The 57,671-nt window shown below is 43.0% G+C and carries 48 protein-coding genes and 3 pseudogenes (2 of these 51 cut by a window edge); 36 read left to right on the forward strand and 15 right to left on the reverse strand.

Annotation, left to right across the window (positions count from 1 at the left end):
- Positions 1-911 carry the 5' portion of an ABC transporter ATP-binding protein gene (locus L1D15_RS11895; protein ID WP_239875783.1) on the reverse strand. The gene continues 886 nt to the left of window position 1, outside the view, so only the first 911 of its 1,797 coding nucleotides appear in the window; it begins with the start codon at positions 909-911; the stop codon falls past the left edge of the window.
- A gap of 88 nt (positions 912-999) precedes the next feature.
- Here L1D15_RS11895 and L1D15_RS11900 point away from each other — a divergent pair, with 88 nt between their 5' ends.
- The 14 genes from L1D15_RS11900 (at position 1,000) to rmf (ending at position 21,763) form a co-directional block, all read left to right on the forward strand.
- Positions 1,000-1,473: a GAF domain-containing protein gene (locus L1D15_RS11900; protein ID WP_239875784.1), complete on the forward strand. Its 474-nt coding sequence runs from the start codon at positions 1,000-1,002 to the stop codon at positions 1,471-1,473.
- A gap of 98 nt (positions 1,474-1,571) precedes the next feature.
- On the forward strand, positions 1,572-2,201 hold the full coding sequence (proQ, locus tag L1D15_RS11905; protein WP_239875786.1) for an RNA chaperone ProQ: 630 nt from the start codon (positions 1,572-1,574) through the stop codon (positions 2,199-2,201).
- Positions 2,202-2,218: 17 nt separating this feature from the next.
- Entirely contained in the window at positions 2,219-4,213 is a 1,995-nt protein-coding gene (prc, locus tag L1D15_RS11910; protein WP_239875787.1) for a carboxy terminal-processing peptidase, read from the forward strand.
- A 138-nt stretch (positions 4,214-4,351) separates the two neighbouring features.
- The gene (locus tag L1D15_RS11915) at positions 4,352-5,014 is read left to right on the forward strand and encodes a hypothetical protein (RefSeq protein ID WP_239866535.1); all 663 of its coding nucleotides are present in this window, start codon (positions 4,352-4,354) and stop codon (positions 5,012-5,014) included.
- 225 nt (positions 5,015-5,239) lie between these two features.
- A complete protein-coding gene (pepN, locus tag L1D15_RS11920; RefSeq protein ID WP_239875788.1) occupies positions 5,240-7,846 on the forward strand; it encodes an aminopeptidase N in 2,607 nt (868 codons plus the stop codon).
- Between the two features lie 97 nt (positions 7,847-7,943).
- Positions 7,944-8,162: a DUF2835 domain-containing protein gene (locus tag L1D15_RS11925; protein ID WP_239836424.1), complete on the forward strand. Its 219-nt coding sequence runs from the start codon at positions 7,944-7,946 to the stop codon at positions 8,160-8,162.
- Between the two features lie 188 nt (positions 8,163-8,350).
- A complete protein-coding gene (locus L1D15_RS11930; protein WP_239875790.1) occupies positions 8,351-13,192 on the forward strand; it encodes an NAD-glutamate dehydrogenase in 4,842 nt (1,613 codons plus the stop codon).
- An 85-nt stretch (positions 13,193-13,277) separates the two neighbouring features.
- Complete coding sequence (gene pyrD / locus L1D15_RS11935; RefSeq protein ID WP_239875791.1) at positions 13,278-14,288, forward strand: quinone-dependent dihydroorotate dehydrogenase; 1,011 nt, start codon at positions 13,278-13,280, stop codon at positions 14,286-14,288.
- Positions 14,289-14,462: 174 nt separating this feature from the next.
- Entirely contained in the window at positions 14,463-15,014 is a 552-nt protein-coding gene (locus L1D15_RS11940) for a cell division protein ZapC (RefSeq protein WP_239836893.1), read from the forward strand.
- Between the two features lie 450 nt (positions 15,015-15,464).
- Positions 15,465-17,588, forward strand: a complete 2,124-nt coding sequence (gene rlmKL / locus L1D15_RS11945) for a bifunctional 23S rRNA (guanine(2069)-N(7))-methyltransferase RlmK/23S rRNA (guanine(2445)-N(2))-methyltransferase RlmL (protein ID WP_239875792.1) — start codon at positions 15,465-15,467, stop codon at positions 17,586-17,588.
- Positions 17,589-17,599: 11 nt separating this feature from the next.
- The gene (locus L1D15_RS11950) at positions 17,600-17,842 is read left to right on the forward strand and encodes a glutaredoxin family protein (protein ID WP_239866526.1); all 243 of its coding nucleotides are present in this window, start codon (positions 17,600-17,602) and stop codon (positions 17,840-17,842) included.
- A complete protein-coding gene (locus tag L1D15_RS11955) occupies positions 17,820-19,736 on the forward strand; it encodes an ABC transporter ATP-binding protein (protein WP_239875794.1) in 1,917 nt (638 codons plus the stop codon). The genes L1D15_RS11950 and L1D15_RS11955 overlap by 23 nt, the downstream gene beginning before the upstream one ends.
- A 6-nt stretch (positions 19,737-19,742) precedes the next feature.
- The gene (locus tag L1D15_RS11960) at positions 19,743-21,425 is read left to right on the forward strand and encodes a DUF3466 family protein (RefSeq protein WP_239875795.1); all 1,683 of its coding nucleotides are present in this window, start codon (positions 19,743-19,745) and stop codon (positions 21,423-21,425) included.
- A 164-nt stretch (positions 21,426-21,589) separates the two neighbouring features.
- Complete coding sequence (gene rmf, locus L1D15_RS11965; RefSeq protein ID WP_006962151.1) at positions 21,590-21,763, forward strand: ribosome modulation factor; 174 nt, start codon at positions 21,590-21,592, stop codon at positions 21,761-21,763.
- Between the two features lie 139 nt (positions 21,764-21,902).
- Here rmf and fabA read toward each other — a convergent pair whose 3' ends face one another.
- Together fabA and L1D15_RS11975 are read right to left on the reverse strand one after the other, a co-directional pair.
- A complete protein-coding gene (gene fabA, locus L1D15_RS11970; protein WP_004743352.1) occupies positions 21,903-22,421 on the reverse strand; it encodes a bifunctional 3-hydroxydecanoyl-ACP dehydratase/trans-2-decenoyl-ACP isomerase in 519 nt (172 codons plus the stop codon).
- 91 nt (positions 22,422-22,512) lie between these two features.
- On the reverse strand, positions 22,513-24,156 hold the full coding sequence (locus tag L1D15_RS11975) for a Lon protease family protein (RefSeq protein ID WP_239875796.1): 1,644 nt from the start codon (positions 24,154-24,156) through the stop codon (positions 22,513-22,515).
- Between the two features lie 166 nt (positions 24,157-24,322).
- Here L1D15_RS11975 and matP point away from each other — a divergent pair, with 166 nt between their 5' ends.
- From matP to L1D15_RS11990, 3 genes are all read left to right on the forward strand, one after another.
- Positions 24,323-24,769, forward strand: coding sequence for a macrodomain Ter protein MatP (gene matP, locus L1D15_RS11980; protein ID WP_239875798.1), 447 nt, complete (start codon positions 24,323-24,325; stop codon positions 24,767-24,769).
- 9 nt (positions 24,770-24,778) lie between these two features.
- Positions 24,779-25,090, forward strand: a complete 312-nt coding sequence (locus tag L1D15_RS11985) for a DUF3634 family protein (RefSeq protein ID WP_239836415.1) — start codon at positions 24,779-24,781, stop codon at positions 25,088-25,090.
- Positions 25,091-25,202: 112 nt separating this feature from the next.
- Positions 25,203-26,447 carry an HDOD domain-containing protein gene (locus L1D15_RS11990; protein WP_239875799.1) on the forward strand — a complete coding sequence of 415 codons (1,245 nt, stop codon included), beginning with the start codon at positions 25,203-25,205 and terminating at the stop codon, positions 26,445-26,447.
- 204 nt (positions 26,448-26,651) lie between these two features.
- Here L1D15_RS11990 and L1D15_RS11995 read toward each other — a convergent pair whose 3' ends face one another.
- The 6 genes from L1D15_RS11995 to L1D15_RS12020 form a co-directional block, all read right to left on the reverse strand.
- Positions 26,652-26,834: a hypothetical protein gene (locus L1D15_RS11995; protein WP_239875800.1), complete on the reverse strand. Its 183-nt coding sequence runs from the start codon at positions 26,832-26,834 to the stop codon at positions 26,652-26,654.
- A gap of 361 nt (positions 26,835-27,195) precedes the next feature.
- A complete protein-coding gene (locus L1D15_RS12000; protein ID WP_239866513.1) occupies positions 27,196-28,611 on the reverse strand; it encodes a leukocidin family pore-forming toxin in 1,416 nt (471 codons plus the stop codon).
- A 1-nt stretch (position 28,612) separates the two neighbouring features.
- Positions 28,613-29,119 (reverse strand): cytolysin secretion protein, encoded by a 507-nt coding sequence (locus tag L1D15_RS12005; protein ID WP_239875802.1) that lies wholly within the window; start codon positions 29,117-29,119, stop codon positions 28,613-28,615.
- Between the two features lie 830 nt (positions 29,120-29,949).
- The gene (locus L1D15_RS12010) at positions 29,950-30,999 is read right to left on the reverse strand and encodes a hypothetical protein (protein WP_345779262.1); all 1,050 of its coding nucleotides are present in this window, start codon (positions 30,997-30,999) and stop codon (positions 29,950-29,952) included.
- A 106-nt stretch (positions 31,000-31,105) separates the two neighbouring features.
- Positions 31,106-32,716, reverse strand: a complete 1,611-nt coding sequence (locus L1D15_RS12015) for an FAD-binding protein (protein WP_239875805.1) — start codon at positions 32,714-32,716, stop codon at positions 31,106-31,108.
- A gap of 65 nt (positions 32,717-32,781) precedes the next feature.
- Entirely contained in the window at positions 32,782-34,623 is a 1,842-nt protein-coding gene (locus L1D15_RS12020; RefSeq protein WP_239875806.1) for a carotenoid oxygenase family protein, read from the reverse strand.
- A 379-nt stretch (positions 34,624-35,002) separates the two neighbouring features.
- Between L1D15_RS12020 and L1D15_RS12025 the strand changes: the two genes are divergently transcribed.
- The 3 genes from L1D15_RS12025 to L1D15_RS12035 all read left to right on the forward strand — a co-directional run bounded on the left by L1D15_RS12025 (position 35,003) and on the right by L1D15_RS12035 (position 38,499).
- Positions 35,003-35,290: a hypothetical protein gene (locus L1D15_RS12025; RefSeq protein WP_239875808.1), complete on the forward strand. Its 288-nt coding sequence runs from the start codon at positions 35,003-35,005 to the stop codon at positions 35,288-35,290.
- Positions 35,291-35,376: 86 nt separating this feature from the next.
- Positions 35,377-37,773, forward strand: coding sequence for a hypothetical protein (locus L1D15_RS12030; protein ID WP_239875809.1), 2,397 nt, complete (start codon positions 35,377-35,379; stop codon positions 37,771-37,773).
- 207 nt (positions 37,774-37,980) lie between these two features.
- Complete coding sequence (locus L1D15_RS12035; RefSeq protein WP_239875810.1) at positions 37,981-38,499, forward strand: adenylate kinase; 519 nt, start codon at positions 37,981-37,983, stop codon at positions 38,497-38,499.
- A 355-nt stretch (positions 38,500-38,854) separates the two neighbouring features.
- Here L1D15_RS12035 and L1D15_RS12040 read toward each other — a convergent pair whose 3' ends face one another.
- A complete protein-coding gene (locus L1D15_RS12040; RefSeq protein ID WP_239875811.1) occupies positions 38,855-39,280 on the reverse strand; it encodes a hypothetical protein in 426 nt (141 codons plus the stop codon).
- Between the two features lie 55 nt (positions 39,281-39,335).
- Between L1D15_RS12040 and L1D15_RS12045 the strand changes: the two are divergent.
- The 6 genes and pseudogenes from L1D15_RS12045 to L1D15_RS12070 all read left to right on the forward strand — a co-directional run.
- Positions 39,336-39,638, forward strand: a pseudogene (locus L1D15_RS12045) (ATP-binding protein); the annotation flags it as partial.
- A gap of 247 nt (positions 39,639-39,885) precedes the next feature.
- A pseudogene (locus L1D15_RS12050) lies at positions 39,886-40,681 on the forward strand (major capsid protein P2).
- Between the two features lie 279 nt (positions 40,682-40,960).
- Entirely contained in the window at positions 40,961-41,299 is a 339-nt protein-coding gene (locus tag L1D15_RS12055) for a hypothetical protein (protein ID WP_239866446.1), read from the forward strand.
- A 437-nt stretch (positions 41,300-41,736) separates the two neighbouring features.
- A pseudogene (locus tag L1D15_RS12060) lies at positions 41,737-41,972 on the forward strand (ISNCY family transposase); the annotation flags it as partial.
- A 171-nt stretch (positions 41,973-42,143) separates the two neighbouring features.
- Entirely contained in the window at positions 42,144-42,434 is a 291-nt protein-coding gene (locus L1D15_RS12065) for a hypothetical protein (RefSeq protein ID WP_239875813.1), read from the forward strand.
- A gap of 2 nt (positions 42,435-42,436) precedes the next feature.
- Positions 42,437-42,805 (forward strand): MotA/TolQ/ExbB proton channel family protein, encoded by a 369-nt coding sequence (locus tag L1D15_RS12070; protein ID WP_239875814.1) that lies wholly within the window; start codon positions 42,437-42,439, stop codon positions 42,803-42,805.
- An 83-nt stretch (positions 42,806-42,888) separates the two neighbouring features.
- Here L1D15_RS12070 and L1D15_RS12075 read toward each other — a convergent pair whose 3' ends face one another.
- Entirely contained in the window at positions 42,889-43,896 is a 1,008-nt protein-coding gene (locus tag L1D15_RS12075; RefSeq protein ID WP_239875816.1) for a substrate-binding domain-containing protein, read from the reverse strand.
- A gap of 209 nt (positions 43,897-44,105) precedes the next feature.
- Here L1D15_RS12075 and L1D15_RS12080 point away from each other — a divergent pair, with 209 nt between their 5' ends.
- On the forward strand, positions 44,106-44,438 hold the full coding sequence (locus tag L1D15_RS12080; RefSeq protein WP_239875817.1) for a hypothetical protein: 333 nt from the start codon (positions 44,106-44,108) through the stop codon (positions 44,436-44,438).
- Between the two features lie 51 nt (positions 44,439-44,489).
- Here the strand turns inward: L1D15_RS12080 and L1D15_RS12085 are convergent, their stop codons facing one another.
- From L1D15_RS12085 to L1D15_RS12095, 3 genes are all read right to left on the reverse strand, one after another.
- Positions 44,490-45,269, reverse strand: coding sequence for a transporter substrate-binding domain-containing protein (locus tag L1D15_RS12085; protein ID WP_239875819.1), 780 nt, complete (start codon positions 45,267-45,269; stop codon positions 44,490-44,492).
- Between the two features lie 135 nt (positions 45,270-45,404).
- A complete protein-coding gene (locus tag L1D15_RS12090) occupies positions 45,405-46,424 on the reverse strand; it encodes a metal-dependent hydrolase (RefSeq protein ID WP_239875820.1) in 1,020 nt (339 codons plus the stop codon).
- A 66-nt stretch (positions 46,425-46,490) separates the two neighbouring features.
- Positions 46,491-47,342 carry an MBL fold metallo-hydrolase gene (locus tag L1D15_RS12095; protein WP_239875821.1) on the reverse strand — a complete coding sequence of 284 codons (852 nt, stop codon included), beginning with the start codon at positions 47,340-47,342 and terminating at the stop codon, positions 46,491-46,493.
- Positions 47,343-47,711: 369 nt separating this feature from the next.
- Here L1D15_RS12095 and L1D15_RS12100 point away from each other — a divergent pair, with 369 nt between their 5' ends.
- Entirely contained in the window at positions 47,712-50,537 is a 2,826-nt protein-coding gene (locus L1D15_RS12100; RefSeq protein ID WP_239875823.1) for a hypothetical protein, read from the forward strand.
- A 110-nt stretch (positions 50,538-50,647) separates the two neighbouring features.
- Here the strand turns inward: L1D15_RS12100 and L1D15_RS12105 are convergent, their stop codons facing one another.
- Positions 50,648-51,010, reverse strand: a complete 363-nt coding sequence (locus L1D15_RS12105) for a hypothetical protein (protein WP_239866432.1) — start codon at positions 51,008-51,010, stop codon at positions 50,648-50,650.
- A 258-nt stretch (positions 51,011-51,268) separates the two neighbouring features.
- Here L1D15_RS12105 and ccoN point away from each other — a divergent pair, with 258 nt between their 5' ends.
- The 8 genes from ccoN to L1D15_RS12145 form a co-directional block, all read left to right on the forward strand.
- On the forward strand, positions 51,269-52,696 hold the full coding sequence (gene ccoN / locus L1D15_RS12110) for a cytochrome-c oxidase, cbb3-type subunit I (protein WP_239866429.1): 1,428 nt from the start codon (positions 51,269-51,271) through the stop codon (positions 52,694-52,696).
- Positions 52,697-52,709: 13 nt separating this feature from the next.
- Positions 52,710-53,330 (forward strand): cytochrome-c oxidase, cbb3-type subunit II, encoded by a 621-nt coding sequence (ccoO, locus tag L1D15_RS12115; RefSeq protein WP_239866427.1) that lies wholly within the window; start codon positions 52,710-52,712, stop codon positions 53,328-53,330.
- 15 nt (positions 53,331-53,345) lie between these two features.
- Positions 53,346-53,522: a cbb3-type cytochrome oxidase subunit 3 gene (locus L1D15_RS12120; protein WP_239866425.1), complete on the forward strand. Its 177-nt coding sequence runs from the start codon at positions 53,346-53,348 to the stop codon at positions 53,520-53,522.
- On the forward strand, positions 53,519-54,496 hold the full coding sequence (ccoP, locus tag L1D15_RS12125) for a cytochrome-c oxidase, cbb3-type subunit III (RefSeq protein WP_239875825.1): 978 nt from the start codon (positions 53,519-53,521) through the stop codon (positions 54,494-54,496). Before L1D15_RS12120 ends, ccoP begins: the two co-directional genes overlap by 4 nt.
- Positions 54,497-54,600: 104 nt before the next feature.
- Positions 54,601-55,080, forward strand: coding sequence for a FixH family protein (locus L1D15_RS12130; protein WP_239875827.1), 480 nt, complete (start codon positions 54,601-54,603; stop codon positions 55,078-55,080).
- A 7-nt stretch (positions 55,081-55,087) separates the two neighbouring features.
- Positions 55,088-57,460, forward strand: a complete 2,373-nt coding sequence (locus L1D15_RS12135) for a heavy metal translocating P-type ATPase metal-binding domain-containing protein (RefSeq protein WP_239875828.1) — start codon at positions 55,088-55,090, stop codon at positions 57,458-57,460.
- A 1-nt stretch (position 57,461) separates the two neighbouring features.
- The gene (gene ccoS / locus L1D15_RS12140; protein WP_239836935.1) at positions 57,462-57,626 is read left to right on the forward strand and encodes a cbb3-type cytochrome oxidase assembly protein CcoS; all 165 of its coding nucleotides are present in this window, start codon (positions 57,462-57,464) and stop codon (positions 57,624-57,626) included.
- Positions 57,623-57,671: the start of a sulfite exporter TauE/SafE family protein gene (locus tag L1D15_RS12145; RefSeq protein ID WP_239875830.1), read on the forward strand. Its footprint extends 623 nt past the window's final position; 49 of the gene's 672 nt are visible here — the first part of the coding sequence; it begins with the start codon at positions 57,623-57,625; its stop codon lies off the right edge, out of view. The genes ccoS and L1D15_RS12145 overlap by 4 nt, the downstream gene beginning before the upstream one ends.

The raw sequence follows: 57,671 nt of genomic DNA on the forward strand, positions 1-57,671 counted from the left end.
CCAAAGACGGCAAAAATCTGTCCGATGGTTAAATCACTAAACAGGACCATTAACATGGCTACTGCGCGAAAAAGTTCAAAGCCCAAGAGGAATAGCAAGAAAGAAACTCGACCAGCTGCTTCTGATTGCCATGCGTATTTATCCGCATCAAGGCGAACTTGGTTTGCCTGCTGCTTTAACTCGCCGAGAAACTCACGCTCGCGATTAGCTGCTCGTAGTTGATAAATACCGTCTAAGGTCTCGACCAGCCGGTTTTGGAAGCGCTCGAAGGACTGGTTTTCCCTTTTTTTAAGGTGCTTAACTTTACTGCCGAGTTTGCGAGAGAAGTAGATGACAATAGGGTTGACTAGAAGAATAAATAGCCCAAGGCGCCATTCCAACCAAAGCAATACACCAGCGGTGCCGATAACTGTAAGTAAGCTAATAAGAAACTTGCTTAGTGTCGTCCCAATAAATTGATCGATGGTTTCCACATCGGTGATTAAGTGAGCATTAATGCCACCACTACCACGAGTTTCATATTGTCTGATACTAATACGCCCCAACTTATCAATCATTTTACTTCGCATTTGATAAGTGATGGTCTTGGAAATTAACGTAAACTGTCGCCCCTGAAGAATATTTAGTCCTTGGCTGACGGTGCGCATGAGAATGACGAGAAGCAGTGTCAAGAAGATATAACCTGTTGGAGTATGCATTGAAACAGGTAACACTTTATTCATCAACTCGAGGCCGGTTGCAGGTTGGTTTAGAAGAACTTCATCAACCATTAAAGGCATCAAAAGCGGGATAGGGACACTCACAAGAGTGGCTATCAACGCGATAATATTAGCGAGAACAAGTTTCGACTTGTGTTGTTTTACTTGAGTTATTAGCCAAGAACGGCTAATAGTGTTGGGGTTATCAGACATTATAATGAGAATGCTTACTATTTATAATTTACGGAAGATTGTACGTTGATTCATGATGGAAGTCTCTCATTTTCAAATGGAAGTCAGTATGAAAATAGAACATTACCACCGCTTAACCAAGCAAGCTGTCGCACTTTTAGAATCGGAAAAAGACCTTATCGCCAACTTATCTAATTTAAGTGCTCTTTTGAACATGGAGCTTGAGGAACTTAATTGGGTGGGCTTTTATCTAATGAAAGAAGGGGAACTGGTCCTTGGGCCATTTCAAGGTAAACCTGCGTGCGTAAGAATTCCTGTGGGTCGTGGGGTGTGCGGTACTGCGGTTGCAATGAATACTGTTCAGAGGATTCATGATGTGCGTGAGTTTGAAGGCCATATTGCGTGTGATGCGGCGAGTAATTCTGAGATCGTCATTCCATTTAGCATTAACGGTAATATTGTAGGTGTTCTGGATATTGATAGTCCGAAAGTCGGCCGATTTAGTGAAACAGATGAAGAAGGTTTGACTTTTTTGATGAGCGAAGTGGAAAAGCTGCTTAATTCACACGCTATCAGTGCATAATTTCCAGATTGAGTGTGGTTTTTCGCTTGCAGGTCACTATAATACCTGAAATATTTATCTTAATGCTCGCGGACAGACCGCACTAACCAGGACTCCTCATGGAAAACACTGAAAAGTTAAAAAACAGCAAAGAAGTTATTTCCTATATTGCTGAATGTTTCCCTAAGTGCTTTACTTTAGAAGGTGAAGCAAAACCACTTAAAATTGGTATTTTTCAAGATCTTGCGGAACGTCTAAGTGACGATCCTAAGGTGAGTAAAACTCAGCTTCGTGCAGCGTTAAGACAGTACACTTCATCATGGCGTTACCTACACGGTGTCAAGCCGGGGGCGACTCGTGTTGATCTAGATGGCAATCCAGCGGGTGAGCTAGAAGAAGAGCATGTTGAACACGCGAAAACAGCACTAGCTGAAAGCAAAGCAAAAGTGCAAGCTCGTCGTAAAGAGCAAGCTCAAAAAGCTCGTGAAGAAGGTAAAGCGAAAGCTAAACCGGCGAATAAAAAGCCACAGAGCCGTCGCCCACAGCAAAACAAAACACAGAAAGCCAACAAGCCAGTAGAAACGCGTGCTCTGAACGCTGACGAAATGACGATCGGTAATCAAGTAAACGTAAATATGGGCAAAGGAAACATGGCTGCGACTATCGTTGAAATTAATAAGGAAGATGTGCGTGTTCAACTGTCTAACGGCCTGCAAATGGTTGTTAAAGCGGAGCACCTGCGCGCATAAAGGAGATACTCCTACGCATGAAATGCCGTTCAAAATTGTCGCTGATTGCTGCTAGCCTCTGGCTGGCAGCTTCTTCAGCAAGCGCTCTTGAAGCGAAAATTAACCTCGAAGACTTACCTGTCTTAACTCCCGAAGATCAACATGCAACTGCAAGTAAACGTGTTACCTCACGTTTCACTCGCTCCCATTACAAGCACTTCACTCTCAACGATCAGTTTTCTCAAGCGATATTTCAGCGCTATATTGAATCTCTTGATTTCAACAGAAATGTATTCACTCAAGCTGACATCGATTCATTCAATAAGGTAGCGTTGGATATTGATGACCAGCTAAAGTCAGGTAATAACCAAATCGCTTTTGACATCTATAACTTGTCGATGAAACGTCGCTACGAAAGGTTTGTCTATGCGTTGTCTCTACTTGATAACGAAATGAAGTTTGATACAGATGAAAGTATTGAACTTGATCGTAGTGAAGCGGCTTGGCCGAAAGATACAGCAGAGCTTAATGAGCTATGGAGAAAACGTGTTAAATATGATGCGTTGAATCTCAAGCTAACCGGTAAAAACTGGGATGAAATTAAAGACGTTTTAGGCAAACGTTATAACAATGCACTCAAGCGCCTCAGCCAAACTCATAATGAGGATGCATTCCAACTGTATATGAATGCGTTTGCTCGAGAAGTGGACCCACACACCAGTTACCTTTCTCCTCGAAATGCTGAGCAGTTCCAAACAGAGATGAATTTGTCTCTAGAAGGTATTGGCGCGGTTCTTCAAATGACAGATGATTACACTGTTATTCGTTCATTAGTGGTTGGTGGCCCAGCATCCAAGAGCAAACAATTGGCTGAAGGTGATCGTATCATCGGTGTTGGTCAGGATGGCGAAGGTATCGTTGATGTCATCGGCTGGAGGTTGGATGATGTTGTTCAACTAATCAAAGGGCCGAAGGGCACTAAAGTGTATCTGCAAATCTTGCCTGAAGGTAAAGATGCTAACGCGGAAGTCATTACCATTGTTCGAGATAAAATCCGACTTGAAGACCGCGCTGTAAAGTCTGAGGTGGTTGAAAAAGATGGTAAGAAGATTGGCATACTAGAAGTACCAAGCTTTTATGTTGGCCTTGCGAAAGACACAGATAAATTGATTACAGAACTGAAAGGTAAAGGTGTTGACGGTATCATTGTTGATCTTCGCAACAATGGTGGTGGAGCACTGACGGAAGCGACGGCTTTATCCGGCCTTTTTATTACCAGTGGGCCAGTGGTGCAAGTTCGCGACAGTTACGGGCGTGTCAATGTGAATAGTGACACTGATGGTAAAATCAGTTACGACGGCCCTATGACAGTTCTTATTAATCGATACAGTGCATCGGCTTCAGAAATTTTTGCTGCTGCAATGCAAGACTATGGCCGAGCAATCGTTCTAGGTGAAAACTCATTTGGTAAAGGGACTGTGCAACAGCATCGCTCTTTAAATCATATTTATGATCTATTTGATAAAGAGCTGGGTTATGTACAGTACACGATTCAAAAGTTTTATCGCATCGATGGTGGCAGTACTCAGAACAAAGGTGTAGCACCCGATATTGCGTTCCCAACCCCGATCGAACCAAGCGATACGGGTGAAAGCGTTGAAGACAATGCGCTGCCTTGGGATAGTATTGATAAAGCTAAATATGAAGTGTTACAGCGTAACAGTGAATTAATCAAAAAACTCGATGCTCAGCATCAGGCAAGAATAGCTAAGGATTTAGAGTTCCAGTTTATTTCTGAGGATATTGCGAAATACAAAGCAGAAAAAGACGATAATACTTTGTCTCTTAACGAGAAAGTTCGTAAGGATGAAAGTGATAAAGCGGATGACGATCGCTTGGCTCGTATTAATTTAAGGCAAACTGCTCATGGAGAGAAACCATTTGAATCTCTTGATGACGTGCCAAAAGATTATGAAGCTCCAGATGCATACTTGGATGAGTCGATAGCTATCATGGTTGATATGATTAAGTAATTGAAATATTTGAAATAAAAAGCGAGCTACAAATTAGCTCGCTTTTTTTATTTAAATAATTAACGTGATATAGATCAAAAAATTTCGCTTATTCAGATTTCCGCACCTAAGCTTATAGAAAAGAGTGAGGGATGCGATATGAGATGGATTGGAATTCTACTGACTTGTATAAGCGTTTCTGTGTTCGCAAGCGAAACCAGAGATAACAGCGATTTGACTCAATTCGATCAACCATTCTTACTTGGGGATTGGTACCTTGTGAATCCAAACCCAGAACAATCAGAAGAAAATTTCTTAGCAATCAAACTTAGTCTCGACTCCAACTACAGTTTCCAAATTGATATTCAAAAGCGTGATTACTCTGTGGATCATTGGGAGGGGCTTTATGCGGCAAATGAAGATACGATAATTCTAGGTTTAAACACGTCTGAGCCGCAAATATACAATTACAGCAGTAACCATAATATGCTTAACCTTAATGGCGTGGTTTTCACAAAAGCTTTATCTAATTCACTTGCCGGTATGTGGTCTAGTGCTCAGCTAAGTGGGCATGAAATGCTTGCAAGCGAAGTGCAACGTATGGATCTTATTTTGCAGCCAGATTTTGTGTTCATGTTTAGAGTCAGCAATGAAGAAGGTGATGAAGCAATCCATAAAGGTGTTTATTACACAGAAGGTGAGCATTTAGTTTTACTGTATGAAAATGGTGAGCATGAAACGAGATACAGCTTGAACAGTGATATTTTGACATTAGAGATGGAAGAAGGTGCACTTTATGCTGTTTTGAATCGAGTCAGGTGATATAACAAGCATTAAAAGATGGTGATTATTTAGACGTATAATTTGAAAATACTAACCACAGCAGCTGAAAAGCGAGGTATTTAGACATAATACCTCGTTTTTTTAATTTTCTGAGGTTAAGCTAGCTGAAAAGAAAGTAGCAGTGTTTTTAAATAACAACATACTCACCAAGTGCTCTTGTAGAGCAGTTCACAGTGTATTACATCTAGTCAGAAGGATTTCGACATGGCTCAAACACCTCAAGCCAAATACCGTAAAGATTATACCTCTCCATCACACACTATTTCCGACATTGATTTAACCTTTGAGCTTCATGATACCGCAACTATAGTCACGGCGGTTTCTCAAGTTAAACAAATGAAAGATCAAAGCACGCTTCGCCTTGATGGCGAAAGTCTCAAGTTAGTGAGTATTTTCGTTAATGGTGAAGCTTGGACTCGATTTGAAGAGCTTGAAGGTACATTGGAGATCTCTGCTTTACCTGAAGAATTCGAACTGAAAATTGTTACTGAGATTAATCCAGAAGAGAATACCGCTCTGGAAGGATTATATAAGTCTGGTGGTGCATTTTGTACGCAATGTGAAGCGGAAGGTTTCCGTCGTATCACTTACTACATGGATCGTCCTGACGTTTTGGCTAAATACACCACCAAAGTCATCGCGGATAAATTCGAGTACCCATTCTTGTTAAGCAATGGTAACCGTATTGCTGAAGGTGAACTGGAAGGCGGTCGCCACTGGGTTCAGTGGCAGGATCCTCATCCTAAGCCAGCCTATTTGTTCGCATTGGTAGCCGGAGACTTTGACGTTCTTCGTGATAGGTACGTAACAAAATCAGGTCGTAATGTTGAGTTGGAGATCTTTGTTGATAAAGGCAATCTGGATCGTGCCCCTCATGCCATGACGTCTCTTATTAACTCAATGAAGTGGGATGAAGAGCGTTTTGGTCTTGAGTATGACCTAGATATCTACATGATTGTTGCCGTTGACTTCTTCAACATGGGGGCAATGGAAAACAAAGGCCTGAACATCTTTAACTCTAAATTTGTTTTGGCTAATGATCAAACGGCAACAGATACTGACTACCTAGGTATCGAAGCGGTTATTGGTCACGAGTACTTTCATAACTGGACGGGTAACCGAGTGACGTGCCGAGACTGGTTCCAATTGAGCCTGAAAGAAGGCCTTACTGTATTCCGTGATCAAGAATTTTCTTCTGATTTGGGTTCTAGAGCGGTGAATCGTATTAACAACGTACGAATTATCCGTGGCCCACAATTCGCAGAAGATGCGAGCCCTATGTCACATCCAATTCGCCCTGAAAAAGTTATAGAAATGAACAACTTCTATACTTTAACGGTATACGAAAAGGGTAGTGAAGTTATCCGAATGATGCATACACTGCTGGGAGAGGAAGGCTTCCAGAAAGGTATGAGGCTTTACTTTGAGCGGCATGATGGTACTGCGGCAACCTGTGAAGATTTTGTCGCGGCTATGGAAGATGCATCAGGTGTCGATCTGAAACAGTTCCGCCTATGGTATAGCCAGTCAGGTACACCAACGGTATCCGTCACAAGTGAGTATGATTCAGCGGCACAAACGTATTCGCTTACTGTTTCTCAGCACACTGAACCGACTCATGAGCAGCAAGAAAAGCAGCCGCTTCATATTCCATTTGATGTTGAGTTGTATGCGGAAAACGGTGATGTTATTGAGTTACAATGTAACGGTGAAAAAGTCGAAAATGTTCTTAACGTTACCGAAGCTGAGCAAACCTTCGTGTTCGAAAACGTATCTGAGCAACCAGTACCGTCCTTGCTACGTGAGTTCTCTGCACCAGTTGTTTTGGAGTACGATTATAGCGATGAAGAACTGATTTTCCTGATGGTGCATGCGCGTAACGAATTTGCTCGTTGGGACGCTGGTCAAATGCTGTTAGCAAAATACATTCGTAGTAACGTTGAAGCAGTGCAAAACGGTCAAGATGTTGAACTGTCTCCAGCGCTAATTGATGCCTTCCGAGGTGTCTTACTATCAGACAAGCCTGAACCAGCATTTATTGCTGAGATGATGGCATTGCCAAACCACAATGAAGTATCCGGTTGGTACAAGCAGGTTGATGTAGACGCTGTTGCTAAAGTGCTTAAATCCATCAAAATGAAGCTGGCTTTCGAGCTAGAAGATGAGTTTGGCGCGCTTTATCACAGCTTGACGCAGTCAGAATATACGATTGATCACGATGCAATTGGCAAGCGCTCTTTGCGAAATACAGCTTTGGCGTATCTTGCGTATACAGATCAAGGCAACAGATTAACTGAAAAACAGTATTCTGAAGCCAACAATATGACAGATACGATTGCGGCGATGAGCGCGGCGAACAGTGCCCAACTTGAATGCCGTGAAAAATTAATGGCTGATTACAGCAATAAGTGGAAGCATGATGGTTTGGTAATGGATAAATGGTTTGCTTTACAGGGTACAAACCCAGCCGAAAATGTGCTGGAAGTCATCAAGGGCACGATGAGTCATGAAGCGTTCAGCTTGAAAAATCCAAACCGAACTCGCAGCCTGATTGGATCTTTCCTGAATATGAACCCAGTGCGTTTCCACGCTAAGTCAGGTGAAGGCTACAAGTTCGCGGGAGAGATTTTGAAAGAGCTCAACAGCAGTAACCCACAAGTTGCTTCGCGGCTCATTGACCCATTGCTCAAGTTCCGCAAGTATGATGAAGAGCGCCAAGCTTTGATTAGAGCTGAGCTTGAAGCACTCAAGTCAATGGATAACTTAGCAAAAGACCTGTTTGAAAAGGTCAATAAAGCACTAGAATCCTAGGGCTTTAATAGAAACAGTAGCGCTATATGGCGCTACTGTATATTTGTACAGTTATCTTGTCAGTGTGAACAAACCGTTACTTTTTTAATCAACACAAATGAATCACTACTACTTTTCACTTAACATCTCTTATCAATCTTTTCTAGCTCATTACAGTGGAGCTGCCAGCAACGTTTTAGTGATAACTGATAATGGTTTACGCTTACAATTGCCTGCATCGAGGTTCAGACCTTTTCTTAGTCAAATCGGCCTTAAAGGGCGCTTTCGTTTAACAACTGACCAAAATAACAAGTTTATTAAGTTAGAAGTTCTGTGAGCAACTGATTTTATAGGAGTTTAAATAGTGCCTTAGTCACATTATCGAACATTTCACCTCCTACCACTCCTAAAAGAATTAACTATTTATCAATAAAGCTTTTACAATAAAGCGGCATTACCCGTGTTAAGCACTATGCTTACAACATCCCCCAAATATATATACAATTCTAATTGTGGAGTGTGATTATGACCGCGCGTGAAACTCTGATGCCGGTTCTGCTTGAAAAGGTCTACAAACTGATTCAAGACAAACTCGAGCTTGCTCATCAACCCCTAGTCACTCAACTTGCTCAGCATTTATTCAATAACATATCTCAAGACGATCTAGTCGAACGAAACGAATCTGATTTGTATGGCGCTGTAGTCAGCCTTTGGCACCATATTAATGAGAAAAAAGCAGATGATGTATCGGTTCGAGTTTTTAACCCGACCGTAAGCCGTCAAGGATGGCAATCCACACACACCATTGTAGAAATCGTCGTTCCCGATAGTCCATTCCTTGTTGATTCGGTAAAAATGGCGCTTAGCCGTTTAGATTTAGCTTCCCACCTTATGCTTCATGGCCCTACACAAATTGAACGCAATAAAAATGGTGAGATCATAAGTATCAACGAAGGAGAAGGTGTTCTCCAGTCACTGTTCCATATTGAAGTTGACCGCTTAAGTGCGAAGGAGATGATGAGCTCGCTAAAAGAAGAGCTTTTGAAAATCCTGACGGATACCGCTCTAGTGGTGCAAGATTGGTTGTTGATGGTTGAGAAACTGGAAGAAGTAACGAACCAAGTTGAAGCGCATGAAGGCAAAGTTGATGTCGAACGTGATCGTTATGAGGAAACGATTAAGTTCTTACGCTGGTTAGGCGATCATAACTTCACATTCATGGGCTACAAAGAATATGACTTGGTCAATGTGGATGGTGATACAGAGCTTCGTCCAACGGCTGATAAAGGGCTGGGGCTGTTTGCGAATCGCGATCGTGTCCGCAGCGTTAAGCTTTCTGACTTCCCAGATTCTGCACGCTTAGAAGCGAAAAAGCCGTTTTTATTGATCATGACTAAAGGCAATACGCCTTCGCGAATTCACCGTCCGGCATATACGGACTACATCGGTATCAAGAAATTTGATAAAGATGGCAAAGTCATCGGTGAGCACCGCTTTACGGGTCTTTACACTTCAGCTGTCTACAATCAAAGTGTGGAAAGCATCCCATTAATCCGCGAAAAAGTAGAACGTATCCTGGCCGCAAGTGGCTATCGCGAAGGTTCATACTCCTATAAAGCACTGCACAACATCTTAGAAAACTATCCGCGTGATGAACTACTTCAAGCCAACGAAGAAGAACTTCTTGAAGTGGGCATGGGCGTAGTGCAGATGCAAGATCGTGACATGCTTCGTTTATTTGTTCGCAAAGACCCGTTTGGTCGCTTCTTCAGTTGCATGGTCTATGTAACGAAAGATCGTTATAACACAGAACTTCGTCGCCAGACTCAGCGAATATTAAAACAATATTTTGGCTGCGATAAAGAAGTAGAATTCACAACTTATTTCTCTGAAAGCCCACTAGCCAGAACTCATTACATTGTTCGTGTTGATAACAACAACATGGATGTAGACGTAAAAATGATTGAGCAAAACTTAATGGAAGCATCTTCAACTTGGGATGATCGCCTATCAGACGCGATTGTAGCGAACTTCGGTGAAAGTAAAGGTCTGCCTTTATCGAAAGAGTATCTACGTGCATTCCCTCGCTCATATAAAGAAGATGTTATGCCAGGTTCTGCGGTTGCAGATATCGAACGTCTTGAGGCATTGAGTGATGACAATAAACTAGGCATGCTCTTCTATCGCCCACAAGAATTGGGTTCAGATTCAAAGTCAGTTCGTCTGAAGCTTTATCATCGTGATGAGCCTATTCATCTATCCGATGTGATGCCAATGTTAGAAAACTTGGGTCTACGAGTTATTGGTGAGTCACCTTATGAAGTTCGTAAAGCGAACGGTCAGGTGTATTGGATCCTCGACTTCTCAATGCTTCATAAGAGCGAAAAGACAGTTGATCTTCGTGAAGCTCGTGATCGTTTCCAACAGGCGTTTGCCGCAATTTGGGCTGGTGAACTGGAGAGCGATGGTTTCAACCGCCTAGTACTTGGTGCTTCATTGACGGGGCGTGAAATTTCGATTCTTCGTGCCTACGCGCGTTACATGCGCCAGGTCGGTTTCCCGTTCAGTCAACAATACATTGAAGAAACGCTAAGCCATTACCCAGAACTAGCGAAAGGTTTGGTCGAATTATTTGCTAAGCGTTTTGATCCTAAATTTAAAGGCAGTCAGAAAGGTCAGACTGAACTGACGGAAAAGATCACGGAGCAACTTGATCATGTAGAAAGCTTGGATGATGATCGTATCATCCGTCGCTATGTAGAAATGATCACTGCAACGTTGCGTACTAACTATTATCAGCTAGACGCAAATAAGCAGAATAAACCTTGGCTATCGTTGAAGATGAAGCCGAGTGATATTCCGGAGATCCCGCAGCCAGTACCTGCATTTGAGATCTTTGTTTACGCCCCAGACATTGAAGGTGTGCACCTTCGTGGTGGTAAAGTGGCCCGCGGTGGTTTGCGATGGTCAGACCGTCAGGAAGATTTTCGTACAGAAATCCTCGGCTTAGTAAAAGCGCAGCAAGTAAAGAATACCGTTATTGTGCCAGTCGGTGCAAAAGGTGGCTTTGTTTGTAAGCGTCAGCATACGTTGAGTGGTCGTGACGAGATTTTCGCAGAAGGCCAGCGTTGCTACAAACGCTTCATTCGCGCACTTCTAGATGTGTCAGACAACATCATCGAAGGGGAAGTGGTTCCACCTAAGAGCGTGGTTCGTCATGATGAAGATGACCCATATTTAGTGGTTGCTGCAGATAAAGGCACAGCAACATTCTCTGATTTAGCAAACTCAGTTTCCGATGAATACAACTTCTGGCTTGGAGATGCGTTTGCTTCTGGCGGCTCTAACGGTTATGACCACAAAGCCATGGGCATCACGGCAAAAGGTGGTTGGGAGTCTGTAAAACGTCATTTCCGTGAAATGGGGATTGATTGTCAGACCACGGACTTTACCGTGATTGGTGTCGGCGATATGGCTGGTGACGTATTTGGTAATGGTATGCTCCTATCTAAGCATATCCGTCTTCAAGCAGCGTTTAACCACATGCACATCTTTATTGACCCAAATCCGGATTCAGCGAAGAGTTGGAAAGAGCGTGAGCGCTTGTTCAAATTGCCTCGCTCAAGTTGGGAAGATTACGATGCGAAGCTGATTTCTAAAGGCGGTGGTATTTTCTATCGTCGTGCGAAGTCGATTACACTAACGCCAGAAATTCAAAAAATGATTGGTACCAAGAAAGCTTCCTTGGCACCAAATGAGCTCATTAAGATGCTACTGAAAATGAAAGTCGATCTTTTATGGAACGGTGGTATCGGAACTTATGTGAAAGCATCAAGCGAAACTCACACTGATGTTGGTGATCGTGCTAACGATGTTTTACGTATCGATGGGCGTGACCTGCGAGCAAAAGTGGTCGGTGAAGGCGGTAACTTAGGTATGACTCAGTTAGGTCGTATCGAGTATGCATTGACCGGTGGTCGCGTAAATACAGACTTTGTCGATAACGTTGGTGGTGTAGATTGTTCGGACAACGAAGTTAACATTAAGATCTTCTTAAATGGTCTTGTTGCTAATGGTGATCTTACAGTCAAGCAGCGTAATAAGATTCTCGAATCGATGGAAGATGAAGTCGGTGAAATCGTACTTGATGATGCATATTGCCAATCTGAATCTATTTCAGTAACTGAACAGCAAGGTACTTCTCTAGTCAAAGAGCAGATTCGCTTTATTCACGATTTAGAAAAAGCGGGGCACCTTGATCGTGCTCTTGAGTATATCCCTGATGATGAAACCTTACTGGAGCGAGAAAAGCTGGGCAAAGCATTAACTCGACCAGAACTCTCCGTCTTGGTCGCTTATGGCAAGATGGTTCTGAAAGAAGAGTTAGTCCATGATGATATCGCAAATGATGATTATCATGCTCAGCAGCTGGTTAATTATTTCCCTACTGAGTTACGCCGTAACTATTCTCAACAAATGGACAACCATCCTTTACGTGCTGAGATTATTGCAACAGCGCTTGCGAACCAGATGGTTAATGAAATGGGTTGTAACTACGTGACACGTCTACAAGAAGAGACAGGTGCTCACGTTGTAGATATTGCTAATGCATATGCAGCTTCTCGCGAAATTTTTGGTTTAGGTGATGTACTCAAATCACTGCGCGAACTAGATAACCAAGCTTCAACAGAAGCTCAGTACGATATGATGTTTTATGTCCGTCGGACTTTACGTCGACTGTCTCGCTGGCTGTTACGTAACCGCACTGGCCGTCAATGTGTGAAAGCATTGATCGAACTTTATCAAGGCGATGTAGAAACGATCAAAGCCAAGCTTGACGATATGCTGGTTCCATCAGAAGTGGAAGAGCATAATGAAATGGCACAAGCATGGATTGAACAAGGTATTAGTCCAGAGATTGCCAACTACGTTTCTCGCTTGTCTAGTTTATACTCAGTACTGGATATTTCCACAGTGGCTAGAGAAAAAGGCAAATCAGTCGAGCAGAGCGCTAAGCTGTACTACAACTTGGGCGATCGTTTGTCTCTGCATTGGTTCTTGAAACAGATCAACGGGCAGGCCGTAGACAATCATTGGCAAGCGTTAGCAAGAGCGGCTTTCCGTGAAGATCTAGACTGGCAGCAACGCCAGTTGACCGGTCAAGTTCTGAGTTGCAGTTGTGCACCGGAAGATCTTGATGTGATGAAAGCACTGGATGATTGGATCGCCAATAATGAAGTCTCCCTTCATCGTTGGGAGAATATCCTTAATGAGTTTAAAGTTGGCTCGGTGCATGAATTTGCTAAGTTCTCCGTTGCTTTACGTGAATTGATGCTGCTTAACTTAAACTGTTCCGCGAACGAGTAATCAACACATATTTCGTTGAATTATTCGGTAAAACAGTCAATAATACAGCCCCGTTTATACGGGGCTTTTTTCTATCGGAGGCAAAATGCTTTACCGTCTAGCCAGAGCTGGCTTTTTTCAACTTGATGCCGAAAAGGCACATGATCTCGCAATTCAAAACTTCAAACGTTTCACAGGAACACCTCTCGATCTTCTTTATCGTCAACAACTTCCAAATCGTCCTGTTGAATGTATGGGGCTCACTTTTCGTAATCCTGTTGGCCTTGCCGCTGGCTTGGATAAAAATGGTGAATGCATAGAGGCTTTTGATGCGATGGGCTTTGGTTTTGTTGAAGTTGGAACTGTAACACCAAGACCACAAGCTGGTAATGATAAGCCGCGTCTTTTCCGGTTGGTGGAAGCGGAAGGTATCATCAACCGAATGGGCTTTAACAACTTAGGTGTCGATAATCTAGTTGATAATGTGAAGAAAGCAAACTTCAATTGTGTGCTTGGTATCAATATCGGTAAGAACAAAGATACACCAATTGAAAAGGGTGCCGAAGATTACCTGATCTGTATGGAAAAAGTGTATGAGCACGCAGGTTACATCGCGGTAAATATCTCATCGCCGAATACTCCGGGATTACGCTCACTTCAATATGGCGAGGCTCTAGATGAGTTGCTTTCCGAATTAAAAGTAAAGCAGGCCGAATTAGCTGAGAAACACAATAAATATGTTCCGCTTGCTCTAAAGATCGCACCTGACCTCAGTAACGATGAGATCAGCCAAATTTGTGATTCTTTACTGAAGAATAAAATCGATGGTGTTATTGCAACCAATACAACATTGGATCGCAGTATTGTCGAAGGTATGAAGCACGCAAATGAAGCGGGAGGTTTAAGTGGCCGACCAGTTCAATCTCGTAGCACGGAAGTTGTACGTCGTTTGCATGAAGAGTTGGGAGAGCAAATTCCGGTCATAGGGGTAGGTGGCATTGATTCGTACGTGGCTGCAAAAGAAAAGATGATGGCTGGAGCGCAACTTGTACAAGTTTACTCTGGTTTCATCTATCACGGCCCCGCACTGGTCAGAGATATTGTTAAAAACCTATAATCTATTAGTGACATTGTCACACGAGAAAATAGTTTGAAATTACTCGGTTTCTGAAGAGGGGATGATTTATCATTTCCTCTTTTTTTTTGCTTATTAGCGAATAGAATTTCGGTAAATGTATGGGAAGGTAATTGAGTGTTTTACCTGAATTAACTTTTACACGAGATTGGAATGATGCTTAAACCGAGTGACAAATGGACTTGGTACTATGATGACGCAGAGCAGCACCTAATGCTGGATCTGGGTGATGATATGGTATTCAAGACAAATCTTTCCAAAAAGTTGATTGTAGATTGTGCAATAGGTGTGAATGAGTTCTCCGTTGATGACGCATCTGCTTATCAAACCTATAAAGAGCAAATCGCCCATTTAGACCTTTCAGAACCTCGCCAAGCAGAACTGGCACTTTACTGTGTTGCTGCCAAGCGTTTCCATAAACCAGTACAGCCCAAGAGCTGGTTTTTTGATTGTCTCTCGAATGGTCTTGATACTCCTAAAGAAGGGGACTTTGTCCAGTTATCTAATAGCTACAGTGATGGATGCTTCCTGGTTCTGGAAGTAGGAGATAACGCAAGTCTATGCGCATCTATTAATTTGGACGCCTTTGTTCTTAATGGCGTGAAATCTCTCGCATTTGGTCAGGCAATAAAAGTGATGCATGACCGTATGGCTAATATCAACCATCTTTTCGCTGGTCAGACACAGCCCATGGCTCTGGTCAGCTAACTATTCGTTCCTTTGTTTCATTTCCCCGTCGGCCTGTGTGCCGACTTTTTTTTTGCCTGCTCGGCGTGTATTGATAGGGTACATCCGTAATTAACCCATAAATTTTCGATTTAACTATCAATAAAATATTCCTGTTATTGATGATAGCAGAGCTGCGAGTTGTTATTTATTCCCCAATTAGCTCAAAAATGAAAATTTATTACACATTAAATGCAGCTTGGTATAGTCCAAAATTACTGTGAATAAGTATTCACTATCACCTTAAAGCAAAAAATAGGTAGGAAATCGAAAAGACACTAACGAGTACTTTGGAATTTATGGATCAAATCAACATTGATGATGTTTTGCTCAATCAAGTGAATTGAGTGGGAGATTGACTCGGATTGGGCTAACGAAATTGTTATGGGACAGGTATAATGAAGGGTCATTTATCAAGAATTTAAAAACACTATGCATCAATATCTTGCGGTTACGTCCAACGGTTTGGAAAACTTGTTGGTTGAAGAGTTAACTAAGCTAGGGATCACTAATGCCAAACCTGTTCAAGCAGGGGTACGCTTTAAAGCATCAAATGAGCAAATTTATCGTTGTTGCTTATGGAGCCGCTTAGCGTCGCGTTTCGTCCGTGTGTTATCCGAGTTCACTTGTAACGATGATATGGATCTCTATCTAGCAACGTCTTCAGTGAACTGGGTAAACCAATTCCATAGTTCGAAGATGTTTGTTGTTGATTTCAATGGTACTAACCGAGAAATCCGCAATAGCCAATACGGCGCAATGAAAGTGAAAGATGCCGTAGTGGATAGTTTCGAGAAAAAGAACTTGCCAAGACCGTCGATCAGTAAAGATCGTGCAGATCTTCGTATCCATGTTCGCCTGCATCGCGATAAAGCGATTCTTGGCGTGGATATGGTGGGGGGCGGCCTGCACCAACGTGGTTATCGTCCTGAGTCTGGTCGTGCGCCACTTCGCGAAACCCTAGCTGCCGCCATTATTCTACGTAGTGGCTGGAGTGCTGATAAGCCTCTGTTAGACCCTATGTGTGGTTCAGGCACGCTATTGATTGAAGCAGCCATGATGGCCGCGAATATGGCACCAGGCGTCAATCGTGAAAAATGGGGCTTTGAGTCACTAGAAGACTTTGAACCTGAGCTTTGGGCTGAGATTAAATCAGAAGCAGCAGTACAGGCGAGAAAGGGCGTCAAAAAAGTTGACACTAAGTTTTTCGGCTTTGACAACGATGCAAAAGTACTTAAAACGGCAAAAGACAACGCCCGTCGAGCAGGTGTTGATGCTCTGATTGAATTTAATCTTGGCGATGCCGCTCAAGTTAAACGTCCTAAAGAGTTTACAGCAGGCGTTATTGTTTCAAACCCGCCATATGGTGAGCGTTTAGGGACGCATCCAGGCTTAATTGCTCTGTACACCGCATTTGGTGCCCAGCTAAAATCTGAATTTGGTGGCTGCCAAGCGTCTATATTCTCTAGTTCTGACGAGCTTTTAAGCTGTTTGCGCATGCGCGCAGATAAACAGTTCAAACTGAATAATGGTGCGTTACCTTGTCACCAGAAGAACTACTTGATTAGTGAGCGTCCGGTAGAAAATGAAGGTGACAATGTCACAGAGTCGTTAATTGCTCCTGATTTCTCTAACCGATTGAAGAAGAACATTGCCAAAATTGGCAAATGGGCGCGCAAAGAAAAGCTCGATTGCTACCGAATCTATGATGCAGACCTACCTGAATATAACGTAGCTATTGATGTTTACCTCGATCATCTTGTGATCCAAGAATACGCGGCGCCAAAGAATATCCCAGAAGAGAAGGCTAAGCGCCGTTTAACGGATATCATTCGTGCAGCAATTCAAGTGACTGGTACGGAAGCAAATAAGGTTGTGCTTAAGGTCCGAGAGAAGCAAAAGGGACGCTCACAGTATCAAAAACTCTCCCAAGAATCTGAAACCATGCATGTTAACGAATATGGCGTTAATTTGATTGTCAATCTGCATGGCTACCTCGATACGGGCTTGTTCCTTGATCATAAGCTAACTCGTCGCAAGTTGGGTGAAATGGCCAAAGGTAAAGACTTCTTGAACTTGTTTGCTTACACAGGTTCAGGTACCGTTCATGCGGCCTGTGGTGGTGCGAAATCGACAACAACAGTGGATATGTCTAATACCTATCTTGAGTGGGCTAAAGAAAACATGAAGCTTAATGGTCAGGTAGGGAGGCAGCACAAATTTGAACAGGCAGACTGCTTGCAGTGGCTAGAAAGTTCAAATTCACAGTTTGACCTAATTTTTATTGATCCTCCGACGTTCTCTAACTCGAAGAGGATGCAGCAAAGTTTTGATGTTCAAAGAGACCATATTCAGTTGATGAAAAATCTGAAGCGACTGCTACGTCCGGGTGGAACCATCGTATTCTCGAACAATAAACGACAGTTCAAAATGGACATGGAAGCGATGAGTGAATTGAATCTCAATGCGAAAAATATATCGAGTCAAACTTTGCCGTTAGACTTTTCTCGCAATAAACATATTCACAACTGCTGGATTGTGACTCACACAGAATAGTAGGCCAAGATTTGATCACACTTTACAGTACAGAAGGGTGCCATCTCTGTGAGATGGCCTATGACCTTTGCCAACAAGCAAAGGTCAGCCAGGACGTAGAGATTGTCGATATTGCATTCGATGATGAGCTATTTTCTCGTTACGGCGTCACTATTCCCGTTCTTAATATCAACGGTGAAGAGTTGAACTGGCCATTTGATTTACAAGAATTACAACATTGGTTGGAACAAAATGGCATTACTTACCATAAATAATGGATTGCTGGCATACGGTGATCACCCGCTACTTGATAATGCAGACTTTGCGCTTCAAGAAAATGAACGTGTCTGTCTAGTCGGTCGCAATGGAGCGGGTAAATCGACATTAATGAAAGTTCTTGCCGGCGAAGTAACTTTGGATGACGGCAAACTGACGGTGACTCAAGATGTCGTTGTGTCTCGCCTTGAGCAAGATCCACCACGTAATCAAGAAGGAACGGTTTTTGACTATGTGGCTGGTGGGCTAGCGGAAATTGGGGAACATTTAAAGATCTACCAAGATCAGCTCGATCTGATTGCCACTCAGCCAACAGAGCAGAACATTAATAAACTTGCACGGATTCAAGAGCAACTTGAGCATTCAGGTGCTTGGCGTTTCGAAGATCGGATTAAAAATGTTCTTGGTGCGTTGAAGCTTGACGGGCATACAAAGCTGACGGATCTATCTGGTGGCTGGCAGCGTAAGGCTGCGTTGGCTAGAGCTTTAGTACGAGACCCTGATGTTTTGCTGCTCGACGAGCCGACTAACCATCTAGACGTGACGACGATCGAATGGCTAGAGAACTTCCTGAAAGATTTTCGCGGCTCAATTATCTTTATTTCTCACGACCGAGCCTTTATTAAGTCCATGGCGACTCGTATTGTCGATCTTGATCGCGGTAAATTAGCCTCATTTCCAGGTAACTACGACAATTACCTCGTTGATAAAGAAGAAATGCTGCGTGTCGAAGAGATGCAAAATGCGGAGTTTGATAAAAAACTCGCTCAGGAAGAAGTGTGGATACGTCAAGGCATTAAAGCTCGAAGAACCCGCAATGAAGGGCGAGTTAGAGCCCTGAAAAAGCTCCGTGAAGAGCGTAAAGATCGTCGTGAAGTGCAGGGCAAAGCCAATATTCAGGTTGACGACGCGGCTCGTTCTGGAAAGATCGTTTTCGAAGCGGAAAGTATCAACTTCAATATTGATGGCAAGCCGATAGTGAAGGACTTTTCTTTCAATATCATGCGTGGAGACCGCATTGCCTTGATTGGACCTAATGGCTGCGGTAAGAGCACCTTACTCAAGTTATTGCTTGGTGATCTTCAACCTGATTCGGGTCGACTTCATTGTGGGACCAAGTTGGAAGTAGCTTATTTCGATCAATACCGAGAAATGCTCGATCCTGAGAAGTCTGTTATCGATAACCTTGCTGATGGGAAACAAGAAGTGATGGTAGGTGGTCGTCAGCGCCATGCCTTGAGTTATCTTCAGGACTTCTTATTTGCACCTAAGCGAGCGCGGACGCCGGTGAAAGCGCTATCCGGTGGCGAAAAAAACCGTTTATTACTTGCTCGTATCTTGCTAAAACCAAACAACTTATTAGTTTTAGATGAACCAACCAACGACTTAGATATCGAAACGTTGGAACTTTTGGAAGATTTACTTGCCAATTATCAGGGTACGTTGCTGCTTGTAAGCCATGATCGACAATTTGTAGATAACACAGTTATGACGAGTTGGATCTTTGAAGGTGAAGGTAGAATAGAAGAGTTTGTTGGCGGTTATCATGATGCCCAGCAGCAACGTGAACAAACAAAGAAAGCTCGTACGGTCGAAAAACCGAACAAGGCTGAGAAACAGGTTGAGGCACCTCCCAAAACAGTGTCTGTAAAGAGTAAGCCGAAGAAGTTATCCTATAAACTGCAGCGTGAATTAGAAGCACTGCCGGCAAAACTTGAAGCACTGGAAGCTGAGTTGGAATCGCTGCAAGAGCAGGTCAATGATCCTGATTTCTTCTCTCAACCAGTAGAGCAGACACAACCAATTTTAGATAAGCTTTCTGCCGTAGAGCAGGAACTTGAAATTGCTTTCGAGCGTTGGGAAGAACTTGAAGCAATGCAACAGGAAAGTTAACAAACAATGAGTAGTAAAATCTTTAAACTATCATCCGTTACATTGGCTGTAGCCACATCTTTTGGGGTGAATGCCGCTATATATAAAGTTGTTGAGATTGATGAGTCTCTTAACGATACATACAGTCTTGGTGGATATACCACGGAATATTACGGAACAGCGGTTGAGCAAGGGGCAGGTCCCGATCCGACATTAGGGTGTTTTGGTGGCACTTGTGCAGATTCTGATTTCAAAATTGCTGCAGAAACACGCAACTGGAAAGAAGGCATTAGCTACCGAGAAGAAGTTCCGTTCGCGATGGATAATGCTTTTAACTACGTGGATGATCAAGCGGATTTTGAAAGCTATTGTAATGCTCAGCTTCGTTATGCAGATTGTGACACTTGGTCTACAGATGAATGGAATGGCTATGCTAAAGAGCTATCGAGCAACTATTTAAATTCGATTGCTTTTGTCGAGGGAGAAACGGCGGCAGTTTCGACAACCAACGCAGTTATTAATAGTCTAGATGGAACGGATCCGGTTGGTAATAAACGTGATGGAAACACAAGAAATGTGGCATTTGTTGGTGCTTCGGATTTAACGCTACCATCAGATGATCCTACTGGTGTAGTGCAAACACGAGCTTGGAAAACCGATGGTACCTATACCGTTGGTAGTATTTCTCGTAAACAAGATAATGCTAATGGGTCACACTTTTATTCTCAAGCTGCTATTTGGGATAGTTCTGATTCATTAGAAATAGGCTTTGGTGATGGTGGAGCAACCATTGACTCTGATGTTTTGGGCCAGGCAAGTATCAGAGACTTCAGAGTAGATGGTAATCTGTTCTATGCTGTCGGCTATAACACCTACACTGATCAAAGGATGGATGCGACCGTATTTGTTGGTGATATGAGCGCAGCGCCAACTGATGTGACTAAATGGTCTTTTAGCTCTGATGATGCAAAAGGTACGGGGATTAAATCAGTTGCCAATGCAACAAGCGGTTCTGACTATATCTATAGCAATTCAGTCGTTTCATCTATTAATGACAACTTTGTCGCAGTAGGTAGTGCAAAGCGAGCGGGTGATAAGCCAGAGAATCGCGCTGCTTCAAATAGACTGTTTTATATTGCTGATGTGAAAAGCTCACCTACAGCCACCTACTTTAGCGGTGGAATCTTCTTTGATGGAGCTGGTGGCACCATGGGCGGGATCAACAACTTTAATGAAGTGGTCGGTAGCGTTGATATCAGTAGCTCGGCTGAAGTTGATGGAGTGGAGCGAGCTAAGCGAGCATTTATAAATCCCCTCAACGCTACTGACACAAACTCTACACGTCGTTCATCTATATTTAATAGCAAAGCTTGGATTCTAGATGACCTCACTAACGATGGTTCTGTTTCCACAAATAATAACCAATACCGAATTATTGATGCAGCAGATATCAATGATGCAGGTGTCATTGCTGCTACTGCGCTTAAATGTACAAATGGTTACGACACCACTGAAGTTGATTCATACTGTCAAGGTGGCGCTATTGGGGTTGAAAAGGTGGTCGCGGTTAAACTGGTGCCTATTGCTGGAAGTGGAAAAGATGATATTCAAGCGAGAAGCTTCCGCACTGAGACAGTCGAGCGCAAAGGATCTTCGCTTGGTTTCTTAGCTCTGACTCTACTTGCTTTCTTAGGGTTCCGTAGAAAATAGATTAAATTTTCATCTAGGGCACAGGTTCACATTTTTGAGCCTGTGCTTTTTTTATGCCTTGAGAAAGACCAGATTTTGATCGATTCTTAATGGTGGAGTCATAAAAGCTCCACAAAAAGTTAATAGTAGTACGTTAGAAAAACTTTATGTATGAGGACGACACTATGAAGAGACAAAAGCGTGACCGCTTAGAAAGAGCTCAATCTCAAGGCTATAAAGCAGGCTTAAATGGCCGCTCAACGGACTCATGTCCATATCAACAGATGGATGCTCGATCTTATTGGCTCGGTGGTTGGCGCGATGCCAGGGAAGATAAACACTCTGGTCTCTACAAATAACAGACTCAATCCACATACGATATAAGGAACACAAAAGCCCCGAAAATTCGGGGCTTTTGTTTGCATTTTTAACGCACTATAACTAAATTCATTGGCAACAAAAAAGCGACTCAACCGAGTCGCTTAGAAAAAGACTTACTTAAAACGCAGATGTATCTTGGAAAAGGCCTACTTTAAGGTCTTTCGCTACGTAGATTTCTTTTCCATCTACAAGAACGCGGCCATCAGCTAGACCCATTACAAGCTTACGGTTAACGACTCGTTTCATATGAATTTCATAAGTAACTTTCTTTGCAGTAGGTAGGATTTGACCAGTGAATTTCACTTCACCCACACCTAGAGCTCGGCCTTTACCTTTGCCACCAACCCAACCAAGGAAGAAGCCAACAAGTTGCCACATCGCATCAAGGCCTAGACAGCCAGGCATCACTGGGTCACCAGGGAAGTGACAATCGAAGAACCAGAGATCAGGAGTAATATCGAGTTCTGCTAGAATTAGACCTTTACCGAAATCACCTTCAGTTTCAGACATCTTAGTGACGCGGTCCATCATTAGCATGTTAGGTGCAGGTAGCTGGGGGTAACCTGGGCCAAATAGCTCACCTTGGCTAGAAGCTAATAGATCTTCGCGGTTATAAGAATCACGTTTGTTTTGCATTATCAATTACTCCAAATTTTGATAGCAGCATGTTAGTGAACACGTGTACGCTAAACAACTCCGATCAGTCTAAATGTGACTAATCTTTGCTCTAAGAGAACCAGTTTTTGATGCGTTCCACAATTCCCTGTGGATGTTCATGTTTTTCATAGTTATCAATTCGTTCCGCAATTTTATGAATCACGCTAGTTTCATCATCTCCACGGAATGGTTTGCCCATAATGATAGGAATAGCTTCATCAACCGTTTCCACCGACCAAATATGGAACTCATCATTCTTAATGCTTTCTACTACATCTTTATGAAGGGCTAAATGTTTTAGATTCGTTTTGGGTAAAATCACCCCTTGTTGGCCAGTGAGGCCTTGGTGTTTACAAACATGGTAGAAACCTTCAATCTTCTCGTTAAGGCCACCGACTGCTTGCACTCGTCCAAATTGATCTACCGCACCAGTGACTGCGATCTGTTGATTAATTGGATATTCAGATAGGGCACTGACAAAAGAGCACAACTCCGCGAGCGTGGCGCTGTCGCCATCAACCTCACAATAGGACTGTTCAAATACAACTGAAGCCGAATAAGGCAACGGCTCATCCAATTGTAGCGCGCTTGAGACAAATGCTTGCATGATCATCATGCCTTTTGCATGGAGGTTACCACCTAGCTCAGCTTTCCGTTCCACATCGGAAATATCGCCATCACCAAAATGGATAACACATGAAATACGTGCGGGCTCACCGTAAGGAAGAGGATGACCTGAAACATCGATGACCGTCAGACCATTTACTTGGCCAATACACTCACCCTGAGTTTCAATAATCACTTGTCCATCTAAGATATCAGATAATGCACGCTCCGGAAGATATGACTCACGCTGATATTTTGCTTCTATAGCTTTATCTAGTGCGCTTTCACTAATCTGCAGCCCATCGGAGTAGAGGGATGCTTCTTGAAAGAGCGAGAGATACCACAGTGGCTCAATCGGCATATAGCGTTGATCTTCGGTATACCTTGCACCAGCGACCATTAGGCGATGAATAGATGCTGCAGAAAGCGATGGCAAACCGTATTCTTTTAGCAAGGAAGACAGATACCCTAAATACGGTCTGATAGATTGTTCACTTAATGTGACTTCGTGTTCGATCTCGGTATAAGAAGCCAAGCCATTATAGAGTTCACCATCCAAGTACTCTAAATCTGCGATCTGATCTCTATTGCCAACGACAACGAGTTTAACGTTGTAAGCTGAAATAGGGCAGTCGTTTGCAATGTTGCTTGGTGTGACGTTGACTGGGCTAACCTGTCCGCCAAGAAAGACAGATTTAAGCATTGGCCAACTACTTGGATTCGCCAGAAGAATATTCGCCGATACTACAAGATAACCGCCATTTACTTTTTCTAAAAGACCTTGTTTTTGTGAGACAATTTCACCAAGCTTGTTACATGAATAAGTGCCAAGCAACTCGTTTATATTAATGCTTTCAGATGAAATAATGGGGCTGTTAGATAACGAAGATAAACCGTTTTTAATACTTGTGCGGTAGAAAGCATTATCAGGTGAATTGATTACGAGAATTCTGGAAAAGCCTTTAATCTCAGCAAAGGTTGACAAGGCTTGCTTTAATCGAGGTTGAACATCGAGAAAGCTAACATGGGGTAGGCTTTCAAATTGCGATATAACATCGTCATAATGGGAGTATTGCGGTGTGACGGCATGCCAGCTTTCTTGGTTCATCGACAGTATTCATGTGCTTGAAAAGGTCAGAAATTATATAGAAAAACCGCTAAGTATGACATAGCCAATTTAATGTGATGATCTAGGTCGATTTTTCTACAATAAAGATTGTATCTATAGTGACGCTGAGTTACGCTGTCACCCAAATTCAATGGAACTGCTTACAATGAAATATCAACAGCTTGAAAATTTAGAATGTGGTTGGAAGTGGAATTATCTCATTAGTAAATGGAAAAACGGTGAGGAGATCACTCGTCACGTTGACACTAGTGAAGCTGATGCTGCGGTGAATGAGTTGCGTAACCTTGAGCATGAGCCAACAAAAGTTCTGGAGTGGATAGAACTTCACATGTCTCTTGAGTTAGACAATAAACTCAAACAAGCCATTCGAGCAAAGCGTAAGCGCCATTTTAATGCCGAACAGATACACACCAAGAAAAAGTCAATTGACTTGGACTATCGAGTTTGGGAAAAGCTGTCAACGCGGGCAAATGAACTGGGCTGTACTTTGTCTGATGCCATTGAATATCTGCTTTCAGAGGCCTCTAGAAGTGAAAAGGCAAGCAGAGCAGTCAACACTCTCAAAGAGGATCTGAGTAAGTTACTAGATTAAGGAGTAGATATGCTTTATGTAATTTTAGTGGCGGCCATTGTTATCTTTTGGCTGGTAGCTGTTGATAGACCTGTCTTGCGAGTTCAATTTAAGTTGGGGCAAATCACTAAGGAAAAAGGTCACTTTCCTCCTACTTTTCGCCACAATGTTCTCGATATTGCTGAGCGCGATCCTTTCGATGGCGAATTTAAAGTCTATCAGCAACGGACAGGAATGAAACTTGTCTTTTCTAAACAAGTGCCGAAGAAGATCCAGCAGCGGATAAGAAATGTGTTCCCTCATCAAGGTTTTCAGTCCAAAGGTAAGAAAAAAGCGCATTAACAGAACATCATTTATACCTAAGCCCCAGTGATTGGCATCAATCACTGGGGCTTTTGCTATTAGGTTTTTAGTCAGCACTCTTAGATGTAATTGTTTGTGCTAATGTTAAATAATGATTCTTCCCATGGGGTATTTCTGTTTGCTACTTACCAACAAAAAATACAATGAAGAAGCAAATCAGCTGGCTGGAGCAATAGCTGCATCAACCAGAGAACGTTACGCCAAATGGCTTGTTAGTATTAAGTATGTGCTTGATCAGTCAGACGTTGATTCAGTGCTCAGTCGGCAGAGTGAGTTTTGCGACACAGTGATTCTCAATGAAAAAGAGCGAGTAATGAAAAACCAGCGCCTCTTACTGGAATGTGAAAGTAGTAAAGTCGAGGAGAGGCGCCAAGCAGCAGAAGCAAGGCAGAAGATACATGAGAGTGTAATAGGGGACATTTCCAAGTTAGCGACAGAAGGAATGATAGAAAAGCTTGCAGAGCTAGAGGTGTTAAAGTTATTCGGGCGTTTCCCCGATTTTTCTTATTTTTTAAGCATCGCGTATTCGCCCTCAGTCAGTTATAGCAAGCTCGATGTTTTAGCCGTCAACGACAATCAATTAAAGAATAATCTTTTCGAACTATGCAGGAATCCCAAGTTTTGTGCTCGTTTGGGTAAAACGGTAAGAAGTTTCACTGACACGAAGATGGCAATAGGCTTGCTTGGTATTGATAACAGTCGTGTTTTGTTTCCAATCTTAATGGTTAAGCCTCTGCTACGTTGGGATGAACCAACCACTAAGCTGATAGCTCCAAAACTTTGGCAACATATGATTTTGACAGCAAATGTTACTCGTATTCGCCTAGAGGATGCTGGTGTAAAATCACCTGAGCAGGGAATAGCAATCGGCATTTTACGGACTATTAGCCAGTTTGCTATTGTTAACAACTTCCCGATGATGTTCGAAGATACCTTAGTAGAACGAATGCAGTTCTATCGTGATAAGAATCGTCGTGAAGAATATTACGCTTGCGCGGAGATTAAGCCCATTATGAGTGTGCTTCCAGACGTTATTCTTGGTTTAGAAAGTTTACTAACACGTAAAGTGGTAGAGCATATTGAGTGGTCACCCAGAAATATACACCTAAAGAATGCTTTACTTGAAGATTTAGATGACATTCCCATATTAGAGCGAAGCCCTTACGGGGTTGCTTTAGCCCAAGCTCAAGCCTATTCAATATATGATGCGCTTGATCGTAGTAGTGTTTTTGTTAACAAGCATAAGCCATTTTGGTTCGCCAACGTTCAGATGCCACCAGAGGCATTAAAAGCTATCCGTAATTGTAACCCTGGCCGTATTGACTTGAGTGTCTGAGTTAAGACAAGCACCATTTAACGCACTATAACTGAATGCTTTAATATCAAAATATTATCGAGATCTGAGCGATAATCGCCAACTTCATCATAGTTTAACTCATACTCCTACCAATAAAGGGCCGCCTATATTGACTGATGATGGGCACTTTTCTGTAAATCAAACAATAAGAAGTTCTCAGCGTAATCGTTGAGAACTTTTCTATTATGGCGCAATGACGATGTCAGAATCTTCTATGGTGAACAAGTTGGCTTTATTTTGCTTTATGAGCTGTGCTGCGTAAGAAGGAGTGACCGCATGAATATCGCCTTTAGCTCTAAGAGTATAGGCTTCCCAAGCGTGATCGCGATATTTACCGGTTTGAGTATATTGGATTAGTACTTTCATCTGGCCCTCACTATGTAACGGTTTGTAAACCTACTGATAACAATAATAGGGCCGTTTAAGTTATGCACCTGCTAAAAATGAAACATAAGATTAACTTCTTCTACCTAATTTTGTGGCACAAGAATCGCAACGCTATTTGGCTTGAAATTAATTATAGATATAAGAGAAACGTACTATTACGAACGATCTCAGTCCTCGTTTTTTTGTGTAATCAAAGCGACGATTTGAACAAACATCTGGAACAGGCTAACTATTAATCAGCCAAGTTAGAGTGGTTTTCTATCCGAGCTTCTCTGTCTAAAAAGAGTGTTTCCAAATAAAAACGGAAGACAGTGTCTTCCGTTTTAGCTTCATTACAAAATTACAGTTTGATTTTTTGTAGTGTTGGTTTCCATCTCGCGTGTGTTGCTTGATCTTCAGGCGTTACTCCAACGTTACGACCGTCTAGAATGTTAAGCACATAACGTTTATTGGTACCATCGACGTAGCGACTGATCAGCTTGTCACCTTCCCAGAACCATTTTTGAGCAAGGTTAGAGCTACATGACTCAACGGTTAGGTTCTTATCATCAGAAACCGTCAGACATCGGTCTGGTGCAACACGGCTGCGGTAACGCTCATTACTATCTAGGCCCCAAGTTTGGTTCCAACTTCCGTGACAGCTCCAGCCATCCACTTGACCACCCTCGGCTTCTTTATCACCGTTGGTACCATAAACGTCTAGGCACAAGTCGTTGTTGCTTAACGACTGCAAGGTCACGTGTGCCTCAGCTTCAAACAGTGGGTGACTCCAGTCTATACGAACTGTACGCGGAATGGACCAACCTGTTGTTGCCCAGCCGCCAGGTCCATAGACGGAGAAGAGTGCCGAGGGAATAACGTCGCCATAGCGTGCTTTGGCAATAAACTTCGCACCGATTTCAAAATCCGTAGTTCCTGTCTGAGAGACTGGAGCTTCGTAGATGACGTCGTAGTTAGGTTTGAAGTTAGCGTAAGAGATTGGGTTGAATTTCGATTTATCGAATACCCATCCGCTTCCCCAGTGTGCAGATGTAAAGTAGCAGCCTAGTTCTTCACGGCGTAGCTCTTCACATTCATCAAATTCACGCTCAAAAGCAACCTCAAAATCACTGAGTGAAGAACGGTTGTTTACACGGTAGTCTTTGGTATCAAACACCAATGTTTTTTCATTCTTATAGCTGAATGAACCACTGACTTCTGCGCTGACTTTAGGCCCATCTTTGCCAACCTCCGCACCAGCAGAGCCATTAATACCGATAGAGTAGCCATGTGTATCACGATGCTGGTAATTCTTATTCTCGTTATGAGGAAAGTCGCTGACTTTCTTTGGTACGTAACCTGAAACTGGTTTTACCCATAGCTCGTAACTGCTTGCAAATGGACCTATATATGTACGTCGATTCGCCCAGCTTTGGAACCAGCTGTGATCCTGTTGAAGATCATCGACAAGGTGGAAACCTGTGCCAGGTTTATCAGCTTCAACGGTAAAGCGCACGATCTTAGCGTCAGGTGTAAAACCTTGTGAAGTTGATGACTGAACCGAACGCATTTGGGATACGTTAACGCGAATATCAACCGAGGCCCCCGCGTTACACCAATCTCGTTTCGTTTCGAAATCTTTACTGGTATACAAATTACACGTCAGCTTGGAACTGGTGATGTAGTAGACTTTCTCAACAACAGGAACGTAATCATCCGCAAACGCGTTGACAGAAGCCGCAAGCAAGGAAAGTGTGAAAATAGTAGAAGTTTTCATGTTACTCCCCTCCAAAACCAAGGCGATCAAGTGCATGAACCAATGATTGCTTAATGCTTTCTAATTCAGCCGATGGGTTATTCACTGGCTCACCGTTTTCGTCACGAACGTCCGCCACAATAGAGTTGATGATATTGTCGCCTTGATACATTCCAGTGACCACTACAGGTGCGTCACTACCAAGCCCTGTTAACGATTGGCTTAACTCAATTTTTGCATCGTCACCGGAAACTTGTTTTAGGTCGATAACCACTGTATCACCTTTCACAACATGAGATTTTGCCTGTGCTATATCATCATCAGATGCGGTTCCTACATTGATGTAGAGTAAATCGGTCTTAGCCAAGTGTCCGTTGTAAAACTGAGTTGATTGCTGATAGTGCTCAGTAATTGACTGAGAAATTTCACTTTCACTTCCAAGTATCTGAATATCAGCAAACGCATGTGCAGCAAACAAAGAAGAGAGTAGGGTAAGCGTCCCTAACACTTTAGTTCTGTTATTTTGCATACAAAAATCCTCGTAAAGAGTTATTACTTAATAACAATTTAAACGTTAGTTAACTTTCCATGATATTTTGTTGTCATCCTTGAACGAGAATAAATACCTCTTGGAATCAAGCTATATTCCAAATCAATCCCCGTGTTTTATTTAGTACCACGATCAATGGATTGCGGGAAAGGGATTTTTTAGGTGAATTAATTGAATTCTTATACTAATCAATTAGTACAAAGTGTGACATTAATTCAGTTTAAACCATGATTGGCCTATGACATTCTTGCTCGGAAATGATACAGACTTTGTTCTTTTAATGATCTTAATACCACTTTTGTTATTTAATTTAAACAGTATTAAATGAGTTAAATATAAAAAGAGCAGATGATGGGTTTTTATACAAATATCTGTTTAAAAAGGAAAATTTTTTGTATACATTAGTTTTTAAGTGATCGTTATAACAGTGAATAGCTCTTCATTCAGATGTTGCTAAAGTGCTCTCAGTTATATGTCTCAATATTGATAATGTTAAAGCATCAATTAAAGTAATAACTCTAATTAAAATTCAAATATAATTTGGAATTTTAAGCTAAAATCAAAACATAGATCACAAATGTTTCTTATAAGAAACTTCAGGTATTTTTATGATTTTTTATCGTTCGGTATAATAACCAGGCAGGCTTTAAGGAATAATGTTAAAATAATTATGTGCAGTTAAGGTTTATATTTCAAACACCTCTAAATTAAAACTTTCTAATGTAGAAAACCGTTATTTAATAAAAATGTTAAAAGTATAAGGCCTATAAAATGGCTGGGTTTCCAACCATGTTATATAGGCCAGCTGCTTATTCTGTAGACAAGGCATCGCAATAGAAAGGACCACTGAACTCAAGCAATGCTTGCGGAATTTCGATGGATTCTTCCAATTGCCCAAAGTCATACAAAGAGAATTTTACATCCGCTTTCATAGACTTCATGTACTTTTGTTCACCACCAAAAATGATAACGGAAGGAAATTCAAGAGGATAAAAATCATCTAAATCAGATTTTGCCTCCATCACCATTTTGTATCTGAGTTTGTTCATTTCAACTTTTAGGTAGCCAGCGCAAGAATCATATTCACGCTTGACCGATAGGTTTCCAATGGCGGGGTAGAAAATAAGGTCGTAGTTGTCTGAAATGTAGCGTCCAGCCCATAACTCTATGTTGGAGTTTCCAATTTTAGCACCTGTGAACATGTAGTAGAGATCATCGGAGAGCCCCATACTATAAACCATACCTGCACTCGATTCTTTGTCATACCAGCCTTTATCAACCTGAGCATAGCCGCTTCCAAACAAAGACACGTCACCATCAGAGAAGCTGTATTGAATTGGTGTTCCTACAGTATAAAGAAACCATTTGCCTCCGACACCGGGCAATTCTGGAATGATACCAAATGGGGTTTGCCCTGGGTTTAATCCTCGCCAATAATGAGCATGCTCGCCATCCCAACGCATCGAGAAATGGAAGTCATTGTAGGTCACTTCAACCGAGTCTTGATTAGCTACGACAACCCCCGGGATTTCATAGTGAAAAAGTGTCGCATCATCAAAACCTTTCATAATGAGTTCGTCACGGAAGATATCGTACTTAATGGTTTTTCCATTGAGTGGAGTAAAAGCAAGGTGAACGTATGCTTTGGGCGTTGGCTCATCAAAATTAGGCGCTATATAGCTCTGGAGGCTGATTTTGAAATAACCCACATCCGGTACCGCAACATTATAGAACCACTGTTCTGCCCAAGTTTTATCTGAGCTTGGTACATGTGGCCGAATATCATCTAAGGTAGTCGCAGACACAGTTAGACTCAACAGAGAAAATGAAGCTGTGACGGCAAGCAAAATCGATTTCATATTCATGGTCTGGAGTTCCTTTAAATCAATAGAGGATGAGTAAAGGGAAATAAGTATTGATGCTAATCGGCCACAAGGAGTTCTCCCTATGGCCAATTGACACTAGCTAGCGACAAATACGAGCGTCGGTGAAATGCAGCCCAGCCTGACATTGCGTTCCAGACTGACAGTGCTCATCTGTCTGACAGTAGCATTCCCCACGGACGTTACATCCTGGCGTTAAATAGTCATCCATAGGGATATCTCCACTTACGCGCTCCCAGAAAGGGTTGGTAAAAATATTGTAAGGATCGAGCTCTGCTTTCGCCTGTAAGAACTCAGGCCACATCGGGAATCGAGAAGGCATATCCTCGAAGATCGCAACAGAATTTTTGCCCCAGTGAGGTCGTGCATCATACTTACGCAATGACATCTGCTCTATTTCCAGATTCACAAAGTAATTCTTCGGTTCCTTTTTACCTTCTTGACGCAAGGTGTATTCAATACCCACAAATGCGGTTTCGCGACCAGCACTCATACCAATATAGCTGTCAGACGCTTTACCAAAGCGGAAATAAATGCCATTGAGAGGGAAACACGTTCTTGGGTGAGCCGCGACTATCTCACGTACGTCACTGATCCAGTCAGGCAAACGCTCAATATCAATGGCCACTTCCTGAAGTGCGATAGGAAGTCTGTCCCAAATACATTTGTTGGGATCTTTACATTTGAAGTACTGCATTTGATCAGAGTAACCAATAGGTTCACTCACTTTCTTGCCAGTATGAGTATCGCGGAAGTAAGACTTCGCTCTGGCGTTATAACGCGCAACGGCGGCTAGACATTGCAATCCAGTGCCCGGAAATTCGTGAGCGGCATTAAATAGCAAACCGAAGAAAAACTCCTCTGCATCAGACACATCCGCCTGAGCATTATACGCTTCACCTTGCGTCTCCAATGGAACAGGGTTGTATAAGGTGGTGGTATAGCGGCCAAGGCCAGGGAACCAAGCTATATTGGCTGAGTAGTTGTTGCGAGCGATGTCCAGAACAACATCCTCCAATCCAGAATCGTCACGATACCCTGTCACTTCTGCTTTAACTTTAAACGCTTCCTCGATAGCCAGCGTGACTTCAACGACGACACCTAACACGCCCAAGTTGACGCGAGCAGCGTTGAGCAAATCGCCGTTCAACACACGAACGTCTCCCTGACCATCAACGACTTTAAGCTCTGTCACATAGTCTGCAAGCATATTGCTAGGTTTTTCCAATGTTGAGCCGTGTGTTCCACTGCCAAGCATACCGCCGACTGTGAAGATGGCTAACTCAGTGACCATGTTGATCGCGTAACCTTGTTCACGAAGAAAGTCATTTAAATCGTTAAACCTCATACCCGCTTCAACCGTCACACGTTTGTTCACGGCGTCGAAATGGACGATCTTATCCATATTCTTGAGCGTAAGTTGAACTTGAACATCACCCGCGCAGGCGGCATCGATCTGGCTGGCAAACTTACGATTACCCGTCATCACTTTCTTGTCGCGTATCAGTGCATCTTTAACGATGGCCTGAACGCCTTCAATGGATTGAGGGTCGTAAATCGCTTCAGGGTGACAGGTATAGGTCCCTTGATAGTTGGAAATTTCGCGTTCGGGCTCGCTCGTGTGAAGAGCAAAGGCTGTTCCTAATGCAGCCGATATTAAAGTAGCGCCGAGCGCGAGAGTTCTTATTCTCATTAAATATTCCTTATTTAAAAGCATCGTGACATTGAGCTTCATCAGCTCGAAATTGAAATTAGGTATCAGCCAAATCGTGGCAATATTTGTTGTTCGATAACGTCCCGAACGGCACGTCGATGTTGAGGAACCCGACTGCGGAAGAACTCGCCAACATTGGCTTTGTATCCATCAAGCGGTCTTGGCCCTATCTCTGGAACCCAAAGCGCATGATTCGTTGTCGCAAAATTGAGTTGGGAATGACCTAAAATGGCAAGCGGGCCTTGAGAGAGGTTTTTCGCATCAAAAATCCAGATTTCTTTACCGTTGCCAATGGTGTTGGTTGGCTCTTTACGAACTACCGCAGTAAAGACGTAGCCGTCATCTTGAGCGTAGCTACCGGGTCTCGACATAAACTGAGGCGTTCGCATTACACAGTCAGCAGGAAATTGATAAGCATCGGTGACTGCCATCTTTTGGCAATCCATATGGACGAGAGCGGAAGGTTGGTCTTCTTGAGGTAACGAGTCATTGGTAAACAGGCGGTTGGGGTATTGCTCGTATGCATCCGCGACACGCTCAACAACATGGTCTTTTCGGTAACCCACAGCAGCCCAGTAGATATGGTCAAACTGCTCAGGGAATTGGAAATGACCTCGGTAAGCGGGATCATTCATATCCCAGAAAAGCTGGTCATCACGAATTAAACGAAAATCACCCGTAATTTCACGCACGGAATCAGGTTGAACCTGAATGCGCGCGCGAACTAGGCCACCCACATCCACTGGTGCGGCAGGATAACCTGCGAGCGAATCACTGACTCTTCCACCGAAGAGCAATCTATCACGAGTATATTGCGGCTCAGATTTATCCATCGCGCCCAGATACTGCCCATAGAGCGTAATTTCGTTTTCATGATCATCGTAATTGCACATGACATCTGAAGTATCAAAGTTAAGCTCAATGTAATCGGCGGTGACAATGTCACGATTTGAGAGTAGGTCTTTCTTGCGGATAACCCATACAGGCGTGCGATGTTGCTGAGCGTAGACTGAACGGATACCAATCATTCTTAGCGGCTCAACTTGTGCCGCTGTTTCAAAGATCAGAACATGATAGCGGGTGACACCCAGTGAATGCGCAGTCGCAGCGATAAATGCTGGTCGGCCATCTCGTCCGACGATATCCCAACCTTGAAGGGCGCTTTTCTTATCCCACTTCAAGAGTCTGATAAATCCATTCTTGGTCCCCGTATTTGAAACGTTACCACCATAGTTGATGGTAAAACACTCGTCTGATTCGAGGTCAAAGTATGGGTGCCCAGTGGTCCGTACCTGAGGAAATAGCCATTTTTCCGGCGTCAGTGCGTCCATCCATGGTGGTAAACTGCTACGCCATTCATCGTAATGACCGATGGGCGTAATAAGATCTAATGTTGTCGCATCAAATTCATAAGGAACGCCGCCCTCGTAACTTAAAGCGAACCGGTTATCACCAAGGTAGTTGGGTGCGGTATTACAGTAGTTCACAAATCCCATAGAAGGGCTGTAATACGCCATACCACCGAGCAATTTGAATCTATCAGGCCAATAGTGGATGTGCTGTTGCATGATAGCAGAGGGGGTGTCGATCATTTTGCGCATAAACGACACTTGCCCAAGGGAGAAATCCAAGCGGGTCAGTGCACCACGACCACTCGGGCTAAGATGATCCCGCTCGAGTGGAATGCCTTCAGCAAAGAACACATGGCCCATGATGTCATCGGGTAATTGCCCGTAAAGCAGATTTAGGTTGCCCGAAGAGGGCGTGAAGTCAGCTTGCATTATAGACTCTGGGAAAAGTGAGTGATTCACAGTCGGTGAAGCAAACAGCTGCCCAGGCACGAGAGTAACACCCGCTAATCCCTTTAAAAAAGTACGTCTTTCCATAGCTCTCATCAATAAGTAATTGAATGCATATATTGGAAAGTAGATGAGATTTATAAAGTGTATTGAGGAATATCAGAAATTATGAATTGTGGCAGAGAAGTGGTGCAATGACTCTAGTTGGTTACACAGTGAAGCATCAATAACATACTGAAAATCTGTTACTTTTATCATTACTCAATTAATACCGTAACCAAGATCACATAAAGCGGTTCAAAGCCAGCGTGAGTGAGCCATTTAGATAAACTTCAAATTGGTTATAAACGCTGGCTATATATAGGGTTGGCGACATCATTACTTCTTTTTAGACTTTTTCATTTTATATTCAATTATTTTGATATGAGAATAAGGCTTCTTTAAACCTATTGTCAGGGAGACAAATATGGAAAATGAAGCAGCCGCAATTATTGCTAAAAGCTCACCTCAACAAATCGCGACTGGCGAGTTAGTTGTCCTCAAAAACACCATCAAGAAATTCTGTAAAGGCCCTATGCGTTCTGAGCTCATGAAGTTAGCTAACTCAGAACTCGGGGCAATCTGTTCTAAGATCACTGCAGAGCGCATGCCGGTTTATCAAGTGAAGATCACCCACCTTAAAGAACTTGCCAAGTGCAACAATCAATTGAGACTAAGAGACGAACTACGAGAAATCAGAAGTACTGGCATTTAACTCAGTTTAATTAAGCAAGGCCGTTAAGCGCCTGATAAAAGAAATATTACAACAATAAATAACCACAACATCATAGGCTAATTAGCATGTATTACGAGAATAATAAGAAAGTCGTGAGAGCGGGGTACGCCCCAGTTGAAGAAGAACAAGATGGCGCTAATGTCCAACCTCAACAACCTGTACAAGAGACACCCGATCCCGAACCAGAATATGAAATCAATGTAAAAATCCATTGCACGAAAGAGGAACTTAATTTTCTCCAGGCTGGCCAATGGTCATTGGGCCGCACTGAGGCTGAAACGCCAGTGTCACAATGGTCAAAAGAGGAGGCACATGAGAAAACAAGCGTTCTGACCGCTCATTGCTTTCAAAGTGAAGAAAAGGTGCTCCACCATGAACTCTTCGCCAAACATCATACGACTTGCTTCGACGTTATACCCAAACCCAAAGGAACCAAACACATTAACGCCGAATTTATACCGGTAAAGTTAGCAATCAAAGCACACGAGAGTAAATTGGCATTTCCGACAAAGGGCTACTTTTATCACTTTGTTAGTGGAAAGCTAAGCCGTGAGTATCGTATAGCTGGAGAAGGGCTTTCAATATTTCAGGCAACCTTGTCTGATGCGTCAAAGCTGGATGACGAGCTGTTATCTAAAAACCAATTAACGAGTGTTTTGCTTCCATACAAACGAGAAGGTACCCCTGTACCCGATCAGCATTTTCTGTATCGCTTGGAAAAACTTAGCCAAGATCAGCTAAATGCAGTGACCAATCAATGGCTCGACGAACGCGCACTTAAACTGGAAATGGACGACATCGTTGCCGCAAGAACGTCAGCATTAGAGAAACGAGCTGAAACAGAGCAGGGCGCTGAAGTATGGCCCCCTTTAAAGCAGTTTAAAGCCGTTCACCCATTTGGCGATATATGGGGTCAATTCAAACAACATCAGCTCAGTGAAACCATGGTTAATGTCATGCAGAGTCATTCTATTCCTGACAATGTTCCTGTATTGATCCTCCCAGTCTCGAAAGAGGAACAGCTACGCCAATACTGTACAAAGTTTGACAACTTTATTTTCTTTTTTCCAAACTCCCCTAACTTTGGTGAGCAAGGAATTAACCTTAGAGCCATTAACGAATTCAAAAGTTACTTCAATCAGCCACCAAGATTTATAATCCTCACGGACGATGACGAGGAAAGTACAGGCTTTACTCAGACTGTGAGCTTCAAAGCTAAATGGAAAGACGACTACAAAATAGATAGTCAGCTAAAATCGTTCTATCAAGAGTTTGGTGGTGAAGGGGCCATAGTCGAGAGAAACGCAAAAAATCAAACCGTACTTAAGCTCGCATCTAACATTGAAGGTTGTCCAACCAATGCGTCTGAACTAGGTGAGGCGCTAACTGCGTTTAGCGAGGGTCAAGCGGTAGTTTACACAATGTCCGATGATACTCACGGCCCAGAAAAAACCGGGTTGTTTGAAAACTATTCGGAATACCCACTTGAAGGCACTTTTACTTTCGTTCTCACTCAAGAAGGTAAAGATACCGCACAAGATAAGTTTAAAAAGCTTTGCCCTGACTGGGAACAGCAGTCGTTTGACTTTGAAAGGCTTATCGATAAAAGAACTCATCAAGGTAAAACCCTGTTATTGTCTGGTGCGAGGGATTCTTATGCACAGGTTGCAGAATATGATTCCGGTGAGATTATTGAGGTACACATGAGGGATAAGGATCACAAGCCCGATAAACGTACAATCTATGAAAATGGCAAAGAAAAAGACTACCCGTGTGGCATAGATGACAACGCAATTTATCGAACACTGATTTCCGACAATGCGATAAAAGAGTCTGAGTTACCTCAAGCTATCCAGCATGGACTTAACTCGATACTAAATAACGATCAATTCTACCTCGTTTACAACTATGGTTACCATCAGGTACCAGCAGAACATCGTCAAGATCTGATTGAAACACAACACTACGCATTCGAAAACTTGAGTAAGAAAGCCGTTGTACTTGTTGTGGGAGATAAACACATCCCTGATTTGGGCTCTTACGATTCTATCTCTATTGATAGCCCTGATCTGATTGAAACTCTCAACAGCCCTTCAAATAAGGCTCTATTTGTAACAGTAGGTAGATTGCCGGCTAGTGTAAATAACTTCCTGATAAAGAAAGTTAACCTGGTTTTAGCTGAAGGAAAAGGTTCAATATCAATAGCTCAAGAGTTTGGTGTCAACTATGTCATTCTTCCTCAAGAAAGCGGTCTAAAGACAGACTACCATTCCTCTGCAAAAGAGTTAGTCGAATGTTCAAATAATTTATATACCCCTTGTGATGGCGCCAAGTTACTTAGAAAAATAGCAGAGGGGGCTTACGCTTCATCATATAAAGCAATGTGTAGCGAGCAAAGCCTAATATTAGAAACCTTCTCGGGCTTGTATCAAAGTAGTTTTGGACCTTTAGACAAAGCTTAATTTTTGAATAACGAACACATTGACATTGCTCAGAGTGTATACGAGGATGAAAGTATGAATAGAGATCTTAAGCGCCACTCAAACCGAATTATCACCATTCCATAGGAATGGTGGGAAGCAGTACGCGTTAGATTTTTAAAACCCACCGAATCGAGGTGGGTTTTCTGTATCTGCCTCGTGGGATCAGTCCTACAATAAGGAGGTAACATGAAGAAAATCGCAGTTTTCGGCAAGCCAGGAAGCGGAAAATCAACGCTGAGCAAACAATTGGCACGCGAGACAGGCATTGAATTGCATCAACTTGATTCGATCGTCTACAAGAAAAATGGTGAGCAGATTGATGCAGAAACGTTCAAAGAAGCCCATAACAATATCCTCGAAACCGAAAGTTGGATAATCGACGGACTTGGACCAATAGAGTCGTTCAACCAGAGACTAGATGAAGCTGACACCTTGGTTTACATCGATCTTCCGTACATCACGAGTTATTGGCTAGTCACCAAGCGGCTTTTAAAAGGATTAATAGTTAAACCAGAAGGTTGGCCTGATGGAAGCTCAGTCTGGAATGGCACAGTCCAAAGTTATCGATTCCTAAAACTCAGCCCAAAGTTTTGGAATGACAAGTTCATGCATAGGTTAGAATCCATTTCGACAAACAAATCTCTACACGTCATCCGATCCATTTCCGAGTTAAACAGTTTTGCGCGTGACCACATCAAGCAATGAATTTAAGAAGATTCGTAATATACAACTTAATCATCGATAGATGGTTAAGTTGTATATTAGGTATTTTATGGTAAATCCAATTATGTTGAATGGATTTCAAAAAGAGAGGAGTAATGGCAATAAAAGAGTCAGATTTCACGTAGATTAGCATTTAATTTAACATAATATACATAATACGCACTAATGGATTGTACTATTAGAGATGATTCGTGGTGCTGAACGCGCGGATTCGAATCTTGCGGCCGTTCCAGCTCCGTTCCAGCTCCGTTCCAGCTCCGTTCCAGCTCCGTTCCCGCTTGTCTGCTCATTTTTATCCTACATGCGAGCATGTAGGAACAAAAATCGAGCCTAGGTTTTAGATAACATCAGGAATCGGCAATAATGGTTCAGCTTCCTGTTCGCGTTCTTCCTCTCTATGCTTGCAAGTTACCAGTCTGGAATTGTCCATATAGTGCAGCTTGAACACACACTCTGACATCTGACTAAAGTCATAACCCAGCTTAAGCAAATCGGTATGCTTCAATGTGAATTGGTAAACTTCATCCAGATAAACATCGACATAGACACGAAAGAAACTCATATCAGGGTCAAGCTTGCCGCGACTGGATGCTAGCTGCTTAGACCATCCGGCCACATAAAAATTGAAACCCTCCAGAACCCCGAAGCCTTGCTGAGTGACATTGGAGGGAACCTGACGAGGCAAACTCAAATGCGCCTCATCTATGACATAAAGTGGACCTAAGTTATCGTCATTACGCCAGTCAGATTGATAATGTTCCACCTTACTAAATGGCCTTTCCCTTGAGTCAAACTGCCCTTCTACCACCTCGATTAAAAAAGAAGTCGCGGAGAACTCGACCGGCGCTGGCAAAGCGACCGGCTACCACGGAAAACTGCTTCGCCTGGGACGCTCCTACAACATCCACACCATTAACCTTTTCCAACGTGGCCAGGAAGTGCCAAAGACCATCATCGATAACTGCGAATATGGCTATGTGATGCTGACCAAGACGCCTAAGAGCCGTCGATACCTGGAAGACCTCACCGGCATATGTGCCTTAGAGCAGGGAAAATTGCAGCGTTTTGAGTATTTCTGCCAGGTCGGTGTCGAGGTCGAAAAAGGCAAAATCCGCTGGTGATGTGTGAAAGCCATCACGCTTAAGGCACATCTAAGCCATATCCGCGTGAGGCATCCAAGGCACTTATCGCGTTACCACTAATACCGCTCACTAACGAGCGGTATTTTTTGGAGAACACATGATTAAAGTGAACGCGAAAAACGTGATGGTGATTGGCCTTGTGGCGTGCGTCGTCGCGGCGGGCGTGGTCTGGGCATCGAACAACGTTGATGCCGTTGAAGACGCAATCGGCGATTAAGGAGCACGCATGATTTCTGTAATGAAACTGAACTCCTTCACCGGCGCGGGTTACGGCGAAAAAGCCTCTTTGGTGCTGCCGACCGGCCCGACCTATGAAGAAATCTTCCCGGAAACCAATTTGCTGCCCGAGCAAATCACTCGAGTAACCATCACCTTAAACGGCGATGAGATTGTCGTCCTAGACGGCAAGCTGATGAAGATGCTTGAAGCCTACAAAGGCAGATGGTTTCTATCAAATCCCACTGGCGGACATCACGGCCAAGACCAAAAACGGGATGCGCTACACCGCTCTGGTCACGGAGAAAGGCGACAACATTCTTCTGGAGGTGGAAATCGCGCCAGCACCGGAGAACTCGCCAGCGGTACAGCTCAAAGGCCACGCCTCTGTCTCACCGGCACAAGCCGCGCGCATTGTCGTGCCGCAAATCAAGAAACAAACCATGCAAGCCACGGCGACCGAGAACGAGTTCTTAGACCTGGTCTCAGGCCCGCTTTTGCATGTATGCCGTATGCACTTTGTCAGCGACAAGATAAAGAGCGTGGAACTCTCTCGCGACTACATCCGTGAGTACGACTCGACAGCCGTAGTCGATGCCATGCGCGCCAAGCGTAACCGCCGTTTCTGGCAATCGGGCTTCTACCATTTCGATCCGATTATGCGCGGCTACTACCTGGATGAGCTGATGCCTACCGTACACCAACACGAGCTGAAGTTCACGGTGAAGACCAGTGAGCCGTGCGGGACCATTCCTATCATTGTCGAATCGGTGAACGTGGTGCGCCCTGCCCTAGTGAATAGCTAAGGGGGCGTCTATGTCATTTTTTGATGACCTCGGAAACTTTGGCAGTGGGATTAGTGCGGACTTAGGGTGATAGTATGAACAACATAACTCAACTGTTGCCCATCATCGTTCTTCTCACAACAAATAATTCCTTTTGTTTATGCGCATTATGAGATTGCTTCTGTTGATAACTGACTGTTATGGCATGTACAATTCACGATGGAAAACTAAAAAGTCTACTCGGTGTTTCACATCGTAGTTTTCCTGTCTATTCGCCGTTGATTTTGTTGGAGCTCTTTAATGTTTAGAAAACTAATTTTTTTGTCGCTCTTGCTATCTATGCCAGTGGTTGTAAACGCTGAAGTTGTAACCTGTGATAACTCGGAAATTGTTCAGGTATATGTACAAGGGAAAAGAGACGACAGCTTATACTGGCAAAATAGTTTAGTCATACAGTATAAAAACGAATGTGGCGGCAAAAATTGGACTCACACAGATATAGATAGTAGAGCTATGAGTGGTTTTTTGTCTGTTGCACTCACCGCCAAAACCACAGGTAAAAAAGTAAATGTTGCAGTAAACACGAGTAATCCCAAGCCTCATTCAAATGAACTGGCTTTTATCGGAATATCTGACTAAAGGGCTTTCATTTAAACTCTCTATCCGTAGCAAATCTCCAAAAAAGGGAGCTCATCGACTCCCATTTTATTTGATAGTCCCGCACCTTTCTCTATCACTATACGGTCAACGTATAAGTTGTTGAAGTCCTGTAAAAATGCGTTGGCTGAACCAGAAATAACTAATAGAAAACTTTTTCATGTATCCAAATACCCCTAACAAAAAACTTCAATTATACATTGTAAAAGTAATTGCCTTAGCTCTATACATAGTTTTTTGTATACGAGATAAGCTTCTAGCCAATTTTATGAGTGTTGCTGTTGTTCTTCTGTCTTGCTCGCATGAAATCTCTAGCAAAGCACTTGAGCCATCTACGACAGTCTGGAGTTGCCAGTTTGGTGCACGGTACCCGCGGTAAGCCTAGTAATAATTGTACCCCCAGTGATTATCGTCAAACTATCTTGGCCCTGGTTCGCAAGCATTATGCGGATTTCGGCCCGACATTAGCGCAAGAAAAGTTATTAGAAAGACCTTGCGCCAATGGCTGATCGCCGATGGTCTCTGGGTGCTACACTCACAACGTCAGCCTCGCGTTTACCAACCTTGTTATCGCCGTGATTGTTTAGGATAACTGGTTCAGATTGATGGCTCACACCACGATTGGTTTGAAGGACGCAGCCCTAAGTGCAGTCTCAAAGAAAGGTAATAAATCATTCAGCCTAATTTGCTAAGTTGGGCTAAATCCCTCATTTATGAAACCAAGCACACACTTTGTTCACACAAACCTCTATATCGCCTCTGAACATTTGATATAGTTCTTGCTTATCATTTACTTAGAAGAACTATTTATAAAATAGAGGTTGTCATGACTACTTCACTTCTTACGTCAGCGGCAGAACACATTTACGGCCGTGTATCTGGCAAACAAGATGCCAATAAATTGTACAAAGTCCTTGTACCTGAATTACGTGAGGCTTTAGAAAGAGGCACTCCTATTACCGATCCGCAAGTTAAACGGTTAATTTCGGCCATCAGTGAGCTTCCTTCATCCGGTGCTAAACAAAGAAACTTTGTTAGACGTTATATGCAGGACAGAGATTCAATGCTGAAGTTACCTCGAGATCCAAACACCATTATGTATGGATATTGGTGGTAAATATGATTAAGTGGGGAGTAAAAATTGCCTTTGTTTTGGCAACTATCTTTATCGTTAACGACGTGGCGTCATTAGGTGATCCAATCCAGTTTATTGATCTAACCAGCTTCTTGATTGTTGTGGTTCCTACCCTATTTTCTGCGGCTGTGGGTTATCTAAACTCTCGTGTGATAGCGATTCGATGCGCAATCTATACAGCGGGAGTCAGCAGTTTATTGGGTGTCCTGATTGGTGTTATCCAAACCTTTGGCAATGCTTTTGGAGATACGGAAGCAATATTTGTGGGGCTAAGCGTTGCGCTTCTTCCACTTTTCTATGGGCTCACCATTGCCCTGCTGCTGCTTCCATTCCATCTTAGCAGCGATGATTAACAGTAAGAAACATCTTAGACACTTAGCATTAGATATAGGGGTTATATCAGACCGCCCAACATTGGGTGGTCTTATTTTTCTTGTTAGTGCTTAGTGCAGCTCTGATAATTCTCGGGGGTACAGTAAGTCATCGGGATATACATCACCTCCTCTACTGGCTGCTCATTGGCAAGCTTATAGAGAGTTAAGATGGCTTGCCTACCCATTTCATAAGGGTTTTGACCTATATTAGCGTGTGCTAAATTATCTTTTAGGTATTCCAATTGCTCTTGAGCAGTGTCAGCCGTGATTATAATGATTTCTTTGTTTAGTATGGCATCTTTGTGAGGTGCAACAACATCTCTATACTCTTCTAGAAACTGAGTCCAGCCTCCTACTGCCACAATTGCATGAATCTTTCTTTCTTGATAGGAATTGAGTACGTTCTTGAGGTCTTCTAATGCTCTATGAAATTGACCAAAATTGTATAGGGGTTGGCTGAACTCTGTCCAGCCATTTTCGCCTTTCAAGCGTTCACCTGGAGGCGTTAAGTACTGCTTTCCTGATAGCGCTGAGCGTACTCCCATCACTCTTAGGTTTAAATTTGGTGAATCTGGACGTCCACTTTGAATGATCACTGTACCACCATTAGGGAGTTGAGATTTCAGTTGCTCACCTAACGCCTCTCCTAAGTCATAATCATTAGTGCCTATATAAGCAGCTCTTAATTCTGGATAACTAGCTAGGGTTTCTTGTGCGAAGTCTGCGTCATAAGTGATTACTGGTACACCGAACTCCTTTGCTTGTTTCATACTATTTTCAAGCATAAACTCCGACTGAGATACAGCGATGGCAATGCCATCTATTCCCTCATCTAACAATTCAGCAATTATCTTATCTTGCTTTCGCACATCAACCGATTTGGGACCTCGATAAATACACTCCACATTCTCTAACTCTTTGGCCGCAGCCATGCAACCTTCCCTACTGGCATCAAAGAATGGGTTGAGCTCTTCTTTGGGTACAACGGCAAAGCGAAGTTTGGCTTCGGATATGCTGATAGTACACAGTAGTAGGCTGAGAGTTATTACGTTTCTAACAAAACCAATCATATCGGTTTGTTCCCTTACAAAACTAATAATTTTACTTGTACTGTAAAAGTTAGCTCATAACGTGGAATTTTGGCGATTTCTCATATCTGTAATGTAAAACTGTGTAAGCATTACTTTTTGATATTCAATTATTTTGATAAGGTTTGCTATTATTGCTTATGCATTAAAGCTCACTCCGTGAGTAAAAACACAAATATAAGGTTGCATCCATGGAAACCATACCTCTTCCAGACAGTAAGGCGATTGCTTGTGAAGATCATTTGATCATCTGGTTTTGGGAAACCCATTTGCACAAAAAAGGGTTGGCACAAAATGTCATTTTGGCTGAACTAAAAAAACTTGGTGACTTGCTAGTCAGTCTAAGACAAGATACTGCCCACTTTTTATTGCCAAGTTCACGACTCGAATTAGTCGTGGACATCGTACCGCATACATTGTTGCTAGGTGATAAATTCTATGAGAAACATTACTACTTTGTTCAGGAAATCCGAGATCTAATAGCCAAACAGGACCAAAGCCAGTTACTGTTTGAATACGCTTAACGTTAGTCCTTTACTTGCAAAATCAAAAGTGACACTGCAACTAATGACAGATCAATCAATATATTTATCCTTCTGTTTTAAGAACACTTCATCTCTAGATGCTTCAATCGCTTCCCATATTTTTTCTGCAAGTTCTGGATTTTTTTCAACAAATTGATGACTCAATACCAAGTAATAATTTTTGGTTGTGATTGCCGGTTCAATTTGTTTAATGTTGTTCATCTTTTGGCTACTCAAAAACTGTTGTGCCATTTTATCTTGTACAGCAATTGCCGATAAACGTTCTAATTGAAGCATGGTAAACAATTGCTCCGTTGTTTTTACTTCATGTACTTTCAATTGCTTTTTCTTTAACTCTCTGACGATAGAAAAGCCTAGGTGGGCACCGACTTTTTGATCTGTATCCGCTAAGCTTTGTCCATCCCATTCCAAGGTATGATTTTGCAATGTATAAAAATAGTAGCCTATGGTTGCAATACGCTTACTGGCATCAGGCTTGTTATCACTCATTGGATAACTGGCATATTGTGCACGCTGTGTATTGAAAGAAAAGATGAAACCCCCATCGACTTTTGCCGCCCCTATATCTTGTAGAACTCGCTTCCCAGGTAGGCGTACATATTCAATGTTCAAGTCCAATTGTAATGCAACATGATTGATTACATCCAATGCTAGTCCTGGAGGATTAGCGACACTAGCCCCATTCCCCATCTGAAATGGATAAGATTCGACATCCGAGTATGCCAGTCTAAGAGTCGTTGAGGCCCAAACGGAAAGAGACATGGAGGCGGCTGCCAAAAATAAACAAAGTCTGCGAGTAAAGTGATTCATACGCTTTCCTTTTTTACCTAATTAAAGAAAGCATAGAGTGTATTGGTATGAATGTCCTGAAATTCTTTACCGTAACAAAATGTATTATTGGGTGCTTTACTGCTCCGCCACAGAGCTGACAACACAAAGGATTTGTTATTCACTAGCACCACCTCCGAGACCGAGCAATATCTCCCAAAAATCTTGCCTCTTTGTCGTGAAATGCTCTCTGTTTGTAACATATCGAGCATGCTGTTCTGGGGCTAAAGAAGGTGAAAGCTTGATACTCCACATTGGGTCAAACTTGTTAGGGATCATGGAATAGCGGACATCAATAACACTCAATTTTTCATTTGGATGTAGAGCTAGATAACCGTTTGAAAAGCGGCGAAAGCGTTCAATATCTTTAGCCTGTTGTGAATTCTGTTTGAGCCATGGAAGATCTCTATTAATATCTAACTTGGCAATTGATTCCCCGCTGTAAATTTTGGTCGAGCTACCTAGCCTAATGGCGTCTACGTGATAGTGTCCGTCTGTTTCATAAATCACTTTCCACACCAGTATATTAGCAAAGCTCGGTTTCACCTCTATTCGGTTTGGAGAATGATTTCGCTCCTGAGCCAATTGCAAGCCTTCGTTGTAAGCTCTTTCTTTTTGTATGATGCCCAAAGATAGATAGGTCAAACCCCATAGCAAAGCAATCCTTGCTCCCCAAGGTGTTCGCTTTCGAAACGTAACGGCAAGGCATATCAAGATCGGAAAAGTAAAAATGGGGTCGACCACAGACACCATGTTCCATGCATACCGCTCTTGAGTAAAAGGCCAAAGCAACTGAGTGCCATAGGACGTACAGGCATCAAGCAACGCATGGGTACTATAGCCAAGTGCGCAATATAACCAACTTTGACCAAACGCTAGCCCACACTTTCTAGCTAAGAGCCAATGCAAGACCAAAGCACAAAGCAAGCTACCGAAAGGGATAAAGAAAAGTGAATGAGTAAACTGTCGATGGTACTCCAGAAACAATAATGGGTCGTTAGAGGAGCGAATCAGCACATCCAAATCTGGTGACATTCCTGCAAGCAGGCCTAAACCACCGGCAACAAGTAAGTGCTTTTTATTGCATACTGACTGAGGCAAAGCAGCCCCAATTAACCCCTGCGTTAGCGGATCCATCTTTCTCCAAGCCTGTATTTTAAGATTGAATCATCAGAAATTGTCCTAGTTTCAATGGGATAATTCTCAGTTAACTTTTGGTTTGCTCGCTTTCTGTTGTTCCTTTGTAGCTAAGTCTACTTGTTGGTCAACAAAGTTGAAAAAGTTATCTTTGCTGATAAAAGGGTTATTGGTGCTCCCTTCTCTCATTCTGTCTCGATTGGCAAACAGGTTGTTTTTATGAGGGTGATTAGACAAGTTAACCGTTACTATTGGGCTGCTCTTGGCAATTTTTTTGATTCTTTTCATGCTAGCGAAGTATTGCTTAACGAGAGCAGGATTTTGGAAATTGACGCCATGCCCACCAACGACAAAAGCGCGATACTCGCTTCCGTTATCTTTAACTAAGAAATCAATCGACAAGTCACCTTCGGTATGCCCTGGGGTGATGTAAAACTTAAATTTTGTGTCTCCTAACAAAACTTCAGATTCATCTTCGGCAAATTTAAAGACTTTCGGTGGCATGAATTTATTCTCACCTTTACTCTTTGCCGATTGCTTTTTAGTTAGCTCTAAGCCCTTTTCTGTCATGATCACTTTGGAATTGTAGATGGATTGCAGAAACTCTGCCCCACCCACATGATCGGAATGTCCATGCGTTACAATAATATAGCTCACCGATTTATCGCCTAATACCAACTTCTGCAAGTTTTTGGGAATCCATTTACTGTATGGAAAATCAAGGGTATCAATAATCACTAAACCTGCTGATGTATCTATCGCATAGGAAGAAACCCACTTATCCCCGATGTAATAAACATTGTCGAATATCTTAAACGGCTCGATATAACCGTTTTCAGCACTCATCTTAGGTATACCCGTTTGAGAAAATGTTGATGCTGACAAAAACATTGTCATCAAACATAGAATTAAGCGCATTCCTGTCTCCCTAATGCCAATCAATAGCCAAAGTTCCACCACATTTACCGTTTTAGAATTAAATGCTGGTGTTTAGTTTGGCAAGACTACCATACTGGATGCACACACAATACGTCATTGCATGCATTTAACGTATGAAGAGTAGCTGCCACCCCCCTGCTCTCAGACCAAGTTCCCTCTCTTTGGTGTTGTTTGTTTTAAGTCTTTGAATTTGGGTCAAATGGCTACTGTGTAGTATCAGGTCAGAACCTGAGATTATCTAGGCATATTGAACTGGATAAAAAATATAATTTTATAATGAATCATTTCCAAGCCTTCTACTTTTGAACTACTACTGAAAATCCTTAAAAGGATGAAAAGGACAAAAGGATGAAGACATTAACAACGGGGCTTAGTGTGTTGAGCATGTGTTTTACGTCACTCACTATGGCTACTACCTTCTATCAGGAAGCAGAGAGCAATTATATTGCATTTGAAGCCGAAGATTACCATCACATCATTCGCCATAATGGTGAAAACGACGGGTTCAATGTAGTAGGAATCAACGAATTTACCTCAGATTTTGGGACGTCTGTTTTACCCGCAGACTCAAGTTATCCACCCTCACAAGATCGCGCTCTGCTTGCTGATTTTCGTTACCAGCTGCCAATGCAGCAATCAACCGTTCAATATCAGGTTGTTTTTAACACACTAGGCACTTACCGACTCTACTATCGACGTTCAATGTTTGAAATTGGTGACGGATCATCTTACGGAAATGAAGATTCATTCTTCTACGCTAAAGCTTTTGATTCTGAAGAATTACTACGTGATGGGAGCCGGCAATCCCAAGATAGTACTAAAGAGTCTCATCCCCAAACTAACCCTTCTGAAGGAAAGTTTTTTTGGTTCCAAATAGACACTAATTTCGTTGTTTCTGAACAACAAGTAGGAAAACCCCTAATTTTTTCAATCAGTGACCGAGAAAAGGGGTTCGCTATTGATCGTTTTGTATTCAGTTTAGATCACAGCCTCGATGTTGCTGAAACACCAAAAGATGGTGATGGTAATCAACTTGACGAATTAGCCAACTCACCAGAGCAAGCGCCTAGCCATAACGCTTATCTATACCCTATGGACTATGTGCCCCACTTTGAGAGTGACGAAGAAATATTGTCTCGTGAGCATCAACTGAAAACTGTACGAGATGATTATATTGCTTATCTTTTTGAGCAGGATAAATCCGGTAATAGTGAGCAGGTTATTGATGACCTCATAGCCCTAAATAACAATCAGGATGATTCCAAAGCCGCACTCCGTAGCATGATCACCTTGATCACGGATGAGAAGTTCTTTCCTCACTGGCGTGACTACGCCGTCAATCGTTTTTATGCAGAAGCAGAGAAAGCCCGGTTAATTGCTGCACAGGTAATCGAAGATAGCGACGGACAAGTTAACGATCTAAGGCAGGTAACGCCAATCCGACGTTATATGGACTACGCTTGGGCACTAGATAGGCTAGATGCCTTCCATAGCAATACTGAGGAAGCTACCGCTTTTAAAGCTCGTTTTGAGGACTTTGTAAACCAAAATTTAGAAGGCTTAGGTCCCTATTACGACGGTCCTTATTACACAACAGGCTACAACAAAGAAGTCTTTGCTATGGATGTCGCCTCTACGGTGAGTTTGCTCTATAAAAACTCCCCCCTATTCCCCAAGATGAAAGAAGCGTTCTCTGCTTTTTGGCAGAACGTGACCCAAACATCTTATGATGGCGATAACTCTCCCCATTACGATGTTAATACCGGGTTTCAGATCATTCTGAATATAGCATTAAGGCACGGCTTAGAAAGCGATGTTATTCAATCTGAACACTTGTTAAGAATGATGGATCGTATGTCGAGAACCATTATGCCTAGTGGACAGTCTGCGAAATGGGGGAAATCGATGGAAAGCATTTCTTCTGGTCAGATCAAAATATCAGCGGGTGATAACCTCCCATGGGTTTTAAAAATGGGCTATCGGCTATGGCGTCACCCTCACTACTTATACATGGCGAGAAAATATCAAGCCTTTATGTATCAAGATCATGGACCATTTACAGGGAAAGAATATGTCCCCGACCTTTGGCCACTGGGTATTGATGCCTTCGATATTGAGCTAGCAAAACCAAACTCTGGCGACTTACTCTCTCGAACGACGCCTCGTATTACCTCATGCTGCGAGTATAACGGGTTACTATTAGGTCGAGGAGACAGTAACTATGTCGATGTACAAGATAAGTTAATTCTATCGACTGGGCATCACCCAAGAGCCCCATACATGTTGATGGACTTGAGTTATACACAACATAAGGCCGCCGCTGATCACCGCTCCGGTATTGATAATCATAACTTCAATGGTGCACATACTGTCACTCGTTTGAAACGATGGTCAGAAGCCAATAAAACAAGTGGGATCTATATTAATCCAGCTCAATACGACTACCCAGAAGCGCCTTACCCTTCCAAGGAAGTTGCTGCATCTGGCAGTACCGATCAATTTGATGAAGTTATGGGGTACAGCCCATCATTTGATTACGAATTAGAGCATTACAATACTCAGCAACTGTCTGAAGATGCCGCTTATGGCATAGTGAAATACCATAAGTACCAGTACCCTGGAGTCACAACTCAGCGGGAAACTGTCCTTCTCCACAACGGCGCTCTTGTCGTTTTAGACACACTTTCCCCTACCACAACTTACTCTGGAGAGCATAAAGGCGGGGCTATTTATCAGGTATTGCCACAGTTTAAATCGCTTGAGGGAGATAACTGGGTTCTTCTTAGAGGTGGACTGAAAATGTTACCAACCCCTTTGCCTACAGGAGAGCTGCAGTACAATGACACTTTGATATTCTTCGATAGCTCAGCTGAAGATATTGACATAAGATCGACAGAAAACCGATGGGATCCTGAGAATAGGGAATGGTTTAGTGCTTCAAAAAACCTTAAAGCAGGTGAATCGTTCAAAATCGTCTCATTAATATTACCTCTAAGAGAGACTCATTCCGTTCAATCTTTCGTTAATACTCTAGATGTAAACTATGAAAGTGATTCAACACAGATAACTATTCCATATAATGCTACACAGAATCTCAAAATTGTTTTTCACTCTAACCAACCGGCGAGTGTGACCTATGAAGAAAGGGATAAGGAAAGTAAGCAGAACGAGTAATAATCTGACCACTTAATCAACGGCCATTTACCTCCACAAATAACTCAGCAGGTAAATGGCCATCACTTCAACTCTTAAGTGATAGCTCTGGCATGCTGGGTTTTCTAAACCTAAAGTCGGAACTTGATACCAATAATTTGAGCCTCTTCGAGATCTTGAAGAGTGAGTTCAAAATCCTCTTTCGATGGGAGTTCGATCTCCCAATTGTCATCTTTATTTTCGATTTTCAGCTGTGAATTATCACTACTCAGCCGCCAATTTCCGACAGGCTGTTCGACAATCACTTTTGAGCCTTCCAGAGACGCATTGATAGAACTGTTTTTAACATTAAAAGTACAACTTGGTTTCAACTCACAATCGACATTTCTCTGTTCATTATAAGTGAGTGTTCGCCAAATAAACGCTGTAATTAAAAGGCTTAACATGATGATTATTTGAGCAAAACGGGAGCGTGTCAGTTTTTCGGCTGCCATTCGGTAGAGTTCTCCGTGTAACAAACTTCAAAGTTTTAAAATAAAAGGTCAAAACCTGACCAGCCGTAAGGTTACTACCCTGTCATTGAATTGTTAAATGCAGTATAGTTGGCGGCTGAAAATGCCACTTTTTTTAAAAATCGGCAAGAAAGTTTAACCGACTGTTTCGGCGTCATTTTCTTTAATGGTTTGGGTGGCATTACGACATGTGTCGTGTTGGAAGTAAAGTGTAGTTAATTAGAAATTGGAAGCATGCAAATGAGCCAAGAAAAGCAGCTTGAACAAAACTACAACTATACGGTCGTCCGTCAATTCACCTTAGTAACTATTCTATGGGGTATTGTCGGTATGGGCGTTGGTGTTTTGATTGCCGCTCAATTAGTTTGGCCACAGCTAAACTTTGATACGCCGTGGTTGACGTACAGTCGTTTACGTCCTCTGCATACTAATGCGGTTATTTTTGCGTTTGGTACAAGTGCTCTGTTCGCAACGTCTTACTACGTTGTACAGCGTACCTGTCAAACTCGTTTATTTGGTGGCCCTCTTGTTGCCTTCACCTTCTGGGGATGGCAAGCAATCATTTTAGCCGCAGCAATTACTCTACCGTTAGGTATGACCTCTGGTAAGGAGTATGCGGAACTGGAATGGCCGATCGACATCGCTATCGCAGTGGTTTGGGTATCTTATGCTATCGTGTTCTTCGGGACATTGATCAAGCGTAATACATCTCACATCTACGTAGCGAACTGGTTCTTCGGAGCCTTCATCATTACAGTAGCGGTTCTTCATATCGTTAACAGCATGGCGATCCCTGTCTCCATGGGCAAATCTTACTCGATTTACTCTGGTGCTGTGGATGCAATGGTTCAATGGTGGTACGGACATAACGCAGTAGGCTTCCTACTCACTGCGGGTTTCCTTGGTATGATGTACTACTTTGTTCCTAAGCAAGCTGAACGTCCTGTTTATTCTTACCGTCTATCTATCGTTCACTTCTGGGCGCTTGTATCTCTATACATTTGGGCAGGCCCTCACCACTTACACTACACAGCGCTTCCTGATTGGACGCAGTCTATTGGTATGGTGATGTCTCTGGTGCTATTCGCACCTTCTTGGGGTGGTATGATCAATGGTATCATGACGCTGTCTGGCGCTTGGCACAAACTTCGTTATGACCCAATTCTTCGTTTCCTAATCGTATCTCTATCGTTCTACGGTATGTCTACGTTTGAAGGTCCAATGATGTCAATTAAGACAGTTAACGCACTGTCTCACTACACTGACTGGACTATCGGCCACGTACACTCTGGTGCACTTGGTTGGGTTGCAATGGTTTCTATCGGTTCTGTATACCACCTAGTTCCTCGCCTGTTTGGTCAAGAGCGTATGTACTCTGTGAGCATGATCAACGCGCACTTCTGGTTGGCAACTATCGGTACGGTTCTATACATCGTTGCAATGTGGATTTCTGGCGTAATGCAAGGTCTAATGTGGCGTGCGGTAAACTCTGACGGTACGTTAACTTACAGCTTCGTTGAATCTGTACAGGCATCTTACCCGTTCTACTTCGTACGTTTCCTAGGTGGTTTCATCTTCCTAACTGGTATGTTCTTAATGGCGTACAACACGTATAAGACTGTCACAGCGCCAAAAGATAGCCTAAAAGCTATCCCACAGCCGGCATAAGGAGATTTAAAGAATGAGTTCTAATTCTAACAATCGCCACGAAATTGTTGAACGCAATGTCGGTTTGCTAGCGATTCTTATTGTTTTTGCAATCAGCTTGGGTGCACTTGTAGAGATCACCCCGCTCATTTTCCAAAAACAAACAACTGAGCCAGTGGATAACCTCCGACCATATACAGCTCTAGAGCTTGAAGGTCGTGATATCTACATCCGTGAAGGTTGTAATGTGTGCCACAGCCAAATGGTCCGCCCATTCCGTTCTGAAACAGAGCGTTATGGTCACTACTCTGTTGCTGGTGAAAGTGTATATGAGCACCCATTCCTATGGGGTTCTAAGCGTACAGGTCCAGACCTAGCACGCGTTGGTGGCCGTTACTCTGACGAGTGGCATCGAGTTCACCTACTTGATCCACGTGAGCTTGTTCCTGAGTCAAACATGCCTGGGTTCCCATGGCTGGCTGACAACGTTCTTGATGGCAAGAACACAGAGAAAAAGCTAACCGTCTTCCGCGATCAGTTTGGTGTTCCATACACGGATGAACAAATCGCAAACGCGTCTAAAGATGTAGAAGGTAAAACAGAGATGGATGCCATCATTGCTTACCTTCAGTCTCTTGGTCACGCAATGAAGTAATAAAGGGGTGAAATTATGGATATCGGTACTATTCATGGTATTTGGACCATAGTGCTTTTCGTGTGCTTTATAGGTGTAGTTTGGTGGGCATATGGCAAGAGTCGTCAAGCCCGCTTCGATGAAGCTGCGAACCTTGTTTTTGCCGATGAAGAGCAAACGCCCTCAAAAGAACAAGGAGTGACTAAGCAATGACGACATTTTGGAGTCTTTGGATCATCATCATCACAGTCGGAACACTGGTCGGCTGTGCTGCACTACTCTTCTGGTGCCTTAAAGATAAAATGGGCGTTGAAGAAGGTGCAGATATGGGTCACGAATACGATGGTATTCGTGAGCTAAACAACCCACTACCTAAATGGTGGACATATCTGTTTGTTGGTACATTCGTATTCGCAGCAGTTTACTTCACGCTATATCCAGGTATGGGTAGCTTCAAAGGTGTGCTGGGCTGGCAGAGTTCTGACCAACTAGTAACAACCGTGGAAGAATCAAAAGCATCTATCGCTAGATCTCAAGAAAACAAACAGCTTGTGCAATACGCGAAAGAGCTAGACGATGCTGAAACTTACTTCGGTGAAGCGTTCAAGCGTCTGGCGTACGTTGATGGCTCTTCTGAGCTGCGCCCTATCCCAGAAATCGCCGCTGACGATGAAGCAGTGAAAGTAGGTCAACGATTGTTCCTGCAAAACTGTTCTCAGTGTCACGGTTCAGACGCTCGTGGTCAAAAAGGTTTCCCTAACCTGACTGATGATGCGTGGTTATATGGTGGTGAGCCAGAAGCGATTGTAACGACAGTAATGCAAGGTCGTATCGGTCAGATGCCAGCATGGAAAGACGCGCTTGGTGAGCAAGGTGTTAAAGAAGTGGTTAGCTACACGCTAAGCCTTTCTGGACGCTCTGTTAACGCACGTGAAGCAGAAGCGGGTAAAGCGCGCTTTGTTGTGTGTGCGGCGTGTCATGGTACTGATGGTAAGGGTAACCCTGCTGTTGGTGCTCCTGACTTGACTGATCAGGACTGGTTGTTCGGTGGTTCTCGCGCTGATGTGACTGAAACAGTAATGAATGGACGCTCTGGTGTGATGCCAGCGTGGAAAGACATTTTGGGCGAAGATAAAGTCCAACTCGTTTCAGCTTACGTCTGGAGCTTAAGCAACTCGGAACAATAAGTTACATTTCAACAACAGCCCCTTACTTTCTATAGATGGTAATGGGGCTGTCTTTCTTTTAGAGTTAACTCCCTGATTCTATTTTATTAATCGAGAACTTTTTTATGGTAAAGCCTTGGTATAAGCAGTTTTGGCCGTGGTTCCTAATCATCCTGCCGTTAACCGTCGTTGTTTGGACAATCATCACTGTCATCGTATTTTCTAATAATTCGGTGTCTCTGGTGACTGAGGATTACTATAAAAAAGGAAAAGGAATCAACATCGACATTTCGAAGATCAATGTTGCAAGAGATTTAGGCTTGTCAGCAAAGGTCTTTTCCGATGGTAATGATGTCATCATTCAGTTTGACAAAGGCGAGCTAGACCATTTTCCTGCGATCACAGCTATGTTCGCGCACCGAACTCTGCCAGATCGCGATTTCAACCAGCTACTGACATCGGATGCAAAGGGTCAATACCGTTTATCTCTAAATTCTGAGCTTCAGGGGCCGTGGTTTATTGAACTCACCCCACATGATAAACAGTGGTTGGTTCAAGGCCGAGTCACCTTCCCTTCATCATCTCCTGTAGAATTATCAAACTGATCAGCTTATGTGTGAATCGTGTTATCACTGCGGTGAAGAAGTACCAGTCAACACGGACTTTAAAGTCGAAATCTTAGGAGAAATCAGGGCAATGTGCTGCCCTGGTTGTGAAACTGTCGCCCAAACGATTGTCGATAGTGGCTTAGTCTCTTACTACCAGTATCGTACAGCCCCCGCGGAAAAAGCCGACTTGGTGCCTGAACAACTTCAGGCACTGATTCATTATGACAACGAAGAAGTCCAATCTGAGTTTGTGAGAAACGCCGAAGACAAAGCCGAAGTGACCTTGTCACTAGAGGGTGTATCATGTGCCGCGTGTGCATGGTTGATAGAGAAACAAGTTTCCACTCGCACTGGTGTTCTTTCTATTCGAGTCAATACCACGACAAACCGCGCAATCTTAGCATGGGATAAAACCCAAACTAAACTCAGCGAACTGCTTTCTAGTATTCATCAGCTCGGTTACAAAGCCGCACCTTTTGAAGCAGACAAACAAGAAGCCGCCTATCATGAATCCATGAAGCAATACCTTTATCGACTGGGTATTGCTGGTTTGGCAACCATGCAAGTGATGATGCTGGCTGTCGCACTTTATTTGGAAGTCTTTGGTGACTTAGAGCCTGAATTTAAAAGCTACTTTCGTTGGGTGAGTTTAATCTTCGCAACCCCAGTAATGCTCTACTCTGCCCTTCCATTCTACCTCAATGCATGGCGAAGCATTCGCAGCCGAACGCTAGGCATGGATGTTCCCGTCTCATTGGCCATGATCTTCGCTTACTTTGCCAGCTTGGTAGCAACCGTCACTGAGCAAGGTGAAGTCTTTTTTGAGTCCATCTCTATGTTTGCGTTTTTCTTACTCGTAGGTCGCTTTCTTGAGATGCGTGCTCGGCGTAAAGCGGCGGCGGCAAGTGGCAACCTTCTAAAGCTTATCCCCGCTATTGCAACAAAGCTGGATGGCGATCAGGTCCCTGTAAAAACACTCAAACTCGGTGACCAAATTCGCGTTCTTCCGGGAGAGCACGTTCCTGCAGACGGGAGAATCATTAAAGGGCGTGTCCATATTGATGAATCCATGTTAACTGGTGAATCTGTACCAGTGGTCAAGAATATCGATGACCATGTGTATGCAGGCACCTTGAATGGTGAAGAATCTTTCGAGCTTGAGGTGATGTCCACAAAAGCAGACTCAATGATTTCCAATATTGTTCGCTTACAAGATGAAGCCCAGCTATCAAAGCCTAAAATCGCGCAAATTGCAGATGTTGTCGCTCGCTACTTTGTCGCTATCATATTGGTCATTGCAGCAGGTACTTGGTTTTTCTGGCATCAAACTAAACCTGACGACGCGTTTTGGATCATGCTGTCGGTTTTAGTGGCAACTTGTCCTTGTGCACTATCTCTGGCAACACCAACCGCATTAACTTGTGCCACTTCTCGAATGGGTAACCTCGGGATATTACTTCGAAAAGGCCACGTCTTTGAGACTCTCTGTAAAGTCAACCATCTTATTATCGACAAAACTGGCACGCTAACACATGGCGATATAGTGATCAGTGAAGTAAACACCTTCTCTGATACCTCAAAAGAAGAAGCCCTAGCGCTCGCGGCCTCACTGGAATCGCACGCAAATCATCCGATCGCGAGAGCTTTTAAATCATATCAAAATGTTGATATTCAAGTCACTGATGTTGAAAACATGATTGGCTCTGGCATTCAAGGTGTCCATCAAGGCAAAAAAGTTAAGATTGGCAGTGCACACTTCATATTAGGCGAACAAGCTCAAGCGGAACCTAACTCCGTTTACCTAAGCCTTGATGATCAGCACATTGCCACCTTCACATACCAAGACCCAATTCGGGCTGAGTCCAAAACATTCATCGAACGTTTCAAGCAGGCAGGCATCAAAGTCACTCTGTTAACGGGTGATTCTGAATCAAATGCAAATGTTGTCGCTAAAGAAATCGGTATCGAAACCGTTATTGCCGAAGCCAAACCTCAAGATAAACTTGAGTATCTGAAAAAAGTGGATGGAACGGATGTGACAATGATGATTGGCGATGGCATTAATGATGCCCCTACTCTTGCAGGAGCACACCTTTCAATTGCTATGGGGGGCGGTGCTGATGTAGCAAAGGCCTCAGCAGATATGGTCCTTCTGGGTGACCAACTTGACCGGATTCTTGAAGCTCGCACACTGGCTTTGCAAACACGTAAAATCATCCGTGAAAACCTAATTTGGTCTCTTGGCTATAACGTGTTGATTCTGCCATTAGCAGTCGCTGGGTTTGTTGCACCATATTTTGCAGTTGTTGGTATGTCTGCAAGCTCAATTATTGTAGTATCTAATTCTCTACGCTTGCTCAAAGAGAAAGGTAAATAAGATGGAAAGCCTTTATATTCTGATCCCAATTGCTATCGTATTAGTGTGTGTCGCTATTGCAATCTTCCTATGGGCAGTTAAAAGCGATCAATTTGAGGATCTAGAGCGACAAGGTCATAACATCCTGTTTGATGAAGACGAGAAGAACAAGAGTCCCCACAAATGACACCCGATTGGCTGGGCGCTCTACTGATAGGGATCATCGGTGCAG

Source organism: Vibrio sp. Isolate25 (genome assembly GCF_022398025.1).
Lineage (GTDB): Bacteria > Pseudomonadota > Gammaproteobacteria > Enterobacterales > Vibrionaceae > Vibrio > Vibrio coralliilyticus_A.

Bases quoted from the DNA above. Each gene is read 5' to 3' on its own strand.
- L1D15_RS12025 (WP_239875808.1), top strand. From the start codon at position 35,003: ATGGAAAATGAAGCAGCCGCAATTATTGCTAAAAGCTCACCTCAACAA.
- L1D15_RS12055 (WP_239866446.1), top strand. From the start codon at position 40,961: ATGTTTAGAAAACTAATTTTTTTGTCGCTCTTGCTATCTATGCCAGTG.
- L1D15_RS12030 (WP_239875809.1), top strand. From the start codon at position 35,377: ATGTATTACGAGAATAATAAGAAAGTCGTGAGAGCGGGGTACGCCCCA.
- L1D15_RS12095 (WP_239875821.1), bottom strand. From the start codon at position 47,342: ATGCGCTTAATTCTATGTTTGATGACAATGTTTTTGTCAGCATCAACA.
- L1D15_RS11930 (WP_239875790.1), top strand. From the start codon at position 8,351: ATGACCGCGCGTGAAACTCTGATGCCGGTTCTGCTTGAAAAGGTCTAC.
- L1D15_RS11960 (WP_239875795.1), top strand. From the start codon at position 19,743: ATGAGTAGTAAAATCTTTAAACTATCATCCGTTACATTGGCTGTAGCC.
- matP (WP_239875798.1), top strand. From the start codon at position 24,323: ATGAAATATCAACAGCTTGAAAATTTAGAATGTGGTTGGAAGTGGAAT.
- L1D15_RS12005 (WP_239875802.1), bottom strand. From the start codon at position 29,119: ATGCAAAATAACAGAACTAAAGTGTTAGGGACGCTTACCCTACTCTCT.
- rmf (WP_006962151.1), top strand. From the start codon at position 21,590: ATGAAGAGACAAAAGCGTGACCGCTTAGAAAGAGCTCAATCTCAAGGC.
- ccoP (WP_239875825.1), top strand. From the start codon at position 53,519: ATGACGACATTTTGGAGTCTTTGGATCATCATCATCACAGTCGGAACA.
- L1D15_RS12000 (WP_239866513.1), bottom strand. From the start codon at position 28,611: ATGAAAACTTCTACTATTTTCACACTTTCCTTGCTTGCGGCTTCTGTC.
- L1D15_RS12090 (WP_239875820.1), bottom strand. From the start codon at position 46,424: ATGGATCCGCTAACGCAGGGGTTAATTGGGGCTGCTTTGCCTCAGTCA.
- rlmKL (WP_239875792.1), top strand. From the start codon at position 15,465: ATGCATCAATATCTTGCGGTTACGTCCAACGGTTTGGAAAACTTGTTG.
- L1D15_RS11955 (WP_239875794.1), top strand. From the start codon at position 17,820: ATGGCATTACTTACCATAAATAATGGATTGCTGGCATACGGTGATCAC.
- L1D15_RS11915 (WP_239866535.1), top strand. From the start codon at position 4,352: ATGAGATGGATTGGAATTCTACTGACTTGTATAAGCGTTTCTGTGTTC.
- L1D15_RS12080 (WP_239875817.1), top strand. From the start codon at position 44,106: ATGGAAACCATACCTCTTCCAGACAGTAAGGCGATTGCTTGTGAAGAT.
- L1D15_RS12085 (WP_239875819.1), bottom strand. From the start codon at position 45,269: ATGAATCACTTTACTCGCAGACTTTGTTTATTTTTGGCAGCCGCCTCC.
- L1D15_RS11900 (WP_239875784.1), top strand. From the start codon at position 1,000: ATGAAAATAGAACATTACCACCGCTTAACCAAGCAAGCTGTCGCACTT.
- L1D15_RS12020 (WP_239875806.1), bottom strand. From the start codon at position 34,623: ATGGAAAGACGTACTTTTTTAAAGGGATTAGCGGGTGTTACTCTCGTG.
- L1D15_RS11925 (WP_239836424.1), top strand. From the start codon at position 7,944: ATGAATCACTACTACTTTTCACTTAACATCTCTTATCAATCTTTTCTA.
- prc (WP_239875787.1), top strand. From the start codon at position 2,219: ATGAAATGCCGTTCAAAATTGTCGCTGATTGCTGCTAGCCTCTGGCTG.
- L1D15_RS11975 (WP_239875796.1), bottom strand. From the start codon at position 24,156: ATGAACCAAGAAAGCTGGCATGCCGTCACACCGCAATACTCCCATTAT.
- fabA (WP_004743352.1), bottom strand. From the start codon at position 22,421: ATGCAAAACAAACGTGATTCTTATAACCGCGAAGATCTATTAGCTTCT.
- pepN (WP_239875788.1), top strand. From the start codon at position 5,240: ATGGCTCAAACACCTCAAGCCAAATACCGTAAAGATTATACCTCTCCA.
- L1D15_RS12070 (WP_239875814.1), top strand. From the start codon at position 42,437: ATGATTAAGTGGGGAGTAAAAATTGCCTTTGTTTTGGCAACTATCTTT.
- L1D15_RS12105 (WP_239866432.1), bottom strand. From the start codon at position 51,010: ATGGCAGCCGAAAAACTGACACGCTCCCGTTTTGCTCAAATAATCATC.
- L1D15_RS11985 (WP_239836415.1), top strand. From the start codon at position 24,779: ATGCTTTATGTAATTTTAGTGGCGGCCATTGTTATCTTTTGGCTGGTA.
- L1D15_RS12135 (WP_239875828.1), top strand. From the start codon at position 55,088: ATGTGTGAATCGTGTTATCACTGCGGTGAAGAAGTACCAGTCAACACG.
- L1D15_RS11940 (WP_239836893.1), top strand. From the start codon at position 14,463: ATGCTTAAACCGAGTGACAAATGGACTTGGTACTATGATGACGCAGAG.
- L1D15_RS12130 (WP_239875827.1), top strand. From the start codon at position 54,601: ATGGTAAAGCCTTGGTATAAGCAGTTTTGGCCGTGGTTCCTAATCATC.
- ccoN (WP_239866429.1), top strand. From the start codon at position 51,269: ATGAGCCAAGAAAAGCAGCTTGAACAAAACTACAACTATACGGTCGTC.
- pyrD (WP_239875791.1), top strand. From the start codon at position 13,278: ATGCTTTACCGTCTAGCCAGAGCTGGCTTTTTTCAACTTGATGCCGAA.
- L1D15_RS12075 (WP_239875816.1), bottom strand. From the start codon at position 43,896: ATGATTGGTTTTGTTAGAAACGTAATAACTCTCAGCCTACTACTGTGT.
- L1D15_RS12120 (WP_239866425.1), top strand. From the start codon at position 53,346: ATGGATATCGGTACTATTCATGGTATTTGGACCATAGTGCTTTTCGTG.
- L1D15_RS12010 (WP_345779262.1), bottom strand. From the start codon at position 30,999: ATGAAATCGATTTTGCTTGCCGTCACAGCTTCATTTTCTCTGTTGAGT.
- L1D15_RS12015 (WP_239875805.1), bottom strand. From the start codon at position 32,716: ATGAGAATAAGAACTCTCGCGCTCGGCGCTACTTTAATATCGGCTGCA.
- L1D15_RS12100 (WP_239875823.1), top strand. From the start codon at position 47,712: ATGAAGACATTAACAACGGGGCTTAGTGTGTTGAGCATGTGTTTTACG.
- L1D15_RS11990 (WP_239875799.1), top strand. From the start codon at position 25,203: ATGATTCTTCCCATGGGGTATTTCTGTTTGCTACTTACCAACAAAAAA.
- L1D15_RS12065 (WP_239875813.1), top strand. From the start codon at position 42,144: ATGACTACTTCACTTCTTACGTCAGCGGCAGAACACATTTACGGCCGT.
- ccoS (WP_239836935.1), top strand. From the start codon at position 57,462: ATGGAAAGCCTTTATATTCTGATCCCAATTGCTATCGTATTAGTGTGT.
- ccoO (WP_239866427.1), top strand. From the start codon at position 52,710: ATGAGTTCTAATTCTAACAATCGCCACGAAATTGTTGAACGCAATGTC.
- proQ (WP_239875786.1), top strand. From the start codon at position 1,572: ATGGAAAACACTGAAAAGTTAAAAAACAGCAAAGAAGTTATTTCCTAT.
- L1D15_RS12035 (WP_239875810.1), top strand. From the start codon at position 37,981: ATGAAGAAAATCGCAGTTTTCGGCAAGCCAGGAAGCGGAAAATCAACG.
- L1D15_RS11995 (WP_239875800.1), bottom strand. From the start codon at position 26,834: ATGAAAGTACTAATCCAATATACTCAAACCGGTAAATATCGCGATCAC.